At 57.0% G+C, this 57300-nt stretch carries 52 protein-coding genes and 1 tRNA gene (1 of these 53 only partly in view); 14 read left to right on the top strand and 39 right to left on the bottom strand.

Features of this window, described 5'->3' with window-relative positions:
- The 3 genes in view from MARLIPOL_RS06720 to pta are tightly spaced (at most 27 nt apart) and all read left to right on the top strand, a layout consistent with a single transcriptional unit that may run on beyond the window.
- Positions 1-1054, top strand: partial view of a bifunctional diguanylate cyclase/phosphodiesterase gene (locus MARLIPOL_RS06720; RefSeq protein ID WP_012137295.1) — the end only. It extends 1364 nt beyond the left edge of the window; the window shows 1054 of its 2418 coding nt (coding positions 1365-2418); its start codon lies beyond the left edge, outside the window; the stop codon is at positions 1052-1054.
- A 23-nt stretch (positions 1055-1077) separates the two neighbouring features.
- The gene (locus MARLIPOL_RS06715) at positions 1078-2274 is read left to right on the top strand and encodes an acetate/propionate family kinase (RefSeq protein WP_012137294.1); all 1197 of its coding nucleotides are present in this window, start codon (positions 1078-1080) and stop codon (positions 2272-2274) included.
- Between the two features lie 27 nt (positions 2275-2301).
- The gene (gene pta, locus MARLIPOL_RS06710) at positions 2302-4455 is read left to right on the top strand and encodes a phosphate acetyltransferase (RefSeq protein ID WP_012137293.1); all 2154 of its coding nucleotides are present in this window, start codon (positions 2302-2304) and stop codon (positions 4453-4455) included.
- Positions 4456-4470: 15 nt separating this feature from the next.
- Here the strand turns inward: pta and der are convergent, their stop codons facing one another.
- From der to trmJ, 13 genes are all read right to left on the bottom strand, one after another.
- On the bottom strand, positions 4471-5892 hold the full coding sequence (der, locus tag MARLIPOL_RS06705) for a ribosome biogenesis GTPase Der (RefSeq protein ID WP_012137292.1): 1422 nt from the start codon (positions 5890-5892) through the stop codon (positions 4471-4473).
- A 55-nt stretch (positions 5893-5947) separates the two neighbouring features.
- Positions 5948-7120 (bottom strand): outer membrane protein assembly factor BamB, encoded by a 1173-nt coding sequence (bamB, locus tag MARLIPOL_RS06700; RefSeq protein WP_012137291.1) that lies wholly within the window; start codon positions 7118-7120, stop codon positions 5948-5950.
- Complete coding sequence (locus tag MARLIPOL_RS06695) at positions 7120-7776, bottom strand: YfgM family protein (RefSeq protein WP_012137290.1); 657 nt, start codon at positions 7774-7776, stop codon at positions 7120-7122. The genes bamB and MARLIPOL_RS06695 overlap by 1 nt, the downstream gene beginning before the upstream one ends.
- Positions 7777-7824: 48 nt before the next feature.
- Positions 7825-9105, bottom strand: a complete 1281-nt coding sequence (hisS, locus tag MARLIPOL_RS06690; protein WP_082446079.1) for a histidine--tRNA ligase — start codon at positions 9103-9105, stop codon at positions 7825-7827.
- 43 nt (positions 9106-9148) lie between these two features.
- Positions 9149-10267: a flavodoxin-dependent (E)-4-hydroxy-3-methylbut-2-enyl-diphosphate synthase gene (ispG, locus tag MARLIPOL_RS06685; protein ID WP_012137288.1), complete on the bottom strand. Its 1119-nt coding sequence runs from the start codon at positions 10265-10267 to the stop codon at positions 9149-9151.
- A gap of 34 nt (positions 10268-10301) precedes the next feature.
- Positions 10302-11321, bottom strand: a complete 1020-nt coding sequence (locus MARLIPOL_RS06680) for a RodZ domain-containing protein (RefSeq protein WP_012137287.1) — start codon at positions 11319-11321, stop codon at positions 10302-10304.
- Positions 11311-12063 (bottom strand): type IV pilus biogenesis/stability protein PilW, encoded by a 753-nt coding sequence (pilW, locus tag MARLIPOL_RS06675; protein WP_186008480.1) that lies wholly within the window; start codon positions 12061-12063, stop codon positions 11311-11313. The genes MARLIPOL_RS06680 and pilW overlap by 11 nt, the downstream gene beginning before the upstream one ends.
- Positions 12064-12157: 94 nt before the next feature.
- Positions 12158-13270 (bottom strand): 23S rRNA (adenine(2503)-C(2))-methyltransferase RlmN, encoded by a 1113-nt coding sequence (gene rlmN / locus MARLIPOL_RS06670; protein ID WP_012137285.1) that lies wholly within the window; start codon positions 13268-13270, stop codon positions 12158-12160.
- A gap of 63 nt (positions 13271-13333) precedes the next feature.
- Complete coding sequence (gene ndk / locus MARLIPOL_RS06665; protein WP_012137284.1) at positions 13334-13762, bottom strand: nucleoside-diphosphate kinase; 429 nt, start codon at positions 13760-13762, stop codon at positions 13334-13336.
- A gap of 70 nt (positions 13763-13832) precedes the next feature.
- A complete protein-coding gene (locus MARLIPOL_RS06660) occupies positions 13833-14981 on the bottom strand; it encodes an IscS subfamily cysteine desulfurase (RefSeq protein ID WP_012137283.1) in 1149 nt (382 codons plus the stop codon).
- A 22-nt stretch (positions 14982-15003) separates the two neighbouring features.
- On the bottom strand, positions 15004-15504 hold the full coding sequence (gene iscR / locus MARLIPOL_RS06655; RefSeq protein ID WP_012137282.1) for a Fe-S cluster assembly transcriptional regulator IscR: 501 nt from the start codon (positions 15502-15504) through the stop codon (positions 15004-15006).
- A 77-nt stretch (positions 15505-15581) separates the two neighbouring features.
- Positions 15582-16364 (bottom strand): serine O-acetyltransferase, encoded by a 783-nt coding sequence (cysE, locus tag MARLIPOL_RS06650; protein WP_012137281.1) that lies wholly within the window; start codon positions 16362-16364, stop codon positions 15582-15584.
- A 5-nt stretch (positions 16365-16369) separates the two neighbouring features.
- On the bottom strand, positions 16370-17224 hold the full coding sequence (gene trmJ / locus MARLIPOL_RS06645; RefSeq protein ID WP_012137280.1) for a tRNA (cytosine(32)/uridine(32)-2'-O)-methyltransferase TrmJ: 855 nt from the start codon (positions 17222-17224) through the stop codon (positions 16370-16372).
- A 183-nt stretch (positions 17225-17407) separates the two neighbouring features.
- On the opposite strand from trmJ, the gene MARLIPOL_RS06640 reads away from it, so the two are divergent.
- Complete coding sequence (locus tag MARLIPOL_RS06640) at positions 17408-18208, top strand: inositol monophosphatase family protein (protein ID WP_012137279.1); 801 nt, start codon at positions 17408-17410, stop codon at positions 18206-18208.
- A gap of 200 nt (positions 18209-18408) precedes the next feature.
- Here the strand turns inward: MARLIPOL_RS06640 and secF are convergent, their stop codons facing one another.
- From secF to flgB, 17 genes are all read right to left on the bottom strand, one after another.
- Positions 18409-19362, bottom strand: coding sequence for a protein translocase subunit SecF (gene secF / locus MARLIPOL_RS06635; protein ID WP_012137278.1), 954 nt, complete (start codon positions 19360-19362; stop codon positions 18409-18411).
- Positions 19355-21226 (bottom strand): protein translocase subunit SecD, encoded by a 1872-nt coding sequence (gene secD, locus MARLIPOL_RS06630; protein WP_012137277.1) that lies wholly within the window; start codon positions 21224-21226, stop codon positions 19355-19357. Before secD ends, secF begins: the two co-directional genes overlap by 8 nt.
- 19 nt (positions 21227-21245) lie before the next feature.
- Entirely contained in the window at positions 21246-21608 is a 363-nt protein-coding gene (gene yajC, locus MARLIPOL_RS06625; protein ID WP_012137276.1) for a preprotein translocase subunit YajC, read from the bottom strand.
- Positions 21609-21672: 64 nt separating this feature from the next.
- Positions 21673-22791: a tRNA guanosine(34) transglycosylase Tgt gene (gene tgt / locus MARLIPOL_RS06620; protein WP_012137275.1), complete on the bottom strand. Its 1119-nt coding sequence runs from the start codon at positions 22789-22791 to the stop codon at positions 21673-21675.
- Positions 22792-22813: 22 nt separating this feature from the next.
- On the bottom strand, positions 22814-23896 hold the full coding sequence (gene queA, locus MARLIPOL_RS06615; protein WP_012137274.1) for a tRNA preQ1(34) S-adenosylmethionine ribosyltransferase-isomerase QueA: 1083 nt from the start codon (positions 23894-23896) through the stop codon (positions 22814-22816).
- Positions 23897-23937: 41 nt separating this feature from the next.
- A tRNA-Leu gene (locus MARLIPOL_RS06610) sits at positions 23938-24024 on the bottom strand.
- Positions 24025-24107: 83 nt separating this feature from the next.
- A complete protein-coding gene (flgL, locus tag MARLIPOL_RS06605) occupies positions 24108-25337 on the bottom strand; it encodes a flagellar hook-associated protein FlgL (protein ID WP_012137273.1) in 1230 nt (409 codons plus the stop codon).
- Positions 25338-25352: 15 nt separating this feature from the next.
- Entirely contained in the window at positions 25353-27383 is a 2031-nt protein-coding gene (gene flgK / locus MARLIPOL_RS06600; protein ID WP_012137272.1) for a flagellar hook-associated protein FlgK, read from the bottom strand.
- Between the two features lie 5 nt (positions 27384-27388).
- On the bottom strand, positions 27389-28423 hold the full coding sequence (gene flgJ / locus MARLIPOL_RS06595) for a flagellar assembly peptidoglycan hydrolase FlgJ (RefSeq protein ID WP_012137271.1): 1035 nt from the start codon (positions 28421-28423) through the stop codon (positions 27389-27391).
- A gap of 8 nt (positions 28424-28431) precedes the next feature.
- Positions 28432-29529 (bottom strand): flagellar basal body P-ring protein FlgI, encoded by a 1098-nt coding sequence (locus MARLIPOL_RS06590; protein WP_036190923.1) that lies wholly within the window; start codon positions 29527-29529, stop codon positions 28432-28434.
- Positions 29526-30227 carry a flagellar basal body L-ring protein FlgH gene (flgH, locus tag MARLIPOL_RS06585; protein WP_012137269.1) on the bottom strand — a complete coding sequence of 234 codons (702 nt, stop codon included), beginning with the start codon at positions 30225-30227 and terminating at the stop codon, positions 29526-29528. Before flgH ends, MARLIPOL_RS06590 begins: the two co-directional genes overlap by 4 nt.
- Before the next feature lie 57 nt (positions 30228-30284).
- The gene (gene flgG / locus MARLIPOL_RS06580) at positions 30285-31073 is read right to left on the bottom strand and encodes a flagellar basal-body rod protein FlgG (protein ID WP_012137268.1); all 789 of its coding nucleotides are present in this window, start codon (positions 31071-31073) and stop codon (positions 30285-30287) included.
- Positions 31074-31157: 84 nt separating this feature from the next.
- Positions 31158-31910 (bottom strand): flagellar basal body rod protein FlgF, encoded by a 753-nt coding sequence (locus MARLIPOL_RS06575; RefSeq protein ID WP_012137267.1) that lies wholly within the window; start codon positions 31908-31910, stop codon positions 31158-31160.
- 74 nt (positions 31911-31984) lie between these two features.
- Complete coding sequence (locus MARLIPOL_RS06570; RefSeq protein WP_012137266.1) at positions 31985-33895, bottom strand: flagellar hook protein FlgE; 1911 nt, start codon at positions 33893-33895, stop codon at positions 31985-31987.
- Between the two features lie 29 nt (positions 33896-33924).
- On the bottom strand, positions 33925-34602 hold the full coding sequence (locus MARLIPOL_RS06565) for a flagellar hook assembly protein FlgD (protein WP_012137265.1): 678 nt from the start codon (positions 34600-34602) through the stop codon (positions 33925-33927).
- An 18-nt stretch (positions 34603-34620) separates the two neighbouring features.
- Positions 34621-35070 carry a flagellar basal body rod protein FlgC gene (gene flgC / locus MARLIPOL_RS06560; protein WP_012137264.1) on the bottom strand — a complete coding sequence of 150 codons (450 nt, stop codon included), beginning with the start codon at positions 35068-35070 and terminating at the stop codon, positions 34621-34623.
- A gap of 33 nt (positions 35071-35103) precedes the next feature.
- Complete coding sequence (gene flgB, locus MARLIPOL_RS06555) at positions 35104-35502, bottom strand: flagellar basal body rod protein FlgB (protein ID WP_036190921.1); 399 nt, start codon at positions 35500-35502, stop codon at positions 35104-35106.
- A 315-nt stretch (positions 35503-35817) separates the two neighbouring features.
- On the opposite strand from flgB, the gene MARLIPOL_RS06550 reads away from it, so the two are divergent.
- Entirely contained in the window at positions 35818-36129 is a 312-nt protein-coding gene (locus MARLIPOL_RS06550; RefSeq protein WP_012137261.1) for a DUF962 domain-containing protein, read from the top strand.
- A 1-nt stretch (position 36130) separates the two neighbouring features.
- Positions 36131-37570, top strand: coding sequence for an adenylate/guanylate cyclase domain-containing protein (locus tag MARLIPOL_RS06545; protein ID WP_012137260.1), 1440 nt, complete (start codon positions 36131-36133; stop codon positions 37568-37570).
- A gap of 18 nt (positions 37571-37588) precedes the next feature.
- Here the strand turns inward: MARLIPOL_RS06545 and queF are convergent, their stop codons facing one another.
- Genes queF through MARLIPOL_RS06530 form a run of 3 tightly spaced genes read right to left on the bottom strand, consistent with a single transcriptional unit; the run spans position 37589 to position 40148 of the window.
- Complete coding sequence (gene queF / locus MARLIPOL_RS06540; protein ID WP_012137259.1) at positions 37589-38407, bottom strand: NADPH-dependent 7-cyano-7-deazaguanine reductase QueF; 819 nt, start codon at positions 38405-38407, stop codon at positions 37589-37591.
- A gap of 29 nt (positions 38408-38436) precedes the next feature.
- Positions 38437-39210: an ABC transporter permease gene (locus MARLIPOL_RS06535; RefSeq protein WP_012137258.1), complete on the bottom strand. Its 774-nt coding sequence runs from the start codon at positions 39208-39210 to the stop codon at positions 38437-38439.
- Positions 39207-40148 (bottom strand): ABC transporter ATP-binding protein, encoded by a 942-nt coding sequence (locus tag MARLIPOL_RS06530; RefSeq protein ID WP_012137257.1) that lies wholly within the window; start codon positions 40146-40148, stop codon positions 39207-39209. Before MARLIPOL_RS06530 ends, MARLIPOL_RS06535 begins: the two co-directional genes overlap by 4 nt.
- A 273-nt stretch (positions 40149-40421) precedes the next feature.
- Here MARLIPOL_RS06530 and MARLIPOL_RS06525 point away from each other — a divergent pair, with 273 nt between their 5' ends.
- The gene (locus MARLIPOL_RS06525; RefSeq protein ID WP_012137256.1) at positions 40422-41543 is read left to right on the top strand and encodes a hypothetical protein; all 1122 of its coding nucleotides are present in this window, start codon (positions 40422-40424) and stop codon (positions 41541-41543) included.
- A gap of 24 nt (positions 41544-41567) precedes the next feature.
- On the opposite strand, the gene MARLIPOL_RS06520 is transcribed toward MARLIPOL_RS06525, so the two are convergent.
- The 3 genes from MARLIPOL_RS06520 to MARLIPOL_RS06510 form a co-directional block, all read right to left on the bottom strand.
- Complete coding sequence (locus tag MARLIPOL_RS06520; RefSeq protein ID WP_012137255.1) at positions 41568-42878, bottom strand: HD-GYP domain-containing protein; 1311 nt, start codon at positions 42876-42878, stop codon at positions 41568-41570.
- A gap of 175 nt (positions 42879-43053) precedes the next feature.
- Positions 43054-43671: a hypothetical protein gene (locus MARLIPOL_RS06515; protein ID WP_012137254.1), complete on the bottom strand. Its 618-nt coding sequence runs from the start codon at positions 43669-43671 to the stop codon at positions 43054-43056.
- A gap of 41 nt (positions 43672-43712) precedes the next feature.
- A complete protein-coding gene (locus MARLIPOL_RS06510; RefSeq protein WP_012137253.1) occupies positions 43713-43985 on the bottom strand; it encodes a PilZ domain-containing protein in 273 nt (90 codons plus the stop codon).
- Between the two features lie 188 nt (positions 43986-44173).
- Here MARLIPOL_RS06510 and MARLIPOL_RS06505 point away from each other — a divergent pair, with 188 nt between their 5' ends.
- The gene (locus tag MARLIPOL_RS06505) at positions 44174-45190 is read left to right on the top strand and encodes a Fe(3+) ABC transporter substrate-binding protein (protein ID WP_012137252.1); all 1017 of its coding nucleotides are present in this window, start codon (positions 44174-44176) and stop codon (positions 45188-45190) included.
- Between the two features lie 149 nt (positions 45191-45339).
- A complete protein-coding gene (locus MARLIPOL_RS06500) occupies positions 45340-47028 on the top strand; it encodes an ABC transporter permease (protein WP_012137251.1) in 1689 nt (562 codons plus the stop codon).
- A gap of 24 nt (positions 47029-47052) precedes the next feature.
- On the opposite strand, the gene MARLIPOL_RS06495 is transcribed toward MARLIPOL_RS06500, so the two are convergent.
- Positions 47053-47538: a thioesterase domain-containing protein gene (locus MARLIPOL_RS06495; RefSeq protein WP_012137250.1), complete on the bottom strand. Its 486-nt coding sequence runs from the start codon at positions 47536-47538 to the stop codon at positions 47053-47055.
- A 155-nt stretch (positions 47539-47693) separates the two neighbouring features.
- Complete coding sequence (locus tag MARLIPOL_RS06490; protein ID WP_012137249.1) at positions 47694-49361, bottom strand: AMP-binding protein; 1668 nt, start codon at positions 49359-49361, stop codon at positions 47694-47696.
- A 290-nt stretch (positions 49362-49651) separates the two neighbouring features.
- Here MARLIPOL_RS06490 and MARLIPOL_RS06485 point away from each other — a divergent pair, with 290 nt between their 5' ends.
- From MARLIPOL_RS06485 to MARLIPOL_RS06475, 3 genes are all read left to right on the top strand, one after another.
- Positions 49652-50626, top strand: coding sequence for an ABC transporter substrate-binding protein (locus tag MARLIPOL_RS06485; RefSeq protein ID WP_012137248.1), 975 nt, complete (start codon positions 49652-49654; stop codon positions 50624-50626).
- Between the two features lie 66 nt (positions 50627-50692).
- On the top strand, positions 50693-51595 hold the full coding sequence (locus tag MARLIPOL_RS06480) for an ABC transporter permease (protein WP_012137247.1): 903 nt from the start codon (positions 50693-50695) through the stop codon (positions 51593-51595).
- A 10-nt stretch (positions 51596-51605) separates the two neighbouring features.
- Positions 51606-52400 carry an ABC transporter ATP-binding protein gene (locus MARLIPOL_RS06475; protein WP_012137246.1) on the top strand — a complete coding sequence of 265 codons (795 nt, stop codon included), beginning with the start codon at positions 51606-51608 and terminating at the stop codon, positions 52398-52400.
- Positions 52401-52469: 69 nt separating this feature from the next.
- Here MARLIPOL_RS06475 and MARLIPOL_RS06470 read toward each other — a convergent pair whose 3' ends face one another.
- Positions 52470-53288 (bottom strand): DUF6160 family protein, encoded by an 819-nt coding sequence (locus tag MARLIPOL_RS06470; RefSeq protein WP_012137245.1) that lies wholly within the window; start codon positions 53286-53288, stop codon positions 52470-52472.
- Positions 53289-53851: 563 nt separating this feature from the next.
- Between MARLIPOL_RS06470 and MARLIPOL_RS06465 the strand changes: the two genes are divergently transcribed.
- Together MARLIPOL_RS06465 and MARLIPOL_RS06460 are read left to right on the top strand one after the other, a co-directional pair.
- Positions 53852-55990: an adenosylcobalamin-dependent ribonucleoside-diphosphate reductase gene (locus MARLIPOL_RS06465; protein ID WP_036191030.1), complete on the top strand. Its 2139-nt coding sequence runs from the start codon at positions 53852-53854 to the stop codon at positions 55988-55990.
- 28 nt (positions 55991-56018) lie between these two features.
- Complete coding sequence (locus MARLIPOL_RS06460; RefSeq protein WP_012137243.1) at positions 56019-56714, top strand: TSCPD domain-containing protein; 696 nt, start codon at positions 56019-56021, stop codon at positions 56712-56714.
- Positions 56715-57300: the final 586 nt, after the last annotated feature.

Genomic DNA, 57300 nt, shown 5'->3' with positions numbered 1-57300 from the left:
CGATGAGTTTCTGGTGATCCTGCCAGGATTGACCGGTGGTGATGCCACGTCTCAGGTCGCGGAACGCATACTGAAGACCTTTGAACCCGCGTATCTGCTCAATAATCAGGAAGTCTTCGTCACAACGAGTATTGGCATCGCGGTTTTCCCGACCGACTCCGATAACAGCGGCAACCTGCTTCAACATGCCGATGCGGCCATGTACCAGGCCAAGCACAAAGGCAAGAGTTCCTACGCCCATTTTGTACCTGAGATGACAGAAGTGTCCCACGATCGGCTGCAGATGGAATCACGGATGCGCCGTGCACTGGATCAGAACGAATTCGAACTCTACTTCCAGCCCATCGTCCAAACCGACACCGGCGCCCTGAGCTCGGCGGAAGCACTGATTCGATGGAACAGTCCCAGTATGGGAATGGTGATGCCAGATCGCTTCATCCCCCTGGCAGAAGAAACCGGTCTGATCATCCCAATCGGCGAATGGGTTCTCCAGGAGGCATGCCACAAGGCCATGAAATGGCGTGAAATCACTGGCACCAATGTCGGTGTCTCGGTTAATGTATCCCCTCGCCAGTTTCGGGACCCGAACTTCAGCGACATTGTGCTGAAAGCGTTGGAATCCAGTGGCCTGGAGGCCGAATACCTCGAACTGGAAATCACGGAGCGGCTGATACTCGACAACACCATAGAAACCGCAGAGATTCTGAAACACCTGGACCAGGCCGGAATCCGGCTTTCAGTGGACGATTTTGGTACCGGGTACTCCGCCCTGAGCTATCTCAAGAGCTACCCTTTCGACACCCTGAAAATCGACAAATCCTTTGTTCAGGATGTCCTCAAGGAGCAGGATGACGCATCGCTGGTCAGGGCCATCATAAATATGGCCCACAGCCTGGGCTTGAGAGTCATCGCAGAAGGTGTGGAAGAAGAGGCCCAGACCCATTTCCTGCAGCATGAAGGTTGCGATTACTCCCAGGGCTATTTCTATAGCCGCCCGGTACCAGAAGAGGCTTTTGAAAAGTGGCTACGCACCAATCATCGTGCTAAAGCCTGACACGTACCAGAACGGACCCACCCATGGAAGACACCATACTCGTTATTAACTGCGGCAGCTCTTCCCTGAAAGTTGCATTGTTTGACCTGAACCTCAATCAGCTGACCTCAGCACTGGCCGAAAGAATCGGCAAAGAGGATGCTTTCGCCAGTATTCCGGGATATTCCCGGGATATCCCGCTGCAACACGGAGCGGGTCACCGGGATGCCCTCCAGGCCATTGTGTCGGCGTTCAAGGAGCTCAACCTGCTGAGCTCGCCCCCGGTGGCCATTGGCCATCGCGTGGTACACGGCGGCGAGACCTTCCGCGAGGCCGCTCTGATAAACGACAGTGTCCGTCGGGCAATCGAGGATTGTGCCGGCCTGGCCCCACTTCATAACCCGGTTAATCTCATGGGTATTGAGGCCACCACGGCGCTGTTTCCCGAGGTACCTCAGGTGGCGGTGTTCGATACCGCCTTCCACCAGACCCTGCCACGACATGCCTATCTCTATGCCTTGCCCTACCGGTTCTACCGCGACTGGGGGGTACGCCGTTACGGATTCCACGGCACCAGTCACAACTTCATGGTTACGGAAGCTGCTCGACTCCTGGGTAAGCAGCCGAATGAAACGTCGATCATCTCGGCACACCTTGGCAACGGCTGTAGCATCACTGCCATCCGCGATGGTATCAGTGTCGATACCAGTATGGGGCTCACGCCTCTGGAAGGTCTTGTGATGGGCACCCGTAGCGGAGACATCGACCCCGGACTGTTCGATTTCCTGAAAACCAAGGAGATCAGCGCGGAAGATCTCCACCGGATTCTCAATAACGAGAGCGGTTTGCTAGGGCTCTCGGAAAAGACCAACGATATGAGAGCTCTCAGTGAGCTGGCTGATCAGGGCCACGAACCATCGCTCGTGGCCATTGAAGTCTTCTGTTTTCGCCTGGCGCGGTACATCAGTGCGATGATGGCCTCACTCAGCGAACTGGACGCCCTGGTATTTACCGGTGGGATCGGGGAAAACAGCACCCTTGTCCGGGCCAAAACACTCAGCCATCTCAACCTGGCCGGTTTCGCCATTGAGACTTCCCTCAATCACCAGCACGGTAAGAACACGAATGGCCGTATCGAACGGGAGGACAGCCGTTTCAAGGTGATGGTAATTCCTACCAACGAAGAACGGGTCATCGCCACCGAAGCCCTGGAAGCCAGCGGCACCATTCGCCAACGTTGAATACGCACCACCTGCAAGGAAACCTGTATGGCAAAGAACCTGTTTATTGCGCCGACTTCCATGGATTCAGGCCTGACGTCCGTGTGCCTTGGCCTGCTCAGAGCTTTGGAGCGGGTGGGTGTCAGCGTCGGTTTCTATAAGCCGTTCAGCCAGTCGGTTCATGAAGGAGAGTCCCACCATAATGATGGCAAGGATCCGTCCGTGGCCTTCGTGCGGGCGCGCAGTCACCTGGAGCCACCGGCCCCCATGAGCCTGAAAGAAGCGCAACAGTTACTGAACAAAGGCAAAGCCGACCTGCTGATGGAAACCGTCGTCGGCGAATACCAGAAGGTCGCCAAGACCGTTGATGTCGTCATCATTGAAGGTCTGGTGCCGGATCGGAGCGAAGCCTACATCGCCCGGCTCAACGTGGAATTGGCACGCAACCTCGGGTCGGAGGTTATCCTGGTGAGTACGCCGAAGAATTCCACGGCGGAAGAGTTGGACGAAGAACTGGATTTCTCCTCCCGCCTGTTTGCCAACCCTTCCGATCCCGATGTTATCGGCATCATTCTCAACAAGGTGGGGGAGCCCGCAAAATCGGAGTTCACCCCGCGGGTCAATTCAGAAGCGGCCGGCACGCCCATTGATTTCCAGAATGACTGCAAAGTGTTCGCCGACGGTCGATTCCGGTTACTGGCTTGTATTCCCTGGCAACCGGAGCTTCTGGCCGTGAGGGTGTCGGACATTGCCAGGGAAATGCAGGTATCCATACTGCACGAAGGCCAGATGCAATCACGCAGGGTGCAAAAGGTCTCGGTTTCCGCCCGCACCATCAGGAATATGATCGACACCCTGAAACCGGGTACGCTGATGGTGACTCCCGGTGACCGTGAGGATGTTATTGTGGCCACGGCAGTGGCGGCACTCAACGGCGTTCCCCTGGCGGGGCTGATGCTAACCGGCGGCCTGATGCCCGATGACCGGGTGGTCGACCTGTGCCGAAGAGCCCTGGATACCGGGCTGCCGGTGCTTCGGGCCGAAACCAATACCTACGAGACCGCCCATCGCCTGGCCAACCTCTCAGCTGCCATTCCGGTTGACGACCCCGATCGCATCGAGAAAGCCATGGAAGCAGTCGCTACCCGGGTAGATACCGACTGGCTCCAGGAACACCTGAAGGTTCAGCGCCAGAGCCGACTTTCTCCCCCGGCCTTCCGTTACCTGCTGTCCGAACGCTCAAGGGCCGCGGCGAAACGCATCGTGCTGCCCGAAGGCAACGAGCCCAGGACGGTCCAGGCGGCTATCATCTGCCACCAGCGCGGCCTGGCGCGGTGCGCCCTGATTGGCACCCCAGGCGAGATAGAAAACGTCGCAAAATCCCAGGGGCTGACCCTACCTGAAGACATTGAGATCATCGATCCGGTCAAAGTACGTGGAAACTACATTCAGCCCATGGTGGAACGGCGAAAACATAAGGGCCTGGCCCCCGATATGGCTGAAGCCATGCTTGAGGACAACGTCGTGCTCGGCACCATGATGGTGGCCATGGATGAGGCCGATGGATTGGTATCAGGGGCTATCCATACCACAGCTAACACCGTTCGCCCTGCCCTCCAGTTGATCAAGACCCACGACGAGGCCAAGGTGGTGTCCTCGGTCTTCTTCATGCTGTTGCCCCAGCAAGTCGTGGTCTACGGCGACTGTGCGATCAACCCGGATCCAAACGCCGAGGAACTGGCTGATATTGCCATCCAGAGTGCCCAGTCTGCGGAAGCGTTTGGCATCGAGCCTATAGTGGCGATGATCAGTTACAGCACCGGAGAATCCGGCAGCGGTCAGGATGTGGAGAAAGTAAGGGAAGCGACTCGTATTGCCCAGGAGCGCCGTCCGGACTTGCTGATCGACGGCCCGCTGCAATACGACGCGGCGGCCATCGAGAGCGTCGGCAAGAGCAAGGCACCGGGCAGCAAGGTGGCCGGTCGTGCGACAGTATTTATCTTCCCGGATCTCAACACCGGCAATACCACTTATAAAGCGGTGCAACGCAGCGCAAACGTGGTCAGTATCGGCCCCATGCTCCAGGGCCTGAGGAAGCCAGTCAATGACCTGTCGCGGGGTGCGTTGGTGGAGGATATCGTCTTTACCATCGCCATTACTGCGGTTCAGGCAAAACAGGTGGAGAACGCGGGGCTGGCTTGACAGCCCCGCCGACGATTACCGCTTCTTGCTCTTCATCCGCTGTTTCTTCGGACGACGGCCGGCTTTCAGGTCGTTGTCTTTCTTGACCCGCTGGCGCGGAGTCAGGCGATCAACCTTGCCTGCGAAGGGGTTTTCGCTGGAGCGGAACTCAAAGCGGATCGGAGACCCGGTGACATTAAGAACCTTACGGAACGTGTTTTCCAGATAGCGTTTGTAGGAACCGGGGAGCGCCCCCGTCTGGTTACCATGGACCACGACAACCGGTGGATTCGAGCCCCCCTGGTGGGCATAACGCAGCTTGATACGCCTGCCCTGCACCATCGGCGGCTGATGCTGTGAGATCGCATCCTCCAGGATCGCGGTAAGCCGGTTGGTCGGCCACTTGGCCATCGCCGAGTCGTAGCAGGCCTGCACGGATTCGTACATGACACCCACGCCCGACCCGTGAAGCGCTGAAATATAATGCTTGTCAGCGTAGTCCAGAAAGTCGAGCCGACGCCGCACCTGCTCCTTCACGCGGGCACGTTCCTCTGGATCCATGCCATCCCATTTGTTCACTGCAATCACCAGCGATCGGCCCGCATCCAGCACGAACCCGATCAGGTGCAGGTCCTGGTCCACCAGCCCTTCCCGGGCATCAATGACCAGAATCACCACATGGGCGTCCTCAATGGCCTTCAGCGTCTTGATGATGGAAAACTTCTCTACGACTTCACGGACATTTTTGCGGCGGCGTACCCCGGCGGTATCGATCAGCGTGTACTGGCTGCCCTGGCGTTCATAGGGAATATAAACACTGTCTCGTGTGGTACCAGGCATGTCATACACAACGACCCGATCCTCGCCCAACATGCGGTTGACCAGTGTCGACTTGCCAACATTCGGGCGGCCCACAATGCCAATGCGGATGCCCGGGTAGCGCTCGGCGCGATCCTGCTCTTCCCGCTCCTCTTCGGAGGGGAGCAGGCATTCGAGCAGCGAGCGAATACCACGGTTATGGGACGCAGCAATCTGGAACGTTGATTCAAACCCCAGGCTGTAAAAGTCGGCTGCGGCAATGTCCGGATCCTGACCATCGGTTTTATTGACGACCAGGTGTGCCCGCTTGCCGGTCTTGCGGAGATTGTTGGCAATCAGTTCATCACCACTGGTCAGGCCGGCCCGTCCGTCCACCAGGAACAGTACAATGTCTGCTTCCTCAACCGCCTGAAGCGACTGGCGCGCCATTTCCGCATCCAGTCCTTCCTCGTCACCGGTCAGGCCGCCGGTATCAATCACGATGAACCGCTGGCCCTCATAAGTACCCTCGCCGTATTTACGGTCACGGGTGAGCCCGGGAAAGTCGGCAACCAGCGCATCCCGGGACCGAGTCATCTGATTGAAAAGCGTCGATTTACCGACATTAGGGCGGCCCACAAGGGCAATTACAGGGGTCATATAGTTTCGCTACAAAAGATTGACCGGGCCCTCATGGGCCCGGAGAAGGACGCATTCAATCGCGTTCCTTGAGTTCAAATACGGTCATCTTACCGCTATTTCCATAAACCAGCAGATTACCGTTACGCAGACGCTGGGCAGGCACGCGCAGTCCGTCATCGTCAAATTCCAGCTGCCCCTGCAGTGAACCGTCCTCCAGGGACATTATGTGAATGTACCCTTCGAAGTCACCAACGAGCAGATAGTCATCGTAGACAACCGGCTGGGTAGTCTGGCGCCAGGACAACCGATCCTGGGTCCACAATTCACGACGGTCAGAGCCTCGAAAGGCCTTGATATCACCGTTCGAGGAAGACACATAAATGTTACCGGCGCCAATCATCGGAGAGTGCAGGCTCGAGGCCTTACGGCTCCAGATCTCGTCACCGTTGCGCAAATTCACCAATGCCAGCTTACCCTGATAACCCACAACCAGTGCGGCGTTCTCCAGAATCAGGGGCTGGCCGGTCACATCCACCAGGCGCTCAAGTTCCGTACGCCCTTTCGGCTGGCCGACTTCATATTGCCAGACGGGTTGGCCGCTGTCCGAAGCCAATGCCAACAACTTACCATTGGCGAAACCGGCCAGCACCATTTCGCTGCCAACCAGTGGTGGCGCAGCGGCCCGCATGGACAGAACCGGCACAACGCTATCGTACTGCCAGGTCTTTTCACCAGTCTGGGTACTGAACGACAACACCTTGCCGTCCGTAGTCTGAACCACAACGATTGTTCCATTGGACTGCGGTGTCGCCAGAACCTCGGTTGGCAGGGGCGTTTCCCACAGCACTTTTCCGTCTTCCCGGGACAGCGCCATAAGGCTGGCATCACGTGTCACCAGGTAGAGCTGCTCCCGGTCGCCGCCAACACCTGCAAACACCTCGGCATCCAGCTTCTTATACCAGACGACCTTTCCGTTGCCTGACTCAACTGCATACACCTCGCCGTCTGCCGAAGCCGCGTAGAGCAGGTCACCGGTGTTCAGCGGGGTCAGGTAGAGAAACTGATCTCCATGCCCGTCACCCACATCCATGGTCCAGATGCGGTCGAGCTCAACCGTGCCTTCTATTTCCGGCACCGGTGCAGGCTCTTCAAACGGTTCATTGGTACTGCATCCGGCAAAAAGCAACGCCAACGCAGTAAGGGAAGCCAGGCGTACAAGCGATGACCCACTATGCAACCCGGGCATCAGGCACCCCCCTGCACACCAAGGTCGGACAGTTTCAGTTCCAGAACACCGCTGCGGCCCTGCTGGCTTTGCTCCCTGGCAGCCAGATAGGCTTCGCGGGCACCGTCCCGGTCGCCTTTGGCCAGCAGGATATCCCCTCTGAGCTCTGAATAGATGGCGGCAAAAGACTCATTGTCACCAGCACCATCAAGGGTGTTGAGCGCCGTGTCATACTGCTCCGCGGCGAACTGTGCCCGAGCCAGACGACTGCGAATGATATACGACAGAGCACTGCCCTCTTCTACGTTTGCACTGGCCCACTCCAGAGAGGCAATCGCTGCATCGGTGTCACCCTCATCAAGCAATTGCTGACGGGCAAGAATGAGCATGCCATAGGCGGCATAGGCACTGTCCGCATACTCTTTCTGAAGCTTGCTGGCAACGTACGCTACCGTTTCACCACTCTGTTCATCAGACTGACTACTGTAAGCATTCAGCAGGTTGGCAAACTGGTTGGCAGCCTCGGTGCGCTGCTGCATCTGGTGGTTCTGCCAGGCCTGCCAGCCAAATACAATCGCCAGAGCTGCACCGATACCGAGCAGAAGTGAACTACCGTTCTTCTTCCACCAGTCCTTGATCGCCTGAACCTGTTCTTCCTCGGTACGCATTTCGGCCATGATGACTCCTGTAGTCAGCTTTTTTGTAAGTGTGCCCGGGTACGCCGATCAGGCGTCCAGCAATTTATCCAGTGTATTGGCAAGTTCGGCCTGCTCCAGTTCCTGCTGTCCTTCATCGGAACGAAGTGGTTTCAGGCCAACGGTGCCGCTCGCAATTTCATTGTCGCCAAGAATAACCGCATAACGGGCTCCGCTACGATCGGCCTTCTTCATCTGGCTCTTGAAGCTACCGCCACCACAGTGAGTGACAACAACCTTGCCGGGCAAAGCCAGCCTCAGGGATTCTGACAGCCCCAGCGCTACCGGAACAGCCTGGTCCCCCATCGCGGTCACATAGACATCCGCATTGGCGTTGACGTAATCGGGAACCAACTCCAGGGTTTCCAGCAGCAGAATCAGTCGCTCCAATCCCATGGCGAAGCCAACCGCAACCGTTGGCTTGCCACCCAGTTGCTCAACCAGCCCATCGTAACGGCCACCGGCACAGACAGTACCTTGTGCTCCCAGGCTATCGGTGATCCATTCAAAGACCGTCTTGCCGTAATAATCCAGCCCGCGAACCAGTCGGGGATTCACGGTGTACTCAATTCCGGCGGCGTCCAGAAGCTCCCGCAGTCGGCGGAAATGTTCCAGAGATTCCTCGTCCAGATAGTCATCCAGCTTCGGAGCCGCTTCCAGAATCTTTTGGGTATCCGGATTCTTACTGTCCAGAATTCGTAACGGGTTGCTCTCGAGGCGACGCTGGCTGTCACCATCGAGCTGGTCATAATATCCGGACAGATAACCGACCAGGGCCTCACGATATTCACGGCGGGCAGCAGAAGTGCCAATGGAATTGATTTCCAGCCGGGTGTGCGCATCCAGCCCCAGCTCTTTCCAGAGTCGTGCAGTCAGAATCAGAAGTTCTGCATCGATATCCGGGCCAGTCATCCCGAAACATTCCACACCAATCTGGTGGAACTGGCGGTACCGCCCCTTCTGGGGACGTTCATGGCGAAACATCGGACCGGTATACCAGAGCCGGCGAGTCTGATTGAAAAGCAGGCCATGCTCTTCCGCGGCGCGCACGCAACCTGCGGTACCTTCAGGGCGAAGCGTCAGGCTGTCACCGTTGCGATCCTCAAAGGTATACATTTCCTTTTCGACAATATCGGTCACTTCACCGATGGAACGCTTGAAAAGATCCGTTTGCTCCACAATCGGCATACGGATTTCCTGGTAGCCATACCCGGAAAGAACCTCACGAACCTTGCCTTCAACAAACTGCCAAACGGGGGTCTGATCCGGCAGGATATCGTTCATCCCGCGAATTGCCTGAATCTTAGCCAAGTTAAACCCTTAATCTCGAATCATTGAATGGGACGGTAGCCGATTATTCACCGGATCGGGCGATAATCGCGTCTTCCTGTTCCTTGCGACGCGCGACCTCTTCCCGGATCAGACGCTCAAGGTCCTCCGTCAGGGTCGAGTTATCCAGCTTCTGGTTCGGCTTTCCGTCCATATAGAACAGGTTCTTTGGGCTACCGCCCGTCAAACCGATATCCGCCACTTTTGCTTCGCCGGGACCATTCACAATGCAGCCGATAATGGCCACGTCCATGGAGGTATTCACATCCTCCAGGCGGGCTTCCAGGTCATTCATGGTCTGGATAACGTCGAAGTTCTGGCGGGAGCAGCTCGGGCAGGCGATAAAATTGATACCGCGGCTGCGCAGGCGAAGGCTCTTCAGAATATCAAAGCCGACCTTTATTTCCTGCACCGGATCCGCAGCCAGGGAGACCCGGATTGTGTCGCCTATACCGTCCATCAGCAGCATCCCAAGGCCGATGGAAGATTTGACCGTACCGGAACGAAAACCACCGGCTTCCGTGATGCCAAGGTGCAACGGCTGCTCAATCTGGGAAGCGATCTTGCGATAGGCTTCCACGGTCATAAAGACTTCCGACGCTTTGAGGCTTACCTTGAAGTCCTGGAAATCGTGACGGTCCAGGATATCGATATGACGCATGGCGGATTCCACCAGTGCATCTGCCGTCGGCTCACCGTACTTGCGTTGCAGACTCTTTTCCAGGGAGCCCGCGTTAACGCCAATCCGGATCGGAATACCACGATCCCGCGCGGCGTTTATGACAGCGCTCACGCGATCCTCACGACCAATGTTCCCCGGATTGATTCGAAGGCAATCAACGCCAAGCTCGGCGACCCTCAGGGCAATCTTGTGGTCAAAGTGGATGTCCGCCACCAGCGGCAGAGAAACACGGGAGCGAATCTGACCAAACGCTTCGGCGGCCTCCATGCTGGGCACCGAAACCCGGACAATATCGGCCCCGGCTTCCTGCAATGCCTCAATCTGCCCAACAGTGGCATCCACATCGCAAGTGTTGGTATTGGTCATGCTCTGAACAGCAATCGGCGCATCACCACCTACCGGCACATTGCCCACCATGATCTGACGGGATTGACGTCTTTTAATCGGAGATTCCTGTTTCATCTCGTGCTAACCAACATTAGTGTGTTCGGGAGGTTCAGATTTCCAGTGTGAACTGGGCACGGTTATTCACCACCGGATAATCCGACAAATCAACCGGTTCGCCCTGGAAACTGATGTCAGCGACCGCATCCACAGCACCGATCACCACATTCAACGGTACCTGTCCGGAGACATCTATACGGTCCCCTTGCCGCTGAATGGAGCTTACCAGCCTGATGCCCGCAGCGTCCGTAACGCGAACCCAGCAGTCACCGGAAAACGTCACCTCGAGGCGACCGGTGCCAATGGCATCCGCTTCCGGGGAGCGCTCCGCCAACGCGGGATCGGCGGTACTGGTCACCTCAGGTTCCGCGACTACTTCCGGCTCACTCACAGATACCGCGTCATCGGCAGTCGTAACCGGCACTTCTGCCCCGGTGTCGTCCCCACCCGATTCCGGAACGGAGGACGTTTCTTCGACAACGTCTGTCGCAGGTACTTCATCCGGCTCGCCGGAATCCGGGGCCAGCACGGGCTGATCCACGTCCCCGGCAGATATTCCGGTCTCATTATCGACAGCGAGACCGCCTTCCGGTTCCTGAACGGCGCCTGACTCCTGCTCTCCATTCGGCGTAGCCTCGGTGTCTCCCGAGCCGTCGTCAACAAATCGGAACACCAGATACGCGGCCACCAGCAGAGCAACGAGCACAATCAGAATCTTTGCAACACGACGTTTCTGCCGGCGCCGGCGCTCAATATCAACCAGGGGGTTCGCTTCCAGCGCCTCGGCCCTCTTCAGGCGAAGAGGTTCCAGTTCCTTGTCGAGGACCGCAACCACTGAATCCGCTTCCATTCCCACATGCTTTGCATAGGCCCTGACATAGCCTTTCAGGAAAAGCTCGCTGTCAATCTGCTGATAGTCGCCATCTTCGATCGCCTGGATAACGGCCGGCCGGAGATGCTGTGCATCCGCAATGTCCGATACACTCAGCCCTTTCTTTTCCCTGCCCTGCCTGAGCAGGTTGCCGGCCGACTCACCGGTGGCGGCCTGTTGAGCGCTTTCTTCACTGGTCATTAGAAATCAGCACCTTATATTGTTGGTATTCGACTGACTCCGGGAAGTTGTTCTTCAATTGGAGAGCAAGACTGGATTCCCGATCCCGCTCGTCAAAGTAACGGGCGATCCGGATACCGGTAATCAGGCTTTCAGGAGAATGCCGATACCTGGGGTTCTGTTGCATAAGTCTGATCAGGCGGTCGTAATGACGGGAGGCAGCTGAATAGTCTCCCTCTTTCACCAGGGTTCGGGACAACGCCAACAGGGATTTCGCATCCCCTCTCGACAATTCCACCGATCGACGGTAGGCCTCAATCGCTGCGTCATTGTTATTCAGGCGCTCTTCACTCATGCCCAGGTTAAAGAAAACCGAGGCCCGGTCATCATATTTGGTGTTCTTCGATGCCGTCAGGAACTGGTCACGGGCATCCTCGAAACGCTGCTCACCATAAAGAAAGGCACCGTAATAAACCCGCCCCCGCGTGTAGTCCCCGTCATTGGACAGAGCCTTACGGAAGGATTGTTCAGCCAACTCCGGCTCGCCGTCGTTATTGAGCAGTAACCCCATGGCAGAGAGCGCGCCCGCATCGTCCGGAGACAATGTCAGCGCACGCTCAAGATGCTTCTCAGCGCGGTCCAGATTGCCCTGAGCGATATACGCCGTAGCGAGCTGTACATAATTGTGAACCGCTTTGTCGCGGTCCTCTTCACGGGAGAAACGACTGTCGGAAACCGTGACACAACCTGAGACAAGGAACATCACCAGTACGACGGCCAACACAGCTCGGACACGATTCACTGGAGTAAATGCCACGGTGCTCTATTCCTTACGTTGTCTGTTCGTATCAATGCAGTCAGGGGTTAACCTGCTGAACGGCTATGTAACGCTGGCTACGCTTGGTTCGATCCTCGACCCGCCCCACCAGCTGTCCACACGCGGCGTCGATATCATCTCCCCGTGTGGTGCGCACGGTCGCGATATAACCGGCTTCATTCAGAATGTTCTGAAACCGCCGCGTCGCCGACATTTTAGGGCGACGGAAGTCACTCTCCGGGAACGGATTAAAAGGAATGAGGTTAATCTTGCAGGGCAGTCCGCGAAGAATCTTCGCAAGTTCACGGGCGTGCTCAGGCTGATCATTCATTCCTTCGATCACCGTGTACTCGATAGTAGCTTTACGCTTGTCCGGTAACCGGGCCAGGTACCGCTGCGTCGCTGCCAGCAACTCCGCGATCGGGTACTTTTTATTTAATGGCACCAATTGGTTACGCAGTTCATCATTAGGGGCATGAAGCGAAATGGCCAGTGAAACATCTGTAACTTCGCCCAGACGATCAAGGGCAGGCACCACACCGGAGGTGCTGACGGTCACGCGACGCTTGGAGATCCCATAAGCCAGATCCTCCATCATCAGGTTCATGGCATCGACAACGTTCTCGAAGTTCAGCAGGGGCTCCCCCATCCCCATCATCACCACGTTGGTGATGGGGCGATCCGGACCAGGCTCGAACGGCATGAATGCTTTCCGGGCTACCCAGACCTGGCCGATGATCTCGGCGGCGGTCAGGTTGCGGTTGAAGCCACGTTTGCCGGTCGAACAAAAGGTACAGTCAAGGCTGCAACCAATCTGGGAGGAAACACACAGGGTGCCACGCTCGCCGTCGGGAATCAGCACGGTTTCAACGCTGTTGCCGTTGTCCATGCGCATCACCCACTTGCGGGTACCGTCTTTGGAGGTCTCATCGTAGACGACTTCCGGCCCGCGAATTTCGGCAACTTCCTTGAGCTTTTCCCGCAGGACCTTGCTCATATTGGTCATTTGATCGAAGTCATCAGCACCCCGCTGGTGAATCCACTGCAGCACCTGGGTGGCACGGAAACGCTTTTCCCCCAGGGTTTCAAAGAAAGCCTCCATCTTGGCTTTCGGCATCCCCAGCAGGTTGGTTTTTTCAGCGGCCGCTGTCATTTCATAACCTCGATCAGATAACCAATCCGAAGCGGGAGAACATCCCCCGCTTCGGCAGCCAAATCAACCGCGCGGGCAGATTTCGCTGTCATTGAAAAAGTACGCGATTTCACGCTCTGCGGAAGCGGCAGAGTCGGAACCGTGTACGGCATTAGCGTCAATAGACGCCGCGAAGTCAGCACGGATGGTGCCGGCTTCGGCTTCTTTCGGGTTGGTCGCGCCCATCAGGTCACGGTTCTTCAGGATGGCGCCTTCGCCTTCCAGAACCTGAACCACGGCGGGGCCGGAGGTCATGAAAGCAACCAGGTCGTTGAAGAAAGGACGCTCTTTGTGCTCAGCGTAGAAGCCTTCAGCCTGCTCCTGAGTCAGGTGCATCATCTTGGCAGCAACGATGTTAAGACCGGCTTTCTCAAAACGGGTATAAATTTCACCGATCACATTCTTTGCTACTGCGTCGGGCTTGATAATCGAGAGCGTGCGCTCGTTTGCCATGTCATTTCTCCAGTATGGGTTCAGGTTAAAAATTCAGGGTTGGGATTATACGCAGTCCGGAGGCTACTGCCTACCGCACGGAACGGAGACGCCCAACAACTTCAATGATTTGTGACGTCGCAAAGTCAACTTCTTCTTCCGTGGTGAACCGCCCAAGCGAGAATCGCAGGGCGCGGTGGGCCTGTTCGTCATCGAGCCCGATTCCACGAAGTACAAACGAGGGCTCGATGGTCGCCGATGCACAGGCCGATCCCGAAGACACAGCCAGCTCCCGCAAGCCAAGCATCAGGGATTCCGCGTCAACACCGGCAAACGACAGATTCATGATTCCCGGCACCCGCGCATCGGTGCTGCCATTGAAAGACACGCCTTCCAGCGAGGAAAGACCATCCAGGAAACGGGACCTCAGGGCCTCCAGCGTTGCCATATCCTCATCCAGCAGATCCGCGGCCCGGGCAAACGCAGCACCCATGCCGACAATCTGGTGAGTCGGCAAGGTGCCGGAGCGCATGCCACGCTCGTGCCCACCACCGTGAATCTGGGCATCAATTTTTACGTCCGGAGAACGGCGGACATACAAAGCCCCAACGCCTTTGGGGCCATAAACTTTGTGGCCAGACAGCGACAACAGATCAACCGGCATTGCTGCCACATTCACGGGCATCTTGCCGGCCGCCTGGGCCGCATCAACATGAAACAATATTCCGCGCTGTCGCAGTCGGTCACCGATGGCGGCGATGTCGGTTACACAACCAAGCTCGTTGTTCACCATCATAAGGCTGACGAGCACGGTTTCCGGCCGAATGGCCTCCTCGACCTGCGCCGGATCAATGCGGCCATCCAGTTGAGGATTCAGCCAGGTCACTTCAACGCCCTGCCCCTCGAGCCACTTGCAGGCATCCAGCACCGCTTTATGCTCAATCGTAGACGTGATGACATGGGCTCCATGCTTTCCGGACACGGCACCTTTGATGGCCAGGTTGTCAGACTCCGTCGCGCCGGAAGTCCAGACGATTTCCCGGGGGTCGGCATGAATCAGCCCGGCCACCTGCTTGCGGGCATTCTCAACTGCGGCTTCGGCTTGCCAGCCATAGGCGTGGGAGCGGGAGGCGGGATTTCCGAATACTCCATCAAGAGTCAGGTACTTGACCATCTCTTCAGCAACAGCAGGATCAACGGGCGTCGTCGCCGCGTAATCCAGATAGACGGGCTTCTTCATAGTGGTATCAGATTAATTGGGTTCAGGCCGGCGTCTGCTCTGTCAGGCGCTCGGTGTTGATCGTCTGGGAGTCATCAGAATCGGACTGGCGGCGATCCTGTCGATCCGCCACCATCTGGATTTCCCGTTTTTTCATCAGGTCAGCAAGACTGATCTCACTGAGAAACTGGTGGATCTGATCGCTCAGGTCCGACCAAAGGTGGTGAGTCAGGCATTTCTCGCCATTCTGGCAATCGCCCTTATTCCCACACCGCGTTGTGTCGAGAGACTCGCTGACCGCATCAACCACCTCGGCAATGAACACGGACCCAGCATCACGACTCAGGCGATAACCACCGCCCGGCCCCCGGATACTAACGACCAGTTTGTGCCTGCGCAGACGGGAAAACAGTTGCTCAAGATACGAGAGGGAGATTTCCTGCCGGGCTGATATGTCCGCAAGACTGACCGGCCCCTGATCCCCGTGAAGGGCCAGATCCAGCATCGCCGTAACGGCATAGCGGCCTTTGGTGGTCAGTTTCATAGTCTCAGCCCCGACAAGGGAATGAATCAGAATTCACAGCGCCGAGTATGAATTGACCCACCAAAACAGTCAAGTATTCACTTATCCTCGGGCTGATCGTCCCGGACACAGTCAAAATCCTCTTCATGCAACGGAGGCAACTCACCATTCTGGTACTCACTGTTGACCTTACGCAGCGCTTTACACATGTTCTCGATGCGGTCATCCACAGCGTGCATATGGTCCAGCAAACTGCGCATGGCCCGGGCGACAGGATCCGGCATCTCCTCGGTCACGCCATAGGCGTCGAAGCCCATACGCTCTTCCATTTCCTTGCGGCGTACGTCGTCACCCTCGTCAGCAGGCTTACGCTTCACGATCACCCGGCCCGGTATCCCGACAACGGTAGCACCTGCGGGCACAGCCTTGGTGACTACAGAGTTGGAGCCTACTTTCGCCCCTTCCCCAACCTCAAAGGGACCGAGAATTTTTGCCCCGGCACCCACGACAACGCCGTTACCGATAGTGGGGTGGCGCTTACCCTTGTTCCAGCTGGTTCCGCCCAGAGTCACGCCCTGATACAGGGTAACGTCATCACCAATCACCGCTGTTTCGCCGATCACCACACCCATTCCGTGGTCAATAAAGAATCGGCGACCAATGGTTGCCCCCGGGTGTATTTCAACACCGGTGAGCCAACGGGCAATGGTCGAGATGGTGCGCGCCAGCCATTTCAGCCCCAGGTTCCACAACCAGTGGGAAAACCGGTGAAAAAGCAGCGCATGCAGCCCCGGATAATTGGTCAACACTTCAAACGTATTTCTGGCGGCAGGATCCCGATGGAACACGCTGCCAATATCTTCCCTTAATCGCTCAAACATGATCTTTATTCCTGGCCAGTGGCGGCTTCATCGGCCTCCGATGCATTCCCAGTGGGCGCTTTACCTGTTGACGACTTCTGCACCGCCGTCAGAATCCCCCTGAGAATATTGATTTCCATCTGATCCAGTCTGGCCCTCTGAAACAAACGGCGCAAACGGGTCATCAGCTGTCGCGGATTTTCCCGGCGATGAAAGTCAATATCCACAAGTACCTGTTCAAGGTGACTGAAGAACCCTTCCACATCATTCACCGGTGCGGGAGGCACATCCCAGCCGGCATCCCCCGGCGCAGTCATGGCTTTTAGATAGGGGCTGCCCTCGCCTCCTTCAAGGCCGCGCAGGTAATTCATGCGCAATTCGTAACAGACAACCTGAACGGCCATCGCCAGATTCAGGGAACTGTAATCCGGATTGGACGGAATATGGATATGGAAGTGACATCGCTGCAACTCTTCGTTGCTGAGCCCATGATTCTCCCGACCAAACACCAGCGCAACCGGGCCAGCCGGTGCATGCTCTGATGCCTTTCTGGCCGCATCCGGTGGCGCAATAACCGGCCAGGGCACCTTACGACCCCTGGCGCTGGTACCCATCACCAGCACGCAATCGGTAATGGCCTCATCCAGCGAGGACACCACCTGTGCATTATCCAGAACATCGGACGCCCCGGACGATCGCGCGTAGGATGTCTCGTCGGGAAACGACGTCGGATTGACCAGCCAGAGGTTGCCCAACCCCATATTCTTCATGGCACGTGCCACTGCCCCAATATTCCCTGAGTGGGAGGTCTCCACCAGAACTATCCGAATCTGATCCTGAAACGTGTCGTTGCCTTCCTGGGGAAGTGCAGGCTTATGCATGGGGCATGGTCTCTATCTATGATTTTGGGTTGGCAATGATAGCAGATTTTCCTTCGGCCTTGCCTCTCCGGACATCCCGAAACCGTGCGCTATCCGTGACATTGCTAAGGCAAAAAACATACAAGCGGGGCTATATTTTGCTATCATACGCGACCTTCACACACCCGGATAATGATCACTCAGATGCAACCAGCAATTAAAATGGCTCTGCGCGTAGCGCGTCAGGGGTCTGACTATCTGAAAGCACATTTCGAGCGCCAGGAACCCAGCGGCAAGGACACGTCCGACCGCCGCGGCCAACTGGAACGTGTTGAAACGTCTATTTACGACAACTTCACGGAACAGCTCGAGAAAGCCTACAAAGACCACACCATCGCACCCATGGGCGAATCAGACGCCAACGGCAGCGAGAAGAGCTGGCATATTTTCCCGCTCCTGGGGCGTGACAATTTCCTGCGCGGCATTCCGGACTTTGCCCTGGCACTGGTCCAGAAAAAGAACAACCGGGCGGAAAACCTGTTGCTGGTCAACCCGATTACCGGCGAAGAGTACTCCGCCAGCCGTGGCCACGGTGCAGCACTGAACAGCCGCCGGGTACGCACCAGCGAAATCAAGCACACCCAGCAAGCTGCTGTTTGCAGCAATCTGCTGGACCAGGCGCGCACTGGCGATGATCCCCTGCTGTGGGGTGAAATGGCCTCCGTGATTGCCAGGGAGTCAGGCATGTTCCGCACATCGGGATGTGTAGCCCTGGACATTGCACGCGTATCCGCAGGCCACCTGGATGCCGCCATTGTTTTCAAACCGGAAGCAGCGGATCTGGACATCGGCGTGATGCTGGCCATGGAGTCCGGCGCTTTGACCGGTGACTTTTCCGGCAACCCGTCCACTGAAAAGGCTCGCCAACTGGTCGTAGCCAATCCCAAGTTGTTCCGAGAAGTACTGAAAGTGCTCCACCCATTTCGCGGGCGCCTGCCCCGCTAAGCTATGACGTTCAAGCGTAACGAAAAAAGCCGCAACCCTAAGGGGCTGCGGCTTTTTTGTTAGAAAGTACGCTTTGGGCTGTGTGCCCGCCTCTTGTTGGATTACGGCCCTTCGGGCCCAATCCAACCTACTGGATACTGGCACCCCTAACGTAGGTCGGATTAGGCGAAGCCGTAATCCGACGACAGACTGACCAGCAATTACATCCGGTTGAGCCACTCCGGTGGCTGCTCTTCCTCTTCCTCGCCTGCAACACCTTCCTTCGCGGGAACCATCAGGTCTTCACGAGAAATGTTCAGAACCATCAACATATTGGCGGATACATAAATCGACGAATAAGTACCGACAACCACACCAATCATCAATGCGAGGGAAAAGTTGTTGATGGCTTCGCCACCAAAGAAGTACAGCGCCAACAACACAACCAACGTGGTACCGGAGGTATTGATGGTACGGCTGATGGTCTGATGGATGGATTCGTTAATGATGTGCCAGGAATCCCCCTCCCTCATCTTTCGGAAGTTTTCCCGAATTCGGTCTGCCACCACGATGGTATCGTTCAGGGAGTAACCAATCACCGCCAGCAAGGCTGCCAGCACCGACAGGTCGAACGTCCACTGGAACAGCGCAAACACACCCAGCACGATAATCACATCGTGAGCCAGGGGTAGCACGGAGGCAATCCCGAACTTGAACTGGAAGCGCATGCCAACATAGATCAACACCACAGCCAGTGCCAGCAGCAGTCCCAGGCCACTGTCTTCTCTCAGTTCCTCACCGACCTGCGAGCCAACGAACTCCGAACTCACAAGCTCGAGCTCAGCGCCACCACTGGTCAACGCGCCTACCACTTCCCGGCCAAGCTTGTCGTTTCCGGATTCGCGCATCCGGATCAGTACCGTGGTGTCGGCACCGAAGTTCTGCACCACGAAATTACTGTAGCCGGCATCCGTCAGCTGATTGCGGATATCATCCAGCACCGGGGCTTCCTGGTACTCCAGCTCAACCGACGTACCGCCGGTAAAGTCCATGCCCAGGTTAAGTCCACGGGTGGCCAGAAGGGCAATGGAGACAACAATCAGTGCAATGGAGACGACGGAAGCAATCTTCCGCACGCCCATGAAATCAATTGGCTGTTTCCGCGTATCAGACATTAGCCAGCTTCCCCCCGATCGACAACTTCTGAATCTTGCGACCACCGTAAACGAAATTCACGATGCTGCGGCTGACCATCAGTCCCGAGAACATCGACGTGAGAATACCCAGAGACAGCGTGACGGCGAAGCCTTTCACCGGGCCAGAGCCCATGGCAAACAGGATGACCGCCACCAACAACGTCGTGATGTTGGCATCAACAATGGACACGAAGGCCCTGGAATAACCGGCGTTAATCGCTGACTGCGGAGGCACCCCGGCTTTCAGCTCTTCCCTGATACGCTCAAAGATCAGTACGTTGGCGTCTACCGCCATACCGACCGTCAGGACAATACCGGCGATACCCGGCAATGTCAGCGTCGCGGACAGGATCGACATGCAGGCGACCAACATCATCAGGTTAAGCGTGAGAGCAACGTTGGCAATCAGGCCAAAGCCCCGGTAGTAGAACGCCATGTAGATCAATACCAGCGCAAAACCCAGGGCAACGGACATCATGCCGGCATCGATGTTCTTCTGACCAAGGCTGGGACCAATAGTCCGTTCCTGTACGAAATACATCGGCGCGGCCAGAGAGCCTGCGCGCAGCAACAGGGCAAGTTCCGATGCCTCAGGAATGGAATCCAGACCGGTGATGCGGAAGCTGCTTCCAAGAGCGGACTGAATGGTTGCGAGACTGATAATACCCTTCTCGACCACCCGGTTCTCTACCGTCTGAACCTTACCATCGACCACTTTTTCCTCGGTCTCGGTACGGTACTCAATAAACAGGACCGCCATCCGACGCTTGATCGCATTACGCGTCGCCCGGTTCATCAGGTCCCCACCCACCGAATCCATGGTGATGTTAACCTGCGGCTGGCCATTTTCATCGAATGCCTGCTGGGCATTGGATACATTATTACCCGTTACGATGATTTCCCGTTCAAGACGGGCAGTACGTTGTGGCTGATCACGAAACGGGAAGACTTCGGTTTCGGCAGCCGGCGCATCCTGCCTTGCCTCCAGACGGAACTCCAGGTTGGCTGTCGCCCCCAGGACACGTTTCGCCTGGGCGGTATCCTGTACGCCCGGCAGTTCGACGATGATGCGATCGGAACCCTGGCGTTGGACCAACGGCTCTGCCACACCCAGTTCGTTTACACGGTTCCGGATCGTGGTCAGGTTCTGCTCCAGGGCGTAGTCCTGAATGGACTTCACTTCCTGTTCGGACAGGGACAGAACCAGCTTGAATTCTTCACCATCGGTCTGCTCATCCAGCAGGAACTGGTTGTACTGATCGCGGACCAGGGCAAAGGCTTCGCTGCGCGCGCCTTCATCACGGAAGCTCAGGATGATTTCCCGACCTTCCAGATCACCACCCCGGTATCGAATCCGCTCGTCCCGAAGCTCCCGCTTGATCTGCCCGGACAAGGCCTCAAGACGCTGCTCAACGGCGGTTTCCATATCCACTTCCAGCAGGAAGTGCACGCCACCGCGAAGATCCAGGCCCAGCTTCATCGGACCCGCCCCAAGACTACGCAGCCAATCCGGCGTGGACGGCGCCATGTTCAGGGCTACGAGGTAGTCCCTGCCCAGGGCATTCTGCACAATCGGGCGTGCCTTAAGCTGATCCTCGCCATTCAGTACCCGGATCAACCCGTTACGATCCCTCAGACTACTGCCTTTGATCTCAATCCCTTCAGACTGGAGGACCTCAACGGCGCGATTGAGGACCCTTTCATTTATCTCGGTACTGCTTCTTGCACCGGTAATCTGTACGGCGTGATCGTCAGGAAACAGGTTGGGTAATGCATAGACAAACCCGATCACCAGGGCAATCAGGATAATCAGGTTTTTCCAGAGCGGGTACTTGTTCAGCATGGGGTTCCTATTAGCCAGCTCAGATATCTTTCAGAGTGCCTTTGGGCAGCGCAGCAGCAACGGCTACTTTCTGAACCTTGATCTCAACGTTATCGGCAACTTCAACCACGATGAAATCGTCAGTCACTTTGGTGATGCGACCGGCAACGCCGCCGGAGGTAACGACTTCATCACCTTTGTTCAGACCGGACATCAGGTTCTTGTGCTCTTTCGCACGCTTGGACTGCGGACGCCAGATCAGGAAGTAGAAAATCAGGATGAAGCCGGCGAAAAAGATAACCTGGCCCATAACACCCATGCCCTGAGCACCGGGATCCTGAGCCAAAGCCAGAGAAGGCATAAGGGCAACGAGTGCAGCTACAAGCAGCTTGATCGATTTCATTCAATATCTCCGTGGTTTCAGATAACTGTTCAAATGTGATTTCGGCCCGCTTAAACGAAAGTCGTCAGTCCGCCAGCGGCGGCACAGTCTCCCCCCGACGGGCGTAGAAGTCGCTGATAAAGTCCGACAATGTACCTGCTTCAATAGCGCCACGCAATCCAGCCATCAGGTTCTGGTAGAACCTCAGGTTGTGGATTGTATTCAACTGGGAGCCAAGCATTTCTCCACACTTATCGAGATGATGCAGATAACTTCTCGAAAAGTTCTCGCAGGTGTAACAGTCACACCGCTCGTCCAGAGGCCCGGTATCGTGACGGTTCTTCGCGTTACGGATTTTCACGATCCCGGTGGAGGTAAACAGGTAGCCATTGCGGGCGTTCCGGGTTGGCATGACACAGTCAAACATGTCCACACCGCGACGAACGGCCTCCACAATATCTTCTGGCCGCCCGACGCCCATCAGGTAACGGGGTTTGTCCGCCGGCATACGGGGCGGCAAGTGATCCAGGATACGAATCATATCCTCTTTGGGCTCACCCACCGACAGACCACCGATGGCATAGCCATCAAACCCGATCTCGGTCAGCCCGTCCAGAGAACGATCCCTCAGGGACTCATACATACCGCCCTGCACAATGCCGAACAGTGCCGCAGGATTACCCTCGTGAGCCTGCTTACTCCGATCAGCCCAGCGCAAGGACATCTCCATGGATTCCCTCGCTTCCTTTTCAGTCGCGGGGTATGGCGTGCACTCATCGAAGATCATCACAATATCCGAGCCCAGGTCACGCTGGACCTGCATGGCGATCTCGGGGTTGAGCTTGACCGGTGAACCATCAACCGGAGAGCGGAAGGTGACGCCCTCTTCGGTTATCTTGCGCATCTCACCCAGACTGAACACCTGGAACCCGCCGGAATCGGTAAGGATCGGGCCATGCCACTGCGTGAAATCATGGAGATCCCCATGGGCTTTCACTACCTCAGTACCTGGCCGGTGCATCAGGTGGAACGTATTACCAAGAATGATCTCGGCCCCAATCTCCTTGATATCCCGAGGCAACATCCCCTTCACGGTACCGTAGGTTCCAACCGGCATGAACGCCGGCGTTTCCACGGTTCCGCGCGGGAATGTCAGCCGACCCCGGCGGGCACGGCCGTCTTCACCGAGCTTTTCAAACGACATGAAACAGGACTGGCTCACGATTTCACTCCGCTTTCTGACTGGTTTCCCCAACATGCCCTTTCAGCATACCGAGGCTGGGCTCCTGGCCCGTAATAAACATGGCATCGCCATAGCTGAAGAAACGGTACTTCTCCCGCACGGCTTCGGCGTAGGCAGCCATAACATTGTTGTATCCGGCAAACGCGCTGACCAGCATGATCAAAGTAGACTCAGGCAAATGGAAGTTGGTCACCATGGCATCCACAGCCTGAAAACGGTAACCGGGATGAATAAAAATGTCAGTTTCACCCCGGAAAGACCGCAACACTCCGCCACGGGTAGCCGACTCAAGCGAGCGTACCGAAGTGGTACCCACCGCCACCACCCGGCCACCGCGGGCACGGGCGCGATTCACAGCGTCGACCGTCTGCTCGGGCACATGGGCCACTTCGCTGTGCATCACATGGTCCTCTATACGATCCACACGTACCGGCTGGAAAGTACCTGCGCCCACATGAAGGGTTACCCAGGCAACGTCCACACCCTGGGCTTTCAGGCGTTCCAGCATAGACTCATCAAAGTGCAGCCCTGCCGTTGGAGCCGCAACAGCTCCAGCCTCCCGGGCGTACACCGTCTGGTAACGCTCGCGATCCGAAGACTCATCGGGGCGGTCCACATAGGGTGGCAAAGGCATGTGACCAATGCGTTCCAGCACATCCAGCACCTCCTCATCGCTGTCACAGATCAGGCGAAACAGTGCGTCGTCGCGCCCCGTCATTTGTAGCGCGGTGCCGTCTTCAAGCAGTATTTTCTGACCGGGTTTCAGGGCCTTGGACGCCCTGACGTGGGCCAGGATCTCGTGTTCACCGAGCACCCGTTCGACCAGAACTTCCACCTGGCCACCGGTTTCCTTGCGTCCAAACAGGCGCGCGGGAATCACTCGCGTGTCATTGAAGACCAGCAAATCACCCGGCTGTAGCAGGTCGGGAAGATCAGTGAACTGTAGGTGGTCAATGTCACCGGACAAGCCGTTCAGGCTCAACAGACGAGATGCAGTGCGCTCTTTGAGCGGATACCGGGCAATGAGTTCATCCGGCAGATCAAAGTGGAAATCGGAGACGTTCATCGAATGGACTGTTCACGACACCGCATTGAGCGGCTTGTAAGTGGTAGCGGCGGGCGGACTCGAACCGCCACGGGTTTTACCCCAACGGATTTTGAATCCGTCGTGTCTACCAATTTCACCACGCCGCCATCGGAGAGTGGTGGGGATTATACTGAGGTTTACTCTGAAAGCAATAACAAGCGCCGGACTTCCTTGTTCCGGCGGCCTTTTTTTATAAACGATCAAACAACGACAGGCGCGAAACCTGGGCAAATGACTGCTGCGCAGCCTGCAACACGAAGCTCTGGAAGCTCAGGTTACTGATTGCTTCGGCATAGTCCACATCCTGCAGTTGTGAGCGGATTTCGTTACTGTAAACCGAAGAGTCTTCCAGGAAAGACTGGGTGGATTCCACCGCATTCATTCGCCCACCCAACTCAGTCTGTTTCTTGATAATGCTTTCCTGGGCAAAGTCCAGATTGGTCAGGGAATTGCCAATCAGGTCATCGTAGGCATCCTGACCGCCAGGTGCCGACTTATCGATGTTCTCAAGGCCATAGATCAGTTTTTCAATGGACGTAAACGCCGACTGTTTCTGGGCCGTCTTCAATGTGAACTCGTCACCGATGGCAGCATCAAAGATCTCCACCTGAGCACCGGCCACCTCAAAACTTCCACCACTGGTATACGCAGGCGGATCCACAACCAGGGGGGCGTCCGTTTGCCGGTTAAAAGCCTGCACTTCTAGGCCGCCGGCACCGTCATCTACCACGGAGATCGCAATATCATCCGGATACACCAGGTCGAACTCAGCTCTGTCCACCACCATTCCGGAGCTGATCCGCGCCCCAGAGGTATTGGAGGACGACGCCTCAGCAAAGAACGTGGGTTCGGCTGCCTGCACATCTACAAAGATACCTTTGCCGTGGTCGCTGATCGGAACGGTGACACCGTCATCGATTTCCAGCACACGTTGGCCCTCATCTCCGCGGTACACCCAATCCCCGGACACATTCTTTGTGAACGCCTGCTGATTGCCCTGAAAGCCGCTGAAAATATACTCACCGGAGGCGTCTTTGGTGTTGGCGATTGTGGCCAGTTGATCCAACCGCTCCTTCAACTCCGAAGCAATGGAATTACGGTCATTCTGGCTCAGCGAGCCGTTACCGGCCTGGACGGTCAGTTCCCTCACCCGCTGAATCACATCAATGGAACTGGCCAGGGCATTCTCTTCCTGCTTGAGGCGATTATCGGCCAGTTGAGCATTGCGCTGATAGGTATCTACGCGCGCCAGTTCCTGATCGAGCTTGAGAATGCGGGCTGCCGCCACGGGATCATCGGAAGGCCGATTCACCCGCTTGCCGGTGGATATTTGCTCAGAGGTTTTGTTCAGACCAACATTAAGGTCCTGGAGGCGGTTGATGCCACCGGAGAAAACCTGCTGTGACGATATTCTGATCATCTCACCCCTCCCCTGTTACCGGAAAGTCTGCAACAGTGTCGTAAACAAATCCTGAGCCACACTCATAACCTGGGCCGAGGCGTTATAGGCAGCCTGGTACTGAATGAGCTTACCGGCTTCCTCATCGAGATTGACGCCCGATACCGATTCCCGCTGATTGGTGGACTGCTCCAGCAAGGTCTGGCTGGCGTCCTTGTCCAGTTGACTCTGGCGGGTCTTTACACCGACAGCCTCGACCACCCCGGCGTAGCCTTCGGTGAAGCTCTGGGTACCGTTGTTCATGGTGTTCGCCGTGCCCAGCGCCGCCAGAAACTCGGCGTTGCGGTTATCGGACACACCGTTCTGGTTGAAGTCGATGGTGAACACGTCACCCACTTCGGGATTACCGGAAATCTCGAACTGAAAGCCCTGGTATTCCGCACCGTCACTGGGATCTTCACTGAACAGCTTGTTGGAGATACCGCTCTGGTAAGGCTTGTCAGCAATAATGGCATCGCCGTTATTGTCGAAGACACTGAACACAAGGTTGCCCGCGCCATCGTCAGCAAACTGAACCTCCAGGGGACCGTTGGTCAGCTCACCTTCTGTTCGAAAACCAGGTAGTAAGGCGTTGGTGAACGGATTACGGACGTTCAGCATCTTGCCCTGATTAATCTGCGCAGTGCCGCTGTTGCCCAGGTCCGACTCGGCACGAACCGGGCTGGCGAACGCCAGGTCTTCTTCCCGCTCCACCTCAAGGTCGAAGTTGGCAGCGGCGTGCCGCGTCGGCTGGATCAGATACTTGTCGCCGGGATTAAAGGTGCCACCCTCTATGCGGATGTTGAACCCCGGCATGGAGATTTCGGAATTCACCGGGTCCGGTAACCGGCCCTGATTCACGATCTTTCCCGTTTCACTTTCAATCAGCTCGTAACTGCGGCCATCGCCGCTGAACTGAAGGGACCAGCTTCCTGATTCGAGAAGCGAGCTATCGGTGATTTCAACCGCCAATTGCGCATCCTTCGGCGCCAGGTTGTTGGCATTGGCCACCACCCGGCTTCGCTGTGCTGCAATATTGTTAACGTCGGTGAAGAACAGACCACCCAACTCGCCCTCGAGATCCAGACCAATCTCATGCTGATGATTCATGGTGTCTGCCAGTGCAATGGCAACGCGGCCGAGCTCATCAAAAGCCGGCTTCAGCGCTTCGGCCTCGAATCGGCGCAACCCGCCAAGCCTGCCCCCGTTGATCTGCTCATCCACCGCCAGGGTCCGACCGCCATTGGTCAGGGTAAATTCCAGCGAGGTTGGCTCCGAAGGACTCTCGCGGGTACCAAACTCTGCGGCATTGCTGCCAACCACCAGGGCCAGGCCATTATTCAATGCCACGTTGACCTGACTGCCCTCGGCCTGAGTCACCTTGATACCGACCAGATTCGACAGTTCCCGAAGCGCCTCGTCACGCTTATCCAGCAATTCATTAGGCATCTTTCCCTGGGCAAGCCCCGGGGATTCGGAAATAGCCAGGTTCAGCTCAGCAATACTCTTCAACAGCGTGTTGGCATCCTTCACACCCTGCTGCATCTGGGTTTTTACAGACTCGCGCTGCTGAATGAACTCCTGGTTCAGGGCCTGGAACCGATTCACAATCTGCTGCGCCTCGCTCAGAACAAGCTGGCGTTGCGGTAACGAGGCCGGATCTTCCGCAGCATTCTGCAGGCTGGCAAAGAAGTTATTCAGGGCACCGCTGAGACCGGTTGTCTCTCCACCAAGCAGGTTATCGAGGCGTGACAGCTCCGAATTCAGTGTTTGCTGTTCGCCATTCAGCGTGGTGTCTTCACGCACCTGCTGTACCAGGAATTCATTGGCCAGCCTGCGAATGTTGGAGATGCTGACCCCGCTGCCAATGGTCCCGGCCCCGGTTTGTTGCCCCGGCTGGGTGTCAAACTGGACTTCCTGCCGGCTGTAACCGGGCGTGTTGGCATTGGTAATGTTATTACCGGTGGTATTCAGCGCCGCCTGGTGGGCAAGGACGCCTGTCAGACCAATATTGATCAGTCCTGCCATAACCGTTACTCCTCAGCCTCAGGATTGTCCGGGGAGCCTGCATTACCCATGGATCCTGTCATCAGGGATGTCATCAGTGAATCGCCGTTCATGATCCGGCGGATCTTGGCACCGTATTGCGGGTCGGTGGCGTAGCCGGCGTCCTGCAGTTTTTGTGCGAATACTTCAGGCTGATCAGCAGACGCCAGGACACCCCGGTACCTGGGGTTGGATTCCAGGAACGACACGTAATCCCGGAAACTGGATTCGTAATCCGGGTAGGCCCGGAACGATGCCCGCTCGCTCATGGGAACGCCCTCACGGAATTCCGTGGTAGCAATATTGACGGACTCCCCCTGCCAGCGATGGTCGGCTTTGATACCGAACAGGTTGTGACTGGGTGAAGCACCCTCACCTTCAATCATGTGCTTGCCCCAACCGGTTTCGAGGGCCGCCTGGGCAATCATCACACGGGGATCAATACCGCTCTCAGCGGCCACACGCCTGGCTACCGGCAGAAGCTCCCGGACAAATTCGGCAGGACTGTTAAAGCTTCGCGGCAGCATTGCAGCCTCGGCTTTAACTGGCACACTGGCGGCCATTTCCGGTTCAGCCGCAGCCATCCGCTCGACTTCCTTCACCTGTTCCGGGAGCTTTTCAGACAACGCCGGAAGGCTGCGGTCGTAGTCCGCCAGCGTCGCTTTATGACTGGACAGCCTTCCATTCGATTCGCTCATACCGGGAATCTGACGGCTGAGCTGACGGACCAGCGCTTCGGCCAGACCGGTGCCGCCCCGCTGCCCGGCCAGCGTCAGGCTGAGCTGGTTATCGAACATGTCGCGGTAGTGCTGGGATTCGTTGCTGTTGAGATAATTATCTTCAGAGAACACGTCTCCGGCTTTGCGCATGGATTTCAGCATTTCACCAAGAAACAGGCTCTCGAACTGACGAGCCACCTCGGCCAGGGCTGCTTTCTTGTCGGTCCTGGCCTGGGCTTTCAGCTCATTGAGTCCACTGAAATCGGTATAAATCCGGGCCTGTTGAACGCTGGAATCCTGCATCACGCCACCTAAATCACAATCAGCTCGGCACGCAGTGCGCCTGCCTGTTTCAGTGCTTCAAGAACGGCCATTACATCCCCTGGCGCCGCACCCACCTGGTTAACCGCCTGCACGATCTCGTTAAGGGTCACCGCCGGGCCGAACTGGAACATCCGGGCTGGGTCCTCAGTGACAGCGATCTGGGATCTCGGCACGATTGCGGTTTCACCACCCGCAAAGGGGTTGGGCTGCTCCACGTCCGGATTCTCTTCAATGGTCACCGTCAGGTTGCCGTGGGTGACCGCTGCCGGGCTGACCTTGACGTTCTGACCCACCACAATGGTGCCGGTGCGGCTGTTGATCACCACCTTGGCGGCATCCTCAGCGGGATCCACTTCGATGTTCTCCAGAATCGACAGGAAGCTGACCCGCTGATCCGCATCCCTCGGCGCTTTCACCGACACTGACGTGGCATCGTGGGCATAGGCCATCCCCGGACCAAGCATGCCATTGATCGCCTCGACCACCCGGCGCGCCGTGGTGAAGTCCGCGCGCATCAGGTTAAAGGTGATGGTGTCTCCCTTGCTGAATGGCGAGAGCACCTCCCGCTCAATGGTGGCACCGTTGGGAATCCGGCCAACCGACGGAACGTTCACGGTAATACGTGAACCGTCCTGTCCCTCGGCACCAAAGCCACCTACCACGAGGCTGCCCTGGGCCATGGCATAAATCTGATCATCCGCACCCTTCAGCGGTGTCATCAACAACGTTCCGCCCCGGAGACTATCGGCATTACCGATAGACGACACCGTGATATCCAGCTCCTGGCCGGGTTTCGCAAAAGGCGGCAAGGTAGCGCTGACTGTTACCGCTGCCACATTGGCCAGTCTCGGGTTAACACCCTCTGGCAAGGTAATACCAAACTGATTCATCATGTTGCGGAAGGTCTGGTTGGTAAACGGCGCCTTGTCACCGGTACCATCGAGCCCCACCACCAGCCCGTACCCAACCAGCTGGTTGTTACGCACACCCTTGATTCGAGCCAGATCCTTCAGGCGGTCCGCCAGCACCGGCGAAGCCACTACGGAAAAGGCCAGAACAACAATCCAGAACCGCATCAGCCTCATAACGGCCACCACTCGCTGTTAAAGAAACGGGACAACCAGCCCATCTGGTTGGCCTGATCAAAATCACCGGTACCGCCATAGGCGAAACGGGCATTGGCAATACGGTTGGACGCAACGGTGTTGTCCGGCGCGATATCCTGGGGGCGTACAAGACCAGTCAGGCGAATGTATTCATCGCCGTTGGTCAAGGACAGCCATTTCTCGCCGCGAATTTGCAACACGCCATTGGGCAGAACTTCGGTCACCGTCACAGTGATACTGCCCGCCAGGCTGTTGCTCTGGTCCGCTTCGGCCTGGCCTTCAAAATCCCGTTCCTGATTGATATTTGTTGCCACATTCAGGTTGGTCAGCCCCAGGATTGAGGGTTCCGGCAGGGAAATTTCCTGATCCTTGGTAATGCTGGTTTCCGCATTCTTGCTGGCTCGGGTGGACTCCTCGAGCTTCACGGTCAGGACATCACCCACGTTCAGCGCCACGGTATCCCCGTAGAGATTGTGATTGCGGCTGCTCTGGAAGATGGCCCCGGATTCCGGATCACGCTGCATCATCGCCTCGGCCCGTACGGGTGCGTATGCAGGGTCATCCGGAACGGCCCTTGGGCGGCTCATGGCTGTGCATCCCTGCAGCACGATCAGCATACCGACCAGCGCCAGAGTGCCAGCTGGGGTTTTGCTACCTGTTATCGCGATGCGCTTCATGTCTTAATCCCCTCAGCTATCCGCAGAACTATCCGCTCAAAAAAAGCGACGACCGGATCAGCCGATGTTGTTCGTAATAAACTGCAGCATCTGGTCGGTGGAGGACACGACCTTGGAATTCATTTCGTAGGCACGCTGGGTGGTGATCATGCTCACCAGCTCCTCAACCACTTCCACGTTGGAAGACTCGATCATGCCCTGCTCCAGAGAGCCCAACCCACCGATGCCTGGCTCACCTTCAGCCGGATCACCGCTGGCATTGGTTGCTTTGAACAGGTTGTTACCAATGGCCTGCAGCCCCTGGGGGTTGATGAAGTCCACCAGGGTTATCTCACCCAGGTTCACCGGAGCGGCCTGATCATCCACCACGGCAGACACGGTTCCGTCCTTACCAATGGTGATGTTAGTGGCGTTCTCCGGCACATTGATGTTGGGCTCCAGCGTGTACCCGTCCGGATTGACGATGTCGCCATCGGCATTCAACTGGAACTGACCGTCACGGGTGTAGGCAATCTGGCCATCCGGAAGAAGGATCTGCAGAAAACCACGACCGTTAACCGCCAGATCCAGCGGCTGCTCAGTGACTTCCAGGTTGCCCTGTGAGAATTGCTTGGTGGTACCCACCACCCGCACACCGGTGCCGAGCTGAAGACCGGACGGCAGTTCGGAATTTTCGGTGCTCATGCCGCCAGGCTGTCGATTTACCTGGTACAGCAGATCCTGAAAAACCGCACGGTCCCGTTTGAAGCCGGTAGTGTTGACGTTAGCCAGGTTGTTGGAAATCGTGGACATCTTGGTGTCCATTGCGCTTAACCCGGTTTTACTGACCCAAAGTGCTGGATGCATGGTATTACTCCTTGCCAGAGGGCTTTGTCAGGCGGCCATGTATTGCCGCTTTTTTGCCCATCCGGCGACTGTGCTCAAGGTTTATCAGAGGTTCTGCAACAGACGTGCCGAAGCCTCGGAATTTTCATTTGCGGTGCTCATAACCTTTACCTGCATCTCGTACTGCCGCGACAGTTGCAGGTTGGCGATCATTTCTTCAACGGCGTTCACATTGGACCCTTCGAGAAAGCCAGACGCCACGCGCATATTTCCGTCCGGCGGCTCAGGACCGTCCAGGGCCTGGTCCGGCTTGCGGCGCATATAGCCGTCCTCGCCTTTCTCAAGAGCACCGGGCGGAGGATTCACCAGCTTCAGGCGGTCAATTTCCACCAGCTGATCCGGCGGACCACCCACAGGAATAATCGAGATGGTGCCGTCTGCGCCGATCTGAACATTGTCAAAAGGGGGCAAGGCAACCGGGCCACCATTACCCATAACCATGTCACCGTTGGCGTTGCGGACCAGTCCGTTCACATCAATCTGCAAACTGCCGGACCGGGTGAAGACCTCCTCGCCCCGCTGGTTCTGTACCGCCAGCCAGCCATCACCTTCAACGGCAACGTCCAGTTTGCGGCCGGTTTCCATAAGGGCGCCGGCGGACAGATCTGTTCCCGGTCTCTCGGTCATGGCATAGGCTCGTGTCGGGTGATGCTCACCGAACACCGCCATACTGCGGGCCTGGGCAAAGTCTTTCTTGAAACCCGTGGTGCTGACGTTCGCCAGGTTATTGGCATGGGCACGCTGGGCCAGCATGTTCTGCTTGGCGCCAGACATTCCGATGTATAGGGCTTTATCCATGGGAAAACTCCTGCCGGAATTTTGACTGTTACCAGTCTTCCTGCAGGAGTTGTGCCAGAATTGAGTTTTGCGGATTACCTCAGGTTGATGATGGTCTGGGTGACCGCATCTGAGGTTTCAATGGTTTTTGCGTTCGCCTGGTAATTACGCTGGGCAATGATCAGGTTGACCAACTCGGCAGACAGGTCGACGTTGGAGTCCTCCACCGAACTGGCCTTGATGGAACCCAGGGTTCCGGTGTCCGGAGCCCCGACAATCGGCTGACCGGATTCGAAGGTTTCCACCCAGGTCGTATCCCCCACAGGTGACAATCCATCGGTGTTATTGAATGCCGCCAGGGCCACCTGCCCCAACGCCTTGGACTGGCCGTTCGTGTAACGGGCAAACAGCACACCCTGATCGGATACATCCAGACCGGACAGCCGGCCCGTGGTGTAACCGTTCTGATTCTGGTCATTCACGCCAAAAGCACTACCGTATTGCGTGGTTTCGCTGAGATCCACTACGAACGCGGACGTGGTCGGTGGCTCAGGAATGGGCGTCACCACTTCCTCCCCGGGTGCAGGAGGACCATCCGCACCATTAGGCAGGCCATTCGCATCTTTCGGCACCCAGTCATCTACAACGATTTCACCGTTGGGATCGCCATTGATTGATTGCAATTCGCCATCCTGATTGAAGCGTGCGGTAAATGGCGTTTCGTCCGTTCCCGCCACCATTTCGCCGTCAATCTGCATGTAGATGGACCATTCACTCTGACCCACGCCATTGCCCGGCGAAGGCTCCTTCACGAAGAACTGGGTCATCTCGTGAGAGTTACCGAGACTATCGTAGATCGTGGTGGAAGTAGCGTGATTGTAGGTGCGCTGGTCCAGCGGATTGAACTCGTTGGTAATCCGAGTTTCGCCTGCGGCAAAACTTGCCTCAAACGCGCCGGTTCCCGTGGAATCCGTCAGTATGCCGGTAACCTCACGCTCAGCGGTCACAAACAGGTTGCCGCGTTCTGGCGCAGCGAATGACTGGCTTCCGAGGGCACCGGTTGTGTACGCCATATCAACGGTAAACCCGCGGCTGTCGATAATGGAAATATCATCACCGGTGTCGGAAACCTGCGCTTGCACGGTATTCAGTTCCGAGTCATTGATGGCGGCAGCCAGGGAATCCAGATCGGTAATGCCATCGCTGCCACGGAAGGTCACGTTGTCACTGCCGTTCAGAGATATGGTGAGCTCGAAGTCCGGATCGGACAGATCGCTGGCCAGCTGAGCCATATCAAACTGCTCGGACAAATCAAATTGAGTCCTTGCAGAGGCGTTAATACCTTTCTGTGATCCCAGAAGCTCGGCGACTTCATTAGCCGGCTGCCCTGCACCAATGGTAATCAGCTGTGACGTTGTGCCGTCGGAATACTCTATCTGGAACGCATCGCCATCCAGATCAGCCACGCTGAGATCTTCACCGAGATCGCGTATCCGGTTTTCCAGCACACTTTGCCTGGAATCCAGGTTCAGATCGGAACTCAGATTGGTTGTCCGCCGGGGTGCCAGATTGTCCGTTTCGACCTGCAGGTCGCCACGGATACCAGACAGGTTACCGTCATCGTCAGCGGTAAAACCCTGCACACGCATGTTCTGGTTGTTGGTCACAAATCCGTCTTTGTCGATACCAAACTGGCCGGCACGGGAATATCGGATTTCGCCGCCGTTGTTCAGCACAAAGAAGCCATCACCGTTAATCGCCATATCCAGGCCGTTGTCGGTGAAGCTGATATTGCCCTGACCGAAAGACTGCTTCACATCCTGTACCCGAACACCGTCACCCACGGGGTTGGTGCCGGAACTCAGAAAACCGCTGGCATAAAGGTCGCCAAACTGGGCACTGCTGCTTTTGAAACCAACCGTACTCGCATTGGCAATGTTGTTACCGGTGACGTCCAGATCAACGGACGCTGCCCTCAAACCGCTAAGCCCTGTATTAAAAGCCATAATTCACCTCGTGGTTCCGCACCGGTAGTTCAGTTAATTTGTTCGACTTCGGACAGGGCGATAGAGCCCATACCCGACAGATTCAGTGTGACCTTGCCGCCCTGGCCAAGAGAGACGCTGTCTACATTCGCACTAACCATGGTCGCGAGCTGTTCTGTACCGCTGGGGTAGGAACCCTCAGCAACAATGCGATAAGGACCCGGTGGCAAAGCATTGCCGTTACCGTCCTTGCCGTCCCACTGGAACGAAGCCACACCGGCCTGGCTGGCGCCGAGATCGATCTGTCGCACCCGCTCACCATTCTGACTCTCAATGGAAACTCGCAGCCCGCCGGTGGAGGCCGGCACCTGGATAGTGCCGGTGATCTCGCCTTCGCTACCGAGTATGCCAATTTGCGAAGGCGCCAAAACAGTCCGGCCCACCATGGCCGACGCCTGTAGCGCCTGGGTGGAGCGGAACTGACTGCCTAATTCGTCCACGCTCCGGGCCACTCCCTGCATTTCCTCAAGGGAGCTGAACTGGGCAAGCTGGGAAATGAACTCTCCATTGTCCTGGGGCTCAAGCGGGTTCTGGTTCTTCAACTGGGCAATCATCAGCTCCATGAACTCATTCTTGCCGAGTTCACTGGTACCGTTGCCGGCACCGCCCTGCTGATGACGAAAATCGCCCAGTACATCAGAGACATTCGTCGGGTTAATTGCGCTCATCGGTCAGTCCTCGCCCGGTTACTGCTGCCCAAGTGTAAGAATGCGCTGCATCATGGATTTGGCCGTGTTCATAATGTCCACGTTCATCTGAAAGCTGCGGGAGGACGACATCATGTCAGCCATTTCCTCAACTACATTCACGTTGGGGTAGTACACGTAACCGTCTTCGTTGGCAGCGGGGTGGTTGGGCTCGTAACGCATCTGCAGTTCCGCGTCGCTCTCGACAATGCCTTCCACACGAACACCCGCACCGGGACCATCCTCACTTCCGAACGCCATCCCCTGCTGATCAGGATTCAGCATGGACTGCTGAATGGTCGCAAACACCGGTTTGCGTGCCCGGTAAGTTGTCTCGGTGCTGGAACTGGCCGTCTCCGCGTTGGCGATGTTGGACGCAGTGGTATTGAGCCGCAGTGACTGTGCGGTCATGCCAGAACCGGCAATATCAAAAATGTTACCCAGGGACATAATGCTGCTCCTCTAAATGATGGCTGCGCCCGGTTACTGACCGGAGAGGGCTTTCTTCAGCCCTGAGAATTTACCGTCCAGGAACTGAAAACTCGCCTGGTAGTCCATCGCATTCCTCATGAACCGACTCTGTTCCTGCTGAGTTTCCACGGTGTTGCCATCAACGGAAGGCTGGTGCGGCAAACGGTAGAGCAACTCGTTATCCTGGCCACCGGGTGTGGTATCCATATGGGCATCGTGAGTCCGCTCCATGTTGAAGCCGCTGGCGTTTTGTTGCGCCTTCTCCAGCATCGCGCGGAAATCCACATCCCTGGCCTTGAAGCCCGGGGTGTCCGCATTCGCGAGGTTATTCGCCAATACTTCACCGCGTTTTACCCTGGCCTCCAGGGCGTGCTGGTGAATACCCAGTGCTTTATCAAAGGAAATTGCCATACTGCCTCCCGAATCTTGTGCCCGGCCCTGCATTGGTTTGCCGGTTCACCTCTTTGCAATGGACAAAGCAACGTCAATGCCAGTTTTCGGGAGAGCACGTATTCAGGGGGCTGGAGAAAGATGCAGGGAGATAAAAGAAGAAAATGTCAGGCTCCGATCGGAGTAACGGAAGCAGAAGCGGCAATCGCTTTCCCCTACCGGCTAACGGAAGGGAATTCAGGTAGGCCTTATCTGAATTGTGGCGTTTCTGTATACCTGTTAACCTTTAGTACTACTCCGACCATTAAAAAATTATAAGGAGCGAGCGGTAGAATCATGAGTGAACAAAGCGCCTTTCGAAACTTTTCGGAATTCTACCCGTACTACCTGGAAGAACACAGTGACGTCACCTGCCGCAGGCTCCACTTCGTGGGCAGCCTGCTGGTGATCATCGTTGCGCTCTATGCCATTACCACCGCCAAGCTCGCGTGGCTCCTGCTGTTGCCCGTTATCGGTTACGGTTTTGCCTGGGTCGGTCATTTCTTCTTTGAGAAGAACCGGCCGGCAACGTTCAAGTACCCGCTATACAGCCTGATGGGTGACTGGGTGATGTTTCGCGACATCCTCATTGGAAGGATCCGGTTCTAAGATGATGAGTGCACCCGTGGATCTGCGCAATGCCAGCAGCGGTGCCGGCAAGTCCACCACTGTGGATGCCCAGATCGATCCCGTCGCCATTCCACCGATGCCGGATTATAACGGGCGCACCCTTGCCTACACTGCCACGGCTGCCATCATCACTTCCGGTGTGTTCCAGGGCATTTTCCCGGACTGGATGCTGTGGCTGATTGCCGGAGCCCTGACCTGGCCTCACATTGCCCACATCCTGACCCGCCGCACCTTCCTTAGACACTCCCCGCGTATCCGCCAGAAAATGCTGATTGTGGACTGCTTGATTGGCGGTGGCTTTGTCGGCGCCATAGGCGTGGTGGCCATTCCGTCAGTCTCCGTAATGCTGATGCTGATGTTCAGTTGCCTGATCATTGGCGGCTTCCGGCAATGGGTGTTCGGGTCAGTATTCATGACGGCATCACTGTTCATCGGCCTGGCCATTTTCGGCCCGGCCGAAAGTTTCCAGGCACCTCTGATCACCAGCATTCTATCGCTGCTGGCGACCGGTCTTTACATCTGTGTTACTGCCTTCTATTCCCACCAGCAGGCGCGGGCACTGATGATGGCCAAGACCCAGATCCAGAATCAACGGGAGCAGTCCATTGCCCTCTCCCACAAATTGTCCAAGTACCTCTCACCCCAGGTCTGGCAATCGATCTTTACCGGTGAGCGGGATGTGCGCCTGGAAACCCAGCGCAAAAAACTGGCCATTTTCTTCTCCGACATCAAAGGCTTTACCGAGTTGTCCGAGGAAATGGAGCCGGAAGCCCTGACCGAACTGCTTAACCACTACTTCAATGGCATGTCAGAGGTGGCACTGAAATACGGCGGCACCATCGACAAGTTCGTCGGCGATTCGATCATGGTGTTCTTCGGTGACCCCACCAGTCGGGGCCAGCGGGAAGATGCCTTTGCCTGCGTGTCCATGGCCATCGAGATGCGCAAGCACATGAAGATCATGCGCCAGAAATGGCGAAGCCAGGGCATCAAGACTCCCCTGGAAATCCGCATGGGGATCAGTACCGGTTACACCACTGTCGGTAACTTCGGCGCGGAAAACCGCATGGATTACACCATCATCGGCAAGGAAGTGAACCTGGCCAGCCGGCTGGAATCCCTGGCCGATCCGGGTGAAATCCTGGTGTCCTATGAGACCTTCTCACTGATCAAGGACCGCATCATGTGTCGGGACAAGGGTGAGATTACGGTGAAAGGGTTTGGCAAACCGGTACCGATTTATGAAGTGGTGGACTTCCGCCGCGACATGGGTCCAAACCGCAGTTTCCTGGAACACGAGCACAGCGGGTTTGCCATGTACCTGGATTCCGAGAAGATTTCCGAGCGGGAGCGCCAGGCCATTCTGACCGCCCTGGAAGACGCCGCTGACCGCCTGCGGCAGGAAGAGGAAATTCGCTAACTCCCTCCCCTTGCGCACTTACTGACGGATCAGCCGGGCTCCGGAACCATCCTCCGGATTGGTACTGCGCCAGGGGTTGATGTCCAGCCCGCCCCTGCGGGTATAACGGGCACACACCATCAACACTTCCGGTTTGCATCTTGCCATGATGTCGGTAAACAGTGTTTCCACGCAGTGCTCGTGGAAGTCCTGTTTCTGGCGAAAGCTGACGATGTAGCGCAGCAGTCCCCTGCGATCCAGTTTCGGCCCGGTGTAGCGGATCATCACGGTAGCCCAGTCCGGTTGACCGGTGACCGGGCAATTACTTTTCAACAGATGCGAACACAGGCTTTCCGAAACCGACTCTCCGAACGCCGACAGGGATTCTGGTGCGTAATCGTAGGTCACATCGTCCACGGTTTCGCCGTCGATCAGTTCGTAGCCTTGCGGGCGGCCTTCTGCCATGGCGCCCTCATCCACGCTGCGCATGGTCACCTGCACCGCCGCGCCACTGCCGCTGGACAAGTCCCGGGTGATCACATCCGCAACCTGGTCAGGCGACGAAAATACGGCCTGATTCAGTGAGTTCAGATACAGCTTCAGGGATTTCGACTCGATGATGTTCGGCGAAGCGGCCGGAAAACGGATTTCCGCCCAGGCCACGGCCGGCACGCCATCGGCACGCAACCAGGACACTTCCCAGGCCTGCCAGAGATCTTCCCCGAACCAGGGCCAGCGGCCGTCGTTCAGACCAATGCGGCGACGGTTTTCCTCCCGGGGCACGGGGAAAAGCAGGTCCGGGTTGTAGCGGTCCGGATACTCACTGGATTTGCCAAGGGGGGCATCATTAAGCGCCATGGGGTGTCCTGTTCAAAAAGAGCTGAAATTTAGTGGCGAATGCCTTTGCCACGCTTGAGCATCCGCAAAGAGATCGCCGTCAGCAGGGCAATAAACACCAGGATCATGCCCAGCGCCACAAAAGGATTCACATCCGATACGCCCAGAATACCAAACCGGAAGGCATTCACCATGTAAAGGATCGGGTTGATCATCGACACGCCCTGCCAGAAATCCGGCAACAGGCTGATGCTGTAGAACACCCCACCCAGGTACGTCAGCGGTGTGAGCACAAAGGTCGGCACGATGGAAATATCATCGAACTTGGTGGCCAGCATGGCGTTGATAAACCCGCCAAGGGCAAACAGCGCTGACGTCAGGAACACCGTCAGCACCACCATCGGCAGGTTATGGATCTCCAGCCGGGTGAATGCCAGCGACAACAGGGTCACAATCAGCCCGATCCCCAGGCCGCGGGCCATTCCGCCACAGACATACCCGGCCAGAATGATCCAGTTGGGCACCGGCGACACTAACAGCTCCTCAATACTGCGCTGGAACTTCATCGAGAAGAACGACGACACCACATTGGCGTAGGAACTGGTGATCACCGCCATCATGATCAGCCCGGGCACAATGAAGGCCATATAATCAAAGCCGCCCATCTCACCAATCCGGGAGCCAATCAGGTTACCGAAAATGATGAAGTACAGCGTCATGGTGACCGCCGGCGGCAGCAGGGTCTGTGGCCAGATACGGGTGAATCTCCGGATTTCCCGGATGACGATGGTGTTGAACGCTGTGACCATTGCCTGGACCTTCATGCGGCACCTCCGCTGGCTTCACGCGCGTTTTCTTCCACCATTCGGATAAACAGCTCCTCCAGGCGATTGGCCTTGGTTCGCATACTGACCACCTTGATCCCCTGTTGCTCAAGCTGAACGAATACCCGGTTCAGCCCCTGCCCTTTCTCGACCTCCACTTCCAGCGCGCCTTCGTCACTCAGTCGACAGGGAAAGCCCTCCAGCTCCGGGGCACTTTCAAGCGTGGTTTCGGTATCCAGCACAAAGGTTTCCACATGCAGTTGCTGCAACAGTTCACGCTTGCTGGTGTGTTTCAGGATTCGGCCATGGTCAATGATTGCGATATTGCGACACAGAGCCTCGGCTTCCTCCAGGTAGTGGGTGGTCAGGATAATGGTGGTGCCCTGGCGGTTCATTTCCTCCAGGAACGTCCACATGGACCGGCGCAGCTCTATATCAACCCCTGCGGTCGGCTCATCGAGGATCAGCAACTTGGGCTCGTGCACCAGGGCGCGGGCAATCATCAGCCGTCGCTTCATACCACCGGACAGCATCCGCGCCGGGGTATCTTTCTTGTCCCAGAGTCCCAGCTTGCGCAGGTATTTTTCAGCCGACACTTTTGCCTGCTTCAGCGGGATGCCGTAGTAACCCGCCTGGGTAGTGACAATGTCAAAAACCTTCTCAAACTGATTGAAATTGAACTCCTGGGGCACCACCCCGAGGTTCAGTTTCGCATCAGAAAGGTGGGTATCAATGTCATAACCAAACACCCGGACCTTGCCCCCGGTCTTGTTCACCAGGGAACACACGATGCCCAGCGTGGTCGATTTGCCAGCCCCGTTAGGGCCCAGCAGAGCGAAGAAATCGCCCTGCCTGACGTTCATGTCGATACCCTTGAGGGCGTGGAAACCATCACCGTAGGTTTTGGTCAGCCCCTCGATCTCCAATGCGTTGGTCATAAACTACCCAGAATAGTGGCGTGTCGGGCCAAAAAAGCCCAGCCAATTGCGTGATCTGTTAAACCAGAAGTGTTTTAAGTTGTGGCAACAACGGAATTTTCAAGTCACAGCCCTGGATTTCCCGGGACCGGAAAAGCTCCAAACTGCGACAGGATTCCCGATATCCCCGGGCGCCGCTCCCTATAATGCCGGTTACAACAACTTACAAAAGGCCCGGCGAAGCCAGACGCTTCCATACGGCAGGCCGCAAGACCAGGGAATGCAAGCAGCACCATGAGATCCGTTCATCTTTTTCAGTTGTCCCTGCCATTCATCGCAGCACTGTTGTTATCGGCCTGCCTCGGCGGAGACAGCGGAAGCAGCAGCGACGACACCCGCACCGGCTCATTGACATACCATGGCATAAGCGGTTTGCACTACACCACTGCCAGCCGCAGCGAACCAACCGACAGCGCCGGCCAGTTCCACTACTATCCCGGTGAGCGCCTCACGTTTCGTGTCGGCAACCTGACCCTCGCTTCGGATGTTCCCGCGGGCCAATACCTTACCCCAATGGAATTCCTTGCCGATATCCGCGAAAACCTGAACAACCCGGGCACCGATGACGAAGGACTGCGAACACACCAGATCACCGAACAGCAATTGATGACTGACACCGCGCTGCTCAATCTCACCCGCTTCCTGCTCGCCCTGAACTGGAATGAAAGGATCACCGAAGACAACGGCATAGAGATTCGGGACAGGGTGGTACAGCAACTGAATAAAGCCCTCCCCAACCTGACGGCCCCTATCGATTTTACCGTCAGCGAAACCGATTTTACCGCGCTGGGAACCACGCCCTCCCCGGCCAATCAGTTACTGGCAGCCATCTGCTTTTACCCGGAAGATGACGAACTCTGCCAGACACCCCCCACCCAGGAAGAGATCAACAACGCCCCACCCCGGCCCGAAGACGAAGACCTGAGCGATCCCGATGTGGACTACCAGGAGGACCTGCAAAGTAGGCGTGACCGTATTCTGGACGCCAGTCGCAGCCTGGACGACTTTGACACCGAAGCAGCCCAGGACTACCTGAGCCGCGAACTCAACGCCATAACCACTGCCATTGGCAATCGCTACTACCTGGACAACGAAACCGCCAGCCACCCGGCCAGTGACACCAGCATCAAGAACGTAAGCATTCGCCGTATCAACGGGGACACCGACCTGGCTAATGTCGAGGCCATCAGCACACGCAATCAGGATGTGGTGGTTCACGCATTCAGCTGGCAGACGGCAAACGTGGAGTACTTCATTGCGGGTGATAGCGGTGGCGAATCGGAAGTCATCGTCAACTTCCGCCCACGGAATACCTATCGATGGATAAGGAAAAGCCTCAGGATCATCATTGACTGATCATGCCTGAGGCTGCCGGAAGGATCAGGAACCGACCAATCGGGACAGGTTCCAGCGGGATTCCGTTCCGGTGACATCAAAGTGCTCAGGGTTGAGCCCTTCCGTACCGTGGGGCAGGCACTCGGCAATGGACAGCGTTTCCGCCGGTCCCTTGCCTTCATTGAAGCTCGCCAGGTCTATTACCTTGGCCATCTTCAACGGCTCCTGATATTGATCTGTCATGACCATGACCTGCGGCCACAAACGACGATCCACAGAATGGGACACGACAATGCCCCGCTGCCCATCATTGAGCTGCACCAGACTACCGGTGGGATAGATCCCGACGGCCTGGATGAACTTCTCGACCAGATCTCCCTGGAATTCGATGTTACGCATGTCATACAGGAGGTTGACCGCCTTTGCCGGCGTCAGGGGCTCGGAGCTGTTGCGTGGAGTGATCGCAGATTCAAAAAACTCGGCAAGACCGCCAATCTTGGCCAGCAGTGGAATCCGGTCCCCGCGGACACCTTCCGGGAAACCCGAACCGTTATGACGCTCCCGGTGTCCCTGGACGACACTGATCACCGCTCGCGACACACCGGTCCCATCCAGCATCGCCACGCCCCGATCGACATAGCCCCGGTAGCGGGCAAACTCCTCCGCATCCAGTTTGCCTTCCTTTTCCAGGATCTCGACGGGGAGATCGGTCTTGCCCACCTGTGACAACAGGCACCCCAGACCGAGATGGTTAAGCAGGCCTTCATTCAGACCAATGTGACGACCGCACACCAGGGCCCATATGGCTGTATTCATGGCGTGGCGGTAGACGAAGTCGTCATGCTCCCGGGTTCGGCTCAGCCACAACAAGGCATCCGGGTTGCGAATCACGCTGGACACCATCTTGCGGGTAACTCTGGCGACGTCTCTCAGATCTGGCGTTTCCTCGCGTCTGACCGAAGCGGCCACCCGATTCAGGGCCATTTCGGCATCGGCCAGCACCGTTCCGGAAACCTTGATTTCCTTCTTCAGCGTGGTGGTGTTTTCGTACCGGACCGGATCCTTGATCTGCAACGGCGGCAACTGAATCACTTCCCGGTTGTCGCCGTACTTCCTGTTGGAGCGCTTTCCGAAGACCTGACCTGCCGGCTTGACCACATCAAGCTTGTCACGCACTTCCGCAACGTCAATCACAACCCATTTACAGTGGGAAATGACCGAGCGGATGTCATCCTGGGAGCGAATATGGAAGCCCTGGATAGGGAAAGGTGTCTGATGCCATGGCCGGTCCAGATCGGATACGAACATGCCTACTTGCAGATCATGTACGGCGATTTTCCTTTGACGAACGCCCACGACGTACCCCTTTAATCAGAATGATCGATGTTTACTATTCTGAAGCAGTCAGCAAAAGAGTCCATTACATTTCTGTAGTGCAAAGTAACCGGGAAGCAACATGGCGTAACCATTGCTATCACGGGGAAACAAAATGTAGCAACGTGATGAACCTCACACTTCTGGTACAAAAGTGTCAATCTGCGTCACAGACCGTGTCATCCATAACCGGCGGTCCCGCATTCAATGCACCGCGGGGAGATGTGCGGAGGTGGACCCTGTACGTCACTGACGATGGACGAAGGTAATCGGTTCCCTCCTGATCCTCTCCAACAACACGGCTGGTCTTCACGGGGCGACAGGACACCAGCAACTCCAGCGAAGTACCGATATCAACCACCCGGGCCTGCTCATTGTCGGGATTAATGGCCATGCAGGTTGTCTGCTCATTGGCAGGTTCCCCACGGAAAGCCGCAATATCCTGCCCAGGCTGGCCACAGGCGCGAATCCCTCCGGCGCACTCACCGGCGATGTCGTGGGAGTCATCCGCAAGGCGCCAGACTCGGCTGCTGCATTGAGTGGTCAGGGTTATTGGCGTGGATTTGTCCGCCACTAGCCACCAATCCGGATAGTCCGCCGTCTGCCAGCTGAGCAGGACTTGGCGTGCCTCACCACTGGAGTTCTCTGCCGGAAACAGACCATAGTGATTGTAGTATGACGCACACCCGGTCAGACCGAACGGGAGGCATAGAAGGCACATCGAGAAAATACGAAAGTAGTTCATTCTGGCGGATTCGCTGCTGGAAATAGGCATTCAGGACCTGCCATTATCCACACAGAAGGGAGTGAAACCGTTTATTGATCCGCAAATTGCAAACCGAAGCCGTCGTTACTCTTGCGGACGACTTGCATCTCCAGCACTGGCGCCGGAACCGGTAGCCCCTGGACCTGCACTTCCACCGTATCTCCTATGGCCGGGTCGAAAGACTCCCCTTCAACGACGATAAAAATACCACCATCGGAAATATCCCGGGTCGAGAACAGAAACTCTCCGAAAACTTCATGAGACACCTTCACTTGCGCACTCATCGCCGTGCGCCCGTGGCCTCGCCGATCCTGATCAACCATAGACTGTGAATCCACCAATTTTTTACTTGGTTTTTAGGGTCTTCCGAAGCATAGCACCATTCATGCCGAAAATTGCAATCCTCAACTTGACAGGACCGCTAACACAAATGAGAATGGTTGACGTTTTTAATGCCGTAATCAGAACCAGAAAACGGCGGTCAACCCTGCTTGAGAAAGGACGTCACACTATGCGAATGAAACTGGCTGCAGCTGCTGCCATGGCACTCTCTGTCATGCCTCTGAGCGCTTCCGCTGATGGCGAAGTGAACATCTATTCCTACCGTCAGGCTTACCTGCTGGAACCCTTGCTCAACGCCTTTGAAAAAGAAACCGGCATCAAGGCCAACGTCGTATTCGCCAAAAAGGGCCTGGCCGAACGTCTGGAGCGTGAAGGTCGCAACAGCCCGGCAGATCTGGTGATGACCGTCGACATCTCCCGCATCAACGATCTGGTCGAGCGTGACCTGGTCGCCAGCGTGGATAACGACACCCTGGAAAACAACATTCCGGAAAACCTGCGTCACCCGGACGGCAAATGGTTTGCTCTGACCACCCGCGGCCGCCTGATCTTTGCCTCCAAAGAGCGTGTTGAAGAGGGTGAAATCACCACTTACGAAGAACTGGCCGATGACAAGTGGGACAACCGCATCTGTACCCGCAGCGGTAAACACCCTTACAACATCGCCCTGATCTCCTCCATGATCGCCCACCACGGTGAAGAAGAAACCGAGCAGTGGCTGGAAGGCGTCAAAGACAACCTGGCCCGTAAGCCCCAGGGTGGCGACCGTGACCAGATCAAGGCCATCGCCGAAGGCGTTTGCGACCTGGCCATCGGTAACAGCTACTACTACGGCAACATGCTGAACGATGAGAACCAGCGCCCGGCTGCCGAAGCCGTTCGCCTGGTGTTCCCGAATGCTGAAGGTCGTGGCACCCACGTCAACATCAGCGGCATCCAGCTCACCAAGAGCGCGCCCAACCGCGATAACGCGATCAAGTTGATGGAGTTCCTCTCTACCGAGGAAGCCCAGCGCATCTACGCCGAAGCGAACACCGAATACCCGGCCAACCCGAACGTCAGCCCGTCTGGCCAGGTAGCCGAATGGGGTGAGATCAACCCTGACCAGCTGTCACTGCAGGAAATCGCCAATAACCGCAATGCAGCCGTCAAGCTGGTTGACCGGGTCGATTACGACAACCTGTAAACCGGTCTCTCACAAAAAAGGGTGGGCCTGGCCCACCCTTTTTTGTCTGCAAAGGCCATAAATCCGGCCAACCGGCCATACCAGTCATTGCAGCGACAGCCGCAGGTGACTAGAATCGTGGCTCTTTTCAGGAGCGCAAAAGGAACGACATGACCGAGGCAGGCACCAGCGGTGAAACCGGGCTAGGTCAGCCCCTGCTGGCAAAACGCACCTCAAAGCGGTGGCTTATCTCCGCTGCCCTTACCACAGCAATCGTTGCACTCCCCGTTGTATCGGTTCTTTTCCTGGCCCTGTTCCCGGATGAGAACGTCTGGCCACATCTGCTGGACACCACACTTCCCCGTTATCTGATCACCACCTTCAAACTGATGCTTGGCGTGGCCGGCATTACCCTGGTGATCGGGCTGGCAACGGCCTGGGCGGTGACCATGTGCGAATTTCCCGGGCGCCGCTTCTTTGAATGGGCCATGCTGCTGCCCTTTGCCGTTCCTGCCTACGTCATTGCCTACGTGTACACCAGCCTGCTCGACTACGCCGGGCCGGTCCAGAAGGCATTACGGGAAGTCTTCGGCTGGGAAAGCGCCAGGGACTACTGGTTCCCGGAAATCCGCACCCTGGAAGGCGCCACCCTGATGATCGGGCTGGTACTCTACCCCTACGTTTACCTGCTGGCCCGGGCTGCCTTCCTCGAGCAGTCTCCCTCGTTGTTCGCCGTCAGCCGCAGCCTGGGTCACTCAGCCATCAGCACGTTTTTCCGGGTGGTTCTGCCCATCGCCCGCCCCGCCATCGCCGTGGGCCTGTCCCTGGTGCTGATGGAAACCCTCAACGATTTCGGTACCGTTGATTTCTTCGCCGTTCAGACCCTCACCGCCGGCCTGTTCGATACCTGGATGAACCTGGGCAACCTCGGCGGCGCGGCGCAGATCGCCACCACCATGCTGGTCTTCGTGGTGATCCTGGTCACCCTGGAACGCTATTCCCGCCGCCGGCAACAACAGTTCGCCGCCCGGGACAACCGCGACCCGATTCGCCGCTTCACCATGTCCTGGCCACGCCAGATGATCTGCATCGTTGTGTGCGCCGTGCCGGTCATCCTCGGCTTTGTGATTCCGGCCCTCACCCTGGGCCAGTACGCCTGGGAATACTTTGACGAAAGCTGGAACTCCGACTTTATACGCAACACCCTGAACAGCCTGTTCCTGTCGGGCACCGCAGCCCTGACCACCCTGCTGATTGGCGTCACCCTCGCCTACAGCCGGCGCCTGCATGACACCCGCGGTATGCAGATCATGATGCGCCTCTCCAGCCTGGGCTACGCCATGCCCGGCGCGGTACTGGCCGTGGGTGTGATCATTCCCCTGGCAGGTTTCGACAACTGGCTGGACGGACTGATGCGTGACACCTTTAACATCAGCACCGGCCTGATGCTGAGCGGCTCGGCCTTTGCCATGGTGTTTGCCTACACGGTACGCTTCCTGGCGGTATCCGCAGGCAGCGTGGAAAGCGCGCTGCAGAAAATCACGCCCAGTATGGATATGGCATCCCGCTCCATGGGACATTCACCCGGCAGCACCCTGTTACGGGTGCATCTGCCCATGCTCAGGGGAACGCTGATTACCGCTGCATTGGTGGTGTTCGTCGACTGCATGAAGGAATTGCCGGCAACGCTGATCCTGCGGCCGTTCAATTTCGAGACCCTGGCCACCTATGTGTACCAGTTTGCCTCCGACGAACGGCTCGCCCACAGTGCGCTACCGGCCCTGATTATCGTACTGGCGGGGATTATTCCCATCATCCTGATGAGCCGATCAATCTCCAACACCCGCAGCATCGCCTGACGCCGGGGTTCTGAGCAGAAAAGATCAGAAGATGGGGCATGAGCTGGCGTCCTGCACCACAAAGCGTCCCTGGAAGGTGGCCACCGGCGAGCCCTTCGGGTCGGTCGTCGGTTCACCGCAATAGACATCCGTGTGCAGGGCTATACGAGCCTTGCCGTGACGCGCCAGGCTCTTCCTGAAACGATCCGGAATCTCCCCTGCAGGCAGACGGCAGAGGGCATAGAAATCCCCGTCAACAGGCATCAGATACTCCATATTTCCACTCTGGACCATCACATTGCCTCGCAGCCCCATATCCGCAAGAGCGAGCTCGACCAGCCCCCAGGCTGCCGTAACAGCGACCGAATAGACACTGCCACCGAAACCGGTGCCCTGGTGATTATGGTTGGGCTCGAGCGGTGCACTCACTAACAGGGCATGGCCGTCATAGGAAAGCACCTCCAGGCCAAGGGCCCGGGTCAACGGTATGGATTCGTGGATGCGTTTCTGGAAACGGGCTAACTGAGTCATACTCCCTCCTGAATTGCCCTCAGTTTATTCCCTTGCAAGCAACTGCCCTATGCGACTTATGTAGCCTTTTTGTGACCAATAATTAAAAAGGCCCGGATCAATCCGGGCCTTTCGGTCATCAGGTGCGGAGAACTCCGCACTCTGGTTGGCGGGTCTTACTGCCAGATCACCGGCTGGCGCTTGGCGTACCAGCTGTCCACCTTCTCCTGGTAGGCATCCTCCACCACGTTGCGCTTCAGTTTCAGCGTGGGTGTCAGGAAGCTGTTCTCGATGGACCACTCATCGCTGACGACGGTGATGAACGCCAGTTGCTCATGGGGATCCACCGTTTTGTTCACTTCCTTGATGAGATCCTGGAAGCTGGCTTCCAGGTTCTTGCGGAAGGCCTCATCCGCCAGTTTCGGACGGGTTTCCTCGCCCAGCATCACCAGCGCATGGGGCTGGGTCTGGTTGGCGCCGGACACACACACCATCTCAATAGCGTCATGGGACATCAGGCGGTTTTCAATCGGCGCCGGGGCAATGTACTTACCCTTGCTGGTCTTGAAGATCTCCTTGATGCGGCCGGTAATCTTGAGGCGGCCCATCTTATCAATCTCACCCTTGTCACCGGTTTTCAGGAAACCGTCTTCGGTGAAGGTTTCGCGGGTTTTCTCTTCGTCCTTGTAATACCCCATCATGGTGGCCGGGCTCTTGACCAGGATCTCACCCACGTCACTGATCTTCACTTCCACACCAGGCGCTGCTTCACCCACATACCCGGTGCGGGAGCGTCCGGGCTTGCTCATGTGGGAATAGGCAAAGTTCTCGGACATGCCGTAACCTTCCAGCAGCTCCAGGCCAAGATTGCGGTACCAGTCCAGTACATCGTGGGAAAGCGGTGCCGAACCACTGCCGGCCAGCTTCACCTTATCCAGGCCAAGCCCTTTCAGTATTTTCTTTTTAATCAGACCACTTACAACAGGAATCTTAAGCAGTCTTTCAAGTTTCTTCTTGGGCAGTTTCTGCAACACACCGTGCTGGAACTTCACCCACAGGCGCGGTACGGACAGGAACAACGTCGGCTGGGCGCGCTGGAGATCCTGTACAAACGTATCCAGGGATTCGGCAAAGAACAGGTGGAACCCGGCATACAGGGAGCCCAGTTCCACAAACGTGCGCTCAAACACATGAGCCAATGGCAGGTAGGACAACATGCGCTCGTCCGGCCCCACACCCAGCACCTCGGTGCCACCGGTGGCAGCAAAGGCCATGTTACGGAAGCTCAGCATCACGCCTTTCGGACGGCCGGTACTGCCAGAGGTGTAGACGATGGTCGCGAGCTCTTCCGGGTCCCGGGTGGTGTTCTCTTCCATGGGCGGGAATTCCGCCACCAGATCCTCCCAGGTCTCGAAATCATTGGGCGGGCTCAGTGGATAGGACACACACCGGACGTTCTCAGGCACACCGGGCTTCATCATATCCCAGTCATCCAGCTTGCCAATGAACACCACCTCACACTCACTGTGCTTGAGGATATAGTTGACGGTGTCCTCATTCAGGGTCGGGTACAGCGGCACGGAAATGTGGCCAGCCATCCAGATCGCCCAGTCGGACATGATCCAGTGCGCACAGTTCTTGGAGATAATCCCCACCCGGCTCTTTTCCGGCAGATTCAGGGATTTCAGGTAAGACGCCATGCGGCGGGCTTCGTCAACGGCGCGCTTCCAGGTGTACTCCTCCACCTGACCGTTGCCCATCGGCTGCGTCATATAAAGGGAATTGGCCTTGGCCTTTTCCCAGTAATAGACCATATCCAGAGGAAGTTTGTTTGTCGTGTCCATGGACCTTTCCTTGCTTGCGATTATTTGAGTTATTGGGATGACCTGTGTCCTGTGAGAGCCAGCCTCTTTGCGGGCTTATTAGACTTTCGTAGGGTATTTCAACACACCACCTGCCGTCAAAACGTGATGACGATAATACTATTGCACTTCTCAGGCTTTTTGCGGATTTTCTGCAACGCTTTGATACGAATCAAGTAACTTCCCCTACCCCGCAAGCGGATTCGGTGTGATAAACTTGCGCCCCTTCAAAACTATGAATCACCGCTCAACACTCTCGGGAGAAAGGGCTTATGGCCAAGAAGACTCTGCGAACCCTGATTGGTGCAACCCTGCTGGCCGCAGCGGGACTGGCACAAGGCGACGAACCACGGGTAGTTGCCGTTACCCAGATTGTGGAACATCCGGCCCTGGATGCGGTTTACCAGGGGGTCAGGGATGAACTGGCCGAAGAGGGGTTCAACGAAGGCGATAACCTCAAGCTCATGCACGAGAGCGCCCAGGGCAATGCCGCCATTGCCTCCCAGATTGCCCGCAAATTCGTTGGCGAAGGCCCGGACGTGATCGTCGCCATTGCCACGCCGTCGGCCCAGACCATGGCGGCCGCAGCCCGCAATATCCCGGTCATATTCTCCGCGGTGACCGATCCGGTCGGCGCCAAGCTGGTAAAAAGCCTGGAAGCACCCGGCGCCAACATCTCCGGCGTTACCGATATGCTGCCGATTGAGCGCCACATTGACCTGCTGGAGCGCCTGGTACCGGACGCCAAAGCCATCGGTACAGTTTATAACCCCGGCGAAGCCAACGCTGTGGCCCTGGTGGAACTGCTGGAAGAACGCCTGCAGGCCCGTGGCATGACCCTGGTCAAGGCCGCCGCCACCAAGACCTCCGAAGTGCTGGGTGCCGCCCGCTCGCTGGTCGGCAAGGCAGACGCCATCTACCTGACCACCGACAACACCGTGATCAGCGCCGCCGAGGCCGTGGTTTCCGTGGGTGAGCGCGCCAAGATTCCGGTATTCGCAGCGGATACTGCCACCGTCAGCCGTGGCGCCGTCGCTGCCCTTGGCTTTGATTACTACGACCACGGCCGCCAGACCGGCAAGATGGTGGTGCGAGTGCTGAACGGCGCCAACACTGCAGAAATGGCGGTTGAGTCCGTTGATACGCTGAACCTGTTTGTGAATCCCGCAGCAGCCGAGCGCATGGGCATTACCCTGTCCGACGATGTGCTCAACGATGCCCAGGAAATCGTCAAAAGCGATAAGTAACACCTGACTCCATACGGGCGGGCCTCACAAGGGCCCGCCCGTATTCTTTTACAGCGAATATTACCCATGCTCAGTGACATTGCTCTCTACGGCGCCATTGAAACCGGTCTGATCTACGGTCTGGTCGCCTTCGGTATCTACATCTCTTTCCGGGTCCTGGATTTTCCGGACCTGACCGTCGACGGCAGTTTCCCCCTCGGGGCAGCCGTCGCCGCCATGCTGATCCTGGCCGGCTGGAACCCCTGGATTGCCACCGGTGCCGCCATACTGGCCGGCATGGCCGCCGGTGCGGTCACCGCCCTGCTCAACGTCAAGCTGAATATTCTTAACCTGCTGGCGTCCATCCTCACCATGATCGCGCTCTATTCCGTTAACCTGCGCATCATGGGGCGTCCCAACGTGGCGCTGTTGACCGAGGAAACCGTGCTCACCCCCTGGTATGACCTGGGCCTGGCCTACCACCAGGTGCCCGTCGTGCTGTTCGTGATCGTGGTGCTGGTATCCCTGATCCTGCTGTGGCGCTTCATGAAATCTGAAACCGGTCTGGCGATGCGCGCGACTGGCGCCAACGCCCGCATGGCACGGGCCCAGGGTATCGCCACCGGCGGCATGATCGTCCTTGGTGTGGCGCTGTCCAACGGCCTGGTGGGCCTGGCTGGCGCCCTGTTTGCCCAGAGCCAGGGTGCCGCAGACGTAACAATGGGGGTTGGTGTGATTGTAATCGGCCTCGCCTCCCTGATTGGCGGTGAAGCGGTGATTACGCCCTCCACCGTGGTTCGCGCGCTGATCGCGTGCGTGGCAGGCGCCATCATCTACCGGCTGGCCATCGCCTTCGCCCTGAACGCCGAGTTCCTCGGGTTGCAGTCCCAGGACCTGAACCTGATCACGGCGGTACTGGTTACCCTGGCGATCGTCCTGCCCGGCGTTCGCACCTCGGTCGCCGCCAAACTCACCCGCAAAAAAGCCTGAGAGGTACAGCATGATTAGCGCAACGGATCTCAGACTGACGTTTGGCAAGGGCACACCCCTGGAAAACCCCGCGCTGCGGGGCATGAGCCTGACCGTCAACCAGGGTGAGTTTGTCACCGTGATCGGCAGCAACGGCGCCGGCAAATCCACCTTCCTCAACGCCCTCGCCGGCGAAGTGATGGTGGACAGCGGCAAGATCATTGTCGACAACCAGGACGTCACCAAACTGCCCACCCACAAGCGCGCGGGCCGCGTTGCCCGGGTGTTCCAGGACCCACTGGCCGGCACCTGCGAGGGCCTGACCATCGAAGAAAACCTGGCCCTGGCCATCAAGCGTGGCCAGCGCCGGGGACTGACAGCCGCCGTAAAGAAGGAATACATGGAACGGTTCCGTAGCAGCCTGTCCTCCCTCAAGCTCGGGCTCGAGAACCGCCTGGGCGACAAGATGGGCCTGTTGTCCGGTGGTCAGCGCCAGGCCGTCAGCCTGCTGATGGCAAGCCTGACGCCCTCCGCCATCCTGCTGCTGGACGAGCACACCGCGGCATTGGACCCGAAAACCGCTGCCTTCGTCCTCGAGCTCACCACCCAGATCATCGAAGAGCAGAAACTCACCGCGCTGATGGTTACCCACAGCATGAAGCAGGCGCTGGAAGTCGGTGATCGCACCGTCATGCTTCACCAGGGTGAAGTGGTGTTTGATATCGAGGGAGAGAAACGCGAAGGCCTGGAAGTCAAAGACCTGCTGGGACTGTTCGAGAAGCAGCGGGGGCTGGAAATCGACGACGACAGCCTGTTGCTGGACTGACAAGCACCCTACCCCCAGAACCACAAAAGGCGGGACACGATCCCGCCTTTTGCTTTTTCACACTGCTGATCAGTGGCCGTATACCCTCATCGCGGTATCGGTGATCGCCAGATCGTCCACGAACACCCGGCCAATCGACTGCTGACCAATAATCACCTCTTCGATCCCGACGTCCGCGCGGAACGATGGCATATCAATCGCCAGGGACGAACCGCCGCCCGACAGCCGTTCCCCGTGGTAGATGTACAGATCCACCTCCGCGAACAGGTCCAGCGGGCTGGAAAAGGTCGAATCAAAATCCGCCCCGGTGATCTGCAAACCACGCACGCCCATGGCCAGGAATGGCACATCGAAGTCCATGGTCTCGATGGCAAACGCCGTGCGCAGTCGCATCACATCGGTTTCGGTATCCAAATGGACCGATCCCCGCGCCATCAGACCCTCGGCGTAGAAGTTGTCGACCAGCCGGGTGTAATCACCGCTGCCATCGGTGGCCAGCAATTCCCACGCCCCGGTGGTTATACGGAAATCCACGGCGGCAAAGTTGGTTGGCACAATGTTGATGGCGGCATCGCCATCGGCCAGCACATCGATATCAATGCGGATGTTGTCCAAACGGTTATTGGCGGTTGGCCCACCAATCCCGGCAAAGCCGAAGAAGTCCGTTCGTTCCGCACCACCAATGCTGATGTCGTTCACCGCGAACGCACCCTCATCGACGTACAGGAACTGGTCGATATCGATTTTGGTTTCCAGCTCAATGGAGACACCCGCCTGGCCGGTAATCTCCCCCATGGCACTGTCATCCAGCAAGCGGATGTCAGCCAGCCCCATGGTCGGCACCGCAAAGATGCCCAGCGCAAGCACTGTTGGTTTCAGGCCTTTCATTATTATGTTCCTTTTTATTCCGTTCCTTTTATAGTCGTTATCACTTCCTGTGGGCCACTGCAGTCTTCGACACCACCCCGCTACTTTAGCGACACGTCGATGACGGGTACGTGCAGCGGTCACAATTACCTGAGTTGGTGAACTACACGCCAACTTTTTTCGGGTAATTTTTAACCACAACATGTTGTGCTTTGTAGGCCAAACGTCCAACTTGGCGATTTTACGGGCAATTCCCCGGATTCAAGCCCTTATCCATTGATTTTCTTTGCCCCAGACACCCAAGCGATAGTTGTCTTCTTATTCACAGACCACTATATCCTGTTATACTCATTCGAAAGAGGCCCATATATAGGGTTTATTGGGTGTTTTCTGACCATCGCCCAAATAAGCCGTCCGGGGCGCCAGGGCTGCCGCTTGCAGCCACGGCCTTTCCCCGGAAAACGGCAAAAGTCTGGCGAGGTCAACACCACATGTAGTGGTTTTGTCCAACAAGAGCACAATTCGGCCAGGGCACGCAGCCTGGCCCGTAAAAAATCAGCAAGTTCAATAGGGGTATGGTGGCAATGAACGCTAAAGCACAGGCAGTGGTAACAACAATTCCAATGCAGGAAGCTTCGCTTGATATCTGGAACAGCAAGTACCAGCTCAAGACCAAGACCGGCGAACCTGTCGATAAGGACATCAACGCGACCTACGAACGCGTAGCGACTGCCCTTTCCCAGGTGGAAGCCAAGGCCAACCGCGCCAAGCACATGAAGGACTTTATCTGGGCCCTTAAACACGGCGCGATCCCGGCGGGTCGTATTACCTCCAACGCCGGCGCCGAGGCCCACAAACCGGCCACCTCCACTATTAACTGCACTGTGTCTGGCTCCGTTCAGGATTCCATGAACGACATCCTGGAAAAGAACCACGAAGCCGGCCTGACCCTGAAAGCAGGCTGCGGCATTGGCTACGAGTTCTCCACCCTGCGCCCCCGTGGCGCTTATGTCGCTGGCGCCGGTGCCACCACCTCCGGCCCGCTGTCCTTCATGGATATCTTCGACCGCATGTGCTTCACCGTGTCTTCCGCCGGTGGCCGCCGCGGTGCCCAGATGGCCACCTTCGACGTTCACCACCCGGACATCATCGACTTCATCCAGGCCAAGCGTGAAGACGGCCGCCTGCGCCAGTTCAACCTGTCGCTGCTGATCACCGAAGACTTTATCGAAGCCGTCCGCAACGGTGACGACTGGCACCTGTCCTTCCCGGTCACCGAGAAGGAAGTGGAAGAAGAAGGCCTGGACCTGAACGATCCGGAACAGTTCGTCTACCGCGACTTCCCGATCCTGGAAGGCTACGTGGTCAACGATGAAGGCAAGGTGGCGTGCCGCATCTACCGCACCCTGAAAGCCCAGTTCATCTGGGACACCATCATGACCAGCACCTACGACTACGCAGAGCCCGGCTTCATCCTGATCGACAAGGTCAACCAGATGAACAACAACTGGTTCTGCGAAGACATCCGCGCCACCAACCCCTGTGGCGAGCAGCCCCTGCCCCCATACGGCAGCTGCCTGCTGGGCTCGGTGAACCTGACCAAGTTCGTGGACTACCCGTTCACCGACAAGGCCAGCTTCAACTATGAGAAGTACCGCAAGGTGGTGGGCATTTTCACCCGCATGCTGGACAACGTGGTAGAGATCAACGGCCTGCCGCTGGAAGAACAGCGCCACGAAATCACCTACAAGCGCCGCCACGGCATGGGCATCCTCGGTTTGGGTTCCACCCTTGCCATGCTGCGCATGCCCTACGGTTCTGAAGAATCCGTAGAGTTCACCGAAGAAGTGGTGCGCGAGATGGCCGTGGAAGGCTGGCGCCAGTCCCTGGCCCTGGCCGAAGAGAAAGGCCCCGCGCCGATCATGGACGACGAGTTCGAGATTACCCCCAAGATGCTGTCCAAGTGCCCGCAGCTGAGCGAAGACGGCTACCAGCTGGGTGACAAGCTCAAGGGTAAACTGCTGCACGCCAAGTACAGCCGCTACATGCAGCAGATTGCCGGCGTGGAACCGGAACTGGTCGAAAAGCTGGCCGAGAAAGGTGGCCGCTTCACGCACCACACCTCCATCGCGCCGACCGGCACCATCAGCCTGTCACTGGCCAACAACGCCAGTAACGGCATTGAGCCAAGCTTCTCGCACCACTACGCCCGGAACATCATCCGCGAAGGCCGCAAGACCAAGGAAAAGGTAGACGTGTTCTCCTTCGAACTGCTGGCCTACCGCCACCTGGTGAACCAGGGCGCGATGCCGTTCTCCGAGGACGAAGACAAGAAGCTGCCAAGCTACTTCACCACCTCCGATGACGTCACGCCGACCCAGCACGTGGACATCCAGGCCGCAGCGCAGAAGTGGGTGGATTCCTCCATCTCCAAGACTGCCAACGTGCCCACGGACTTCGCCTACCCGGACTTCAAGGGCATCTACATGTACGCCTACGACAAGGGCCTGAAGGGTTGCACCACCTTCCGCTTCAACCCCGAGGCGTTCCAGGGTGTACTGGTGAAAGAGAAGGATCTGGAGAACACCCTCTACGAATTCACACTGGACGACGGCAGCAAGGTGACCCTTAAGGGCAACGAACAAGTCGAGTACGACGGCGAGATCCACAACGCCGCCAACCTCTTCGACGCCCTCAAAGAAGGCACCTACGGTAAATACTGATCCGGGAACCCGACACAGGACAACGAACATGACAGTTAAAATCAGCAACAAAATCGTCGGCTACCGCGTAAAGAAAGCCGACCCCGAAGCCACCGAACATCAGGCACCGGTGCACGCAGAAACCAAACCCGTTGAGATGAACGAATACATCGAACGGCCGGACTTCTTGCTGGGCACCACTTACAAGATCAAGCCGCCGGTGGCCGAGCACGCGATGTACATCACCATCAACGACATCCTGCTCAACGAAGACACCGACCACGAAAGCCGGCAGCCGTACGAAGTGTTCATCAACTCCAAGTCGATGGAACACTTCCAGTGGGTCATCGCCCTCACCCGCGTTATCTCCGCGGTATTCCGCAAGGGTGGCGACGTGACCTTCCTGGTGGAAGAGCTGCGCAGTGTGTACGACCCCAACGGTGGCTACTTCAAGAAAGGCGGCGTATTCATGCCGTCCCTGGTGGCTGAAATCGGCGCCGTGATCGAGAAGCACCTGAAGGCCATCGGCCTGCTGGAAAACGAGGAAATGAGCGAAACCACCAAGCGCATCCTCGCCGAAAAGCGCGCCGAGTTCGAAGCCAGCCACACCACGGCCACGAACGACGAAAAAGCCAGCGACTACCCCGCCAACGCCACCATGTGTGGCAAGTGCAGCACCAAGGCGGTGATCGTGATGGACGGGTGTGCGACTTGCCTGTCTTGTGGCGATAGTAAGTGCGGTTGAGGTGATTGACCGGTGATTGATGAGAAGGCCTGGAGTGAAAGCTTCGGGCCTTTTTTGTTTGGGCTGCTGTGATCATTTGACCGACTCGTTATTTCAAGAACGCGACCGCTTCGTTATCACGCCACATTGTGCAGAATTGATCGCATCAGATTTGCAAGGTTCTGTTTTTATGTCTATTTTTGACTGGCATTGCGGCGATTAATGGAATAATGAAGCGTAATAACGAAGCAGTCATATTTATGTCGGGGATTTGGCTTCGGTTTAATCACTGTTAATGGCAAAGGCTTCGGTCTTTTGGGTGGCCGTGTGCCAGTGGCCTTGGCGCCGGGTCTGGCAGCTAAACCCGGCAATTGTGAGAGTGCCAAGGCCGTCAGAGTCCGCGTCTGGTTTGGTTGCTTCAATCGTCAGCGGCGTTGGTAGCAAAATCGGTGTTCGTCGTTTTGGGCTGTCCGCCGAAATTTCAGTCAGGATCTGATACCTTTGAGTTCAGGTTCATCCACCGCAATCGTGGCGGTGGTTATAAACAAACGGTATCGGCGACAGCCGGTGCGAGGTAACGGAGTAGGCCGTCATGGTCAGTGCCAGG

The sequence above is a fragment of the Marinobacter lipolyticus SM19 genome, assembly GCF_000397065.2.
In the GTDB taxonomy this organism is placed as follows: domain Bacteria; phylum Pseudomonadota; class Gammaproteobacteria; order Pseudomonadales; family Oleiphilaceae; genus Marinobacter; species Marinobacter lipolyticus.
This window is presented reverse-complemented; position numbering and strand designations above follow the sequence as displayed.

What these genes read in the sequence shown, in the direction of transcription:
- MARLIPOL_RS06715 (WP_012137294.1), top strand. Translation starts at nt 1,078, where the DNA reads ATGGAAGACACCATACTCGTTATTAACTGCGGCAGCTCTTCCCTGAAA.
- pta (WP_012137293.1), top strand. Translation starts at nt 2,302, where the DNA reads ATGGCAAAGAACCTGTTTATTGCGCCGACTTCCATGGATTCAGGCCTG.
- der (WP_012137292.1), bottom strand. Translation starts at nt 5,892, where the DNA reads ATGACCCCTGTAATTGCCCTTGTGGGCCGCCCTAATGTCGGTAAATCG.
- bamB (WP_012137291.1), bottom strand. Translation starts at nt 7,120, where the DNA reads ATGCCCGGGTTGCATAGTGGGTCATCGCTTGTACGCCTGGCTTCCCTT.
- MARLIPOL_RS06695 (WP_012137290.1), bottom strand. Translation starts at nt 7,776, where the DNA reads ATGGCCGAAATGCGTACCGAGGAAGAACAGGTTCAGGCGATCAAGGAC.
- ispG (WP_012137288.1), bottom strand. Translation starts at nt 10,267, where the DNA reads ATGAAACAGGAATCTCCGATTAAAAGACGTCAATCCCGTCAGATCATG.
- MARLIPOL_RS06680 (WP_012137287.1), bottom strand. Translation starts at nt 11,321, where the DNA reads ATGACCAGTGAAGAAAGCGCTCAACAGGCCGCCACCGGTGAGTCGGCC.
- pilW (WP_186008480.1), bottom strand. Translation starts at nt 12,063, where the DNA reads ATGTTCCTTGTCTCAGGTTGTGTCACGGTTTCCGACAGTCGTTTCTCC.
- rlmN (WP_012137285.1), bottom strand. Translation starts at nt 13,270, where the DNA reads ATGACAGCGGCCGCTGAAAAAACCAACCTGCTGGGGATGCCGAAAGCC.
- ndk (WP_012137284.1), bottom strand. Translation starts at nt 13,762, where the DNA reads ATGGCAAACGAGCGCACGCTCTCGATTATCAAGCCCGACGCAGTAGCA.
- MARLIPOL_RS06660 (WP_012137283.1), bottom strand. Translation starts at nt 14,981, where the DNA reads ATGAAGAAGCCCGTCTATCTGGATTACGCGGCGACGACGCCCGTTGAT.
- iscR (WP_012137282.1), bottom strand. Translation starts at nt 15,504, where the DNA reads ATGAAACTGACCACCAAAGGCCGCTATGCCGTTACGGCGATGCTGGAT.
- cysE (WP_012137281.1), bottom strand. Translation starts at nt 16,364, where the DNA reads ATGTTTGAGCGATTAAGGGAAGATATTGGCAGCGTGTTCCATCGGGAT.
- trmJ (WP_012137280.1), bottom strand. Translation starts at nt 17,224, where the DNA reads ATGCATAAGCCTGCACTTCCCCAGGAAGGCAACGACACGTTTCAGGAT.
- MARLIPOL_RS06640 (WP_012137279.1), top strand. Translation starts at nt 17,408, where the DNA reads ATGCAACCAGCAATTAAAATGGCTCTGCGCGTAGCGCGTCAGGGGTCT.
- secF (WP_012137278.1), bottom strand. Translation starts at nt 19,362, where the DNA reads ATGTCTGATACGCGGAAACAGCCAATTGATTTCATGGGCGTGCGGAAG.
- secD (WP_012137277.1), bottom strand. Translation starts at nt 21,226, where the DNA reads ATGCTGAACAAGTACCCGCTCTGGAAAAACCTGATTATCCTGATTGCC.
- yajC (WP_012137276.1), bottom strand. Translation starts at nt 21,608, where the DNA reads ATGAAATCGATCAAGCTGCTTGTAGCTGCACTCGTTGCCCTTATGCCT.
- tgt (WP_012137275.1), bottom strand. Translation starts at nt 22,791, where the DNA reads ATGTCGTTTGAAAAGCTCGGTGAAGACGGCCGTGCCCGCCGGGGTCGG.
- queA (WP_012137274.1), bottom strand. Translation starts at nt 23,896, where the DNA reads ATGAACGTCTCCGATTTCCACTTTGATCTGCCGGATGAACTCATTGCC.
- flgL (WP_012137273.1), bottom strand. Translation starts at nt 25,337, where the DNA reads ATGATCAGAATATCGTCACAGCAGGTTTTCTCCGGTGGCATCAACCGC.
- flgK (WP_012137272.1), bottom strand. Translation starts at nt 27,383, where the DNA reads ATGGCAGGACTGATCAATATTGGTCTGACAGGCGTCCTTGCCCACCAG.
- flgJ (WP_012137271.1), bottom strand. Translation starts at nt 28,423, where the DNA reads ATGCAGGATTCCAGCGTTCAACAGGCCCGGATTTATACCGATTTCAGT.
- MARLIPOL_RS06590 (WP_036190923.1), bottom strand. Translation starts at nt 29,529, where the DNA reads ATGAGGCTGATGCGGTTCTGGATTGTTGTTCTGGCCTTTTCCGTAGTG.
- flgH (WP_012137269.1), bottom strand. Translation starts at nt 30,227, where the DNA reads ATGAAGCGCATCGCGATAACAGGTAGCAAAACCCCAGCTGGCACTCTG.
- flgG (WP_012137268.1), bottom strand. Translation starts at nt 31,073, where the DNA reads ATGCATCCAGCACTTTGGGTCAGTAAAACCGGGTTAAGCGCAATGGAC.
- MARLIPOL_RS06575 (WP_012137267.1), bottom strand. Translation starts at nt 31,910, where the DNA reads ATGGATAAAGCCCTATACATCGGAATGTCTGGCGCCAAGCAGAACATG.
- MARLIPOL_RS06570 (WP_012137266.1), bottom strand. Translation starts at nt 33,895, where the DNA reads ATGGCTTTTAATACAGGGCTTAGCGGTTTGAGGGCAGCGTCCGTTGAT.
- MARLIPOL_RS06565 (WP_012137265.1), bottom strand. Translation starts at nt 34,602, where the DNA reads ATGAGCGCAATTAACCCGACGAATGTCTCTGATGTACTGGGCGATTTT.
- flgC (WP_012137264.1), bottom strand. Translation starts at nt 35,070, where the DNA reads ATGTCCCTGGGTAACATTTTTGATATTGCCGGTTCTGGCATGACCGCA.
- flgB (WP_036190921.1), bottom strand. Translation starts at nt 35,502, where the DNA reads ATGGCAATTTCCTTTGATAAAGCACTGGGTATTCACCAGCACGCCCTG.
- MARLIPOL_RS06550 (WP_012137261.1), top strand. Translation starts at nt 35,818, where the DNA reads ATGAGTGAACAAAGCGCCTTTCGAAACTTTTCGGAATTCTACCCGTAC.
- MARLIPOL_RS06545 (WP_012137260.1), top strand. Translation starts at nt 36,131, where the DNA reads ATGATGAGTGCACCCGTGGATCTGCGCAATGCCAGCAGCGGTGCCGGC.
- queF (WP_012137259.1), bottom strand. Translation starts at nt 38,407, where the DNA reads ATGGCGCTTAATGATGCCCCCCTTGGCAAATCCAGTGAGTATCCGGAC.
- MARLIPOL_RS06535 (WP_012137258.1), bottom strand. Translation starts at nt 39,210, where the DNA reads ATGAAGGTCCAGGCAATGGTCACAGCGTTCAACACCATCGTCATCCGG.
- MARLIPOL_RS06530 (WP_012137257.1), bottom strand. Translation starts at nt 40,148, where the DNA reads ATGACCAACGCATTGGAGATCGAGGGGCTGACCAAAACCTACGGTGAT.
- MARLIPOL_RS06525 (WP_012137256.1), top strand. Translation starts at nt 40,422, where the DNA reads ATGAGATCCGTTCATCTTTTTCAGTTGTCCCTGCCATTCATCGCAGCA.
- MARLIPOL_RS06515 (WP_012137254.1), bottom strand. Translation starts at nt 43,671, where the DNA reads ATGCCTATTTCCAGCAGCGAATCCGCCAGAATGAACTACTTTCGTATT.
- MARLIPOL_RS06510 (WP_012137253.1), bottom strand. Translation starts at nt 43,985, where the DNA reads ATGGTTGATCAGGATCGGCGAGGCCACGGGCGCACGGCGATGAGTGCG.
- MARLIPOL_RS06505 (WP_012137252.1), top strand. Translation starts at nt 44,174, where the DNA reads ATGCGAATGAAACTGGCTGCAGCTGCTGCCATGGCACTCTCTGTCATG.
- MARLIPOL_RS06500 (WP_012137251.1), top strand. Translation starts at nt 45,340, where the DNA reads ATGACCGAGGCAGGCACCAGCGGTGAAACCGGGCTAGGTCAGCCCCTG.
- MARLIPOL_RS06495 (WP_012137250.1), bottom strand. Translation starts at nt 47,538, where the DNA reads ATGACTCAGTTAGCCCGTTTCCAGAAACGCATCCACGAATCCATACCG.
- MARLIPOL_RS06490 (WP_012137249.1), bottom strand. Translation starts at nt 49,361, where the DNA reads ATGGACACGACAAACAAACTTCCTCTGGATATGGTCTATTACTGGGAA.
- MARLIPOL_RS06485 (WP_012137248.1), top strand. Translation starts at nt 49,652, where the DNA reads ATGGCCAAGAAGACTCTGCGAACCCTGATTGGTGCAACCCTGCTGGCC.
- MARLIPOL_RS06480 (WP_012137247.1), top strand. Translation starts at nt 50,693, where the DNA reads ATGCTCAGTGACATTGCTCTCTACGGCGCCATTGAAACCGGTCTGATC.
- MARLIPOL_RS06475 (WP_012137246.1), top strand. Translation starts at nt 51,606, where the DNA reads ATGATTAGCGCAACGGATCTCAGACTGACGTTTGGCAAGGGCACACCC.
- MARLIPOL_RS06470 (WP_012137245.1), bottom strand. Translation starts at nt 53,288, where the DNA reads ATGAAAGGCCTGAAACCAACAGTGCTTGCGCTGGGCATCTTTGCGGTG.
- MARLIPOL_RS06465 (WP_036191030.1), top strand. Translation starts at nt 53,852, where the DNA reads ATGAACGCTAAAGCACAGGCAGTGGTAACAACAATTCCAATGCAGGAA.
- MARLIPOL_RS06460 (WP_012137243.1), top strand. Translation starts at nt 56,019, where the DNA reads ATGACAGTTAAAATCAGCAACAAAATCGTCGGCTACCGCGTAAAGAAA.